Raw genomic sequence first — 57,534 nt, 5'->3', positions numbered from 1 at the left:
GCTGACCGCCCGGGACACGGTCCTGGCCGTGAACGCCGCGTACATCGCCTCGGCCGCGCAGACGGACGCGACGCGCACCGAGCCGCCGTTCCGGCTGCAGGGCTCGTACCGCAACATGAACAAGATCGCGGAGCGCATCGTGCCGGTGATGAACGACGCGGAACTCCTCGCCGTCATCGACGACCACTACGCGGGCGAGGCCCAGACGCTGACCACGGGTGCGGAGTCCAACCTGCTGAAACTCGCCGCGCTGCGCGGCCGGCTCACCGCCGAGCAGTCCGCGCGCTGGTCCGCGATCACCGCCTCCTACGTCCGTACCCAGGCGCTCGGCGCCCCGGAGGGCGACCCCGTCGCCAGGGCGGTCGCCGCACTGGGACTGCTCGCGGACCGGATCGCGGCGGTCGAGTCGGCGATCGTCCGGGTCGCGGACCCGCGCCGGCTGCTCGCACGCCCGCAGGCCCGGCACGCGGCACCGCCGTCCGCCGTTCCGCAGGAAGATCACTGACCGGCCGGGTACGACGGAGAGGAGCAAGGCATGCTGGGTTCCGTGTCCACACTTCCCCAGCAGCCCCAACGCTCCCCGCTCGGCGGGCACATGGTCGTCTGCGGTGACGACGCACTGGCCCAGCGGCTCGCCGTGGAGCTGCGCTATGTGTACGGGGAGCGGGTCACCCTCGTTCTGCCGCCGGGGCGCGACGCACGCCGGCCGGAGCTGCCGCTGACCGGGCGGGCCCGGGCGGCGGCGCTGTTCGGCCGGATGTCGCAGGCGATGAACCGCAACGGCGGAAACGGTTCCGCAGGTGCTCCCGGGAACGGCGACACCAATGCCGGGGTCGAGGCGGTACGCATTCTGGAGGCGCCGGAGCCGTCCGACGAGGCCTTCGAGGAGGCGGGCGTCGAATCGGCCGCCGCACTGGCCCTGGTCTATGACGACGACGAGCGCAATATCCGCGCGGCGCTGACCGCCCGCCGTCTCAACCCCCGTGTCCGGCTGGTCATCCGGCTCTACAACCGCAAGCTGGGCCAGTATCTGGAGACCCTGCTCGACCAGGCCGCCGCCGTTGCCGCACCCGGTCTTGACCCGACCGCGCCGGACGCGTCGACCACCGTCCTCTCCGACGCCGACACCGCCGCGCCCGCCCTCGCGGCGACCGCCCTCACCGGCTCCAGCAAGGTCATCGAGGCGGAGGGCCTGCTGCTGCGCGCCGCCGAACGCACCCCGCCCGAGGACGGCCGGGTCGCCGACCCCGGCCTGTGCACCCTCGCGCTGCTCTCCTCCACCACCCATGACCCGGCGGGCGCCGAGGGCTCCGACAGCAGCGGCGAGGAGGGCCCTCAACTCCTGCCCGACGAACGGCAGGTGGCCGCCGCGACGGGGCGTGGCACGGTCGTCCTGGAGGCGGTCAGCCAGGCGGGACCGGCCGGTCCGCCGCCCCGGATGGGCGGCAGGGGCGCACCGCTCAGCCAGTTCTTCTCCCGGCGGCTGCGCTGGTCGGCGCTGGGTGTCGGCCTGGCCGTGCTGGGCCTCGCCGTCGCCTCCACACTCACCACCGGCGACGATCCGCTGCACGCCGCGTATCTGACGCTGCTGGACCTGTTCGCGATGGGTGACCCGGCGATCGGCGACCCCCTGGCCCGTCAGGTGATCCAACTCCTTTCGGGTGTGGCCGGGTTGATGTTGCTGCCGCTGCTCGTGGCGGGCGTGCTGGAGGCCTTCGGGTCGCTCCGTACGGCCTCGTCCCTGCGCCGGCCGCCACGGGGCCTGTCCGGCCATGTGGTGCTGCTCGGCCTCGGCAAGATCGGTACGCGGGTCCTCGTCCGGCTGCGTGAGCTCGGCATTCCCGTGGTGTGCGTGGAGGACGACCCGGACGCGCGCGGAATCCCGGTGGCCCGGCGGCTGCACGTACCGGTGGTCCTCGGTGACGTCACGCAGGAGGGGGTGCTGGAGGCGGCGAAGATCCAGCGCTCCCGCGCACTGCTCGCCCTGACCAGCATCGACACCACCAACCTGGAGGCCGCGCTGTACGCCCGCTCCGTCAAGCCGGACCTGCGTGTCGCCCTGCGCCTGTTCGACGACGAGTTCGCCACCGCCGTCTACCGCACCCTGCGCACCGCCCACCCGCAGGCCCTGACCCGCTCCCGGTCCGTCTCCCACCTGGCCGCTCCGGCCTTCGCGGTCGCCATGATGGGCCGGCAGATCCTGGGCGCGATCCCGGTCGAGCGGAAGGTGATGCTGTTCGCGGCGGTCGAGGTCGCGGGGCACCCGCAACTGGAGGGCCGCACGGTGGAGCAGGCGTTCCGGGCGGGCGCCTGGCGGGTCCTCGCCCTGGACGCCACCCCGCCGGAGCACCGCCGCCCGGACCTGGCCACACCCGCCCCGGCCTCCCCGGACCGCCCGTCGGGCCTGGTCTGGGACCTGCACCCCGGGTACGTACTGCGCCCCGAGGACCGCGTGGTGATCGCCGCGACCCGCCGGGGCCTGGCCGAACTGCTGCGCAGGCGGCGGATCGTGGCACCGAGGCCGTAGCGGGGACGGTGGCGGGCCGTGGCCGCCGGCCCGAAATCCGGATGCCGGGTACGCGCCCCGCCGCCTACCGTGCCGCCCATGGACACGGCCCCCGAACTCCTGAACGTGATCGACATCGAGGCGACCTGCTGGGACGGGCAGCCGCCGCCCGGCGCGGTCAGCGAGATCATCGAGATCGGGCTGACGGTCGTCGACCTGCGCGCGGCCGATGGGGTCTCCCCTGCTCGAACGGAGTGGAGAGCTCGGGGAAGGGTCGCCCGCCACCGGATCCTGGTCCGGCCCGCCCGGTCCGCCGTCAGCGCGTTCTGCACCGAACTGACCGGTCTCACCCAGGCCGAGGTGGACACGGGCATGTCCTTCGCCGACGCCTGCCGTCTGCTGGCCTGTGAGCACCGGGCGGGGATACGCCCCTGGGCGAGCTGGGGCGACTACGACCGCAACCAGTTCACCCGCCAGTGCCGGGCGACCGGCACCCCGTACCCCTTCGGCCACCGCCACACCAACGCCAAGCTCCCCTTCACCGCCGCCCACGGCCTGCGCAAGCGCCCCGGCATGGCCCGGGCCCTGGAGGTGGCGGGCCTCCCCCTGGAGGGCCGCCACCACAGCGGCGCGGACGACGCCTGGAACATCGCGGCGCTGATCCTGGAGGTGGCGGCCCGGGGCGCCTGGCCAGAACCCACCACCTGACCACCCGCCGGACAGAGCGTCTAGAGCACGCCGCCCATCACCCCGCGCACCTCGTCCAGCGTCGCCGCGGCGACCGCGTCGGCGCGCTCGTTCCCGGCCCGGAGCACCGACCGTACGTACCCCATGTCCTGCGCGTATTCGGCCCGTCGGGCCCGGATCGGCGCCATCCGGCTGTTGACGGCGTCGGTCACCGTCCGCTTGAGTGCCGCCGCGCCGCCCCCACCGATCTCCTCGGCCACGGCGTGCGGGTCCCGGTCCAGACAGAGCGCCGCCAGCAGCACGAGCGAGGCCACCCCGGGCCGGGTCTCCGGTTCGTACGTGATGTGCCGCTCGGCATCCGTCTTCGCCCCCTTGATCAGCCGGGCCGTCTCGTCCGCGGTGGCACCGAGCGCGATGGAGTTGCCCCGGCTCTTGCTCATCTTGGTGCCGTCGGTGCCGAGCAGGAGCGGCGCGGCGGAGAGCAGCGCGTCCGGCTCCGGGAAGACCGCCCCGTACCGCTCGTTGAAGCGCCGGGCGACGGTCCGCGTGACTTCGAGGTGCGGCAGCTGGTCCTGACCGACGGGCACCAGATTTCCCTTGCAGAACAGGATGTCGGCGGCCTGGTGCACGGGGTACGTGAACATCAGCCCGCTGACGGCCGACTGCCGGGAGTGCGCGATCTCGTCCTTGACGGTGGGATTGCGGTTCAGCTCGGCGACGGAGACCAGGCTGAGGAACGGCAGCATCAGCTGGTTGAGCGCGGGCACGGCGCTGTGGTTGAAGACCGTCGAGCGCGCCGGGTCGATCCCGACGGCCAGATAGTCCAGCAGCATCGCCTCCATGTGCTCGGCGAGCCGCTCGGCGACGTCCCGGTCGGTGAGCACCTGGTAGTCGGCGATGATCACGAAGACCTCCACACCGAGGTCCTGGAGCCGGACGCGGTTGTGGAGGGTGCCGAAGTAGTGCCCGAGGTGCAGCGGACCGGTGGGCCGGTCCCCGGTCATCACGCGGAACTTCTCCGGGGCCTGCCTGATCCGCGCCTCCAGCTCGGCGGTGCGCTCCTCGGGCGATGCGGTGACGGTGCTCATGGGGTTTCTCTCCTCGCGAGTGCTGGTTGCCTGGAGGACGGCCCGCCGTGATCACCGGCATCCGTACCCGTACGAGGGCAGAGAAAAGGGCCGTCCGTCTCGAACGGCCCTGATTCCGTGCAGATGGGAGGTGGCCGCTCCTAGGAGGAGCGCCACCAGTTCCGGCACGGTACGAAGGTCATGGGCCGAGCTTAACGGAGCCGGACTCCGCCCACACGGCCTTTCCCGGCCCTCACCGTGCCCCGTACCCCCAGCGGTCCGCCCGGCGCGCCCACCGGCACCAGCCCCCGCCCGCCGCACGCACCGGGCTCCGGATCGCGTACCTGCGGCGGCAGGTCCGAGGCATCGTGCACTTCGATCCGCGCACTTCGTCCAGGGGCCGGAACCGGGTCTCGATCTCCCGCCCCGGCGAGACCTGGGCGTGCTGCCCGGCATCGGTCGGCAACTCGGACAGCACGAGCACCGCCGGCTCCTCCGGCTCCGACAGCCCCGACCCGCAAGCGCGGCGCGCAATTCCGCCCGAGCCGACGATACGCAACGTGGATACCGGCTCCAACGCCGTACGGCCGCGGCGCCGGACCGGCGTTCACGACAGGAGGCCGGCTCCTCTCCTGGGCTGGATCCCGCACATGATGAACAGGAGGCCGAGGTGGCCGGAACGAATCCGACCGGAACAACGCCGGCCGAGGTGCTGGCCGAGCTGGCAGGGCTGGAGGACCCGAAGGCACGCGCCGTGAACGAGAGGCACGGTGACGATCACGGCGTGACCCTCGGCAAACTGCGCGCGCTCGCCAATCGGTTGAAGACGCAGCAGGAGCTCGCGTGCGGGCTCTGGGAGACGGACGACACCGCGGCGAGGCTGCTGGCGATCCTGATCTGCCGCCCGAAGGCGTTCGAGCGGGACGAGCTGGACGCCATGCTGCGCGGGGCGCGCACCCCCAAGGTGCACGACTGGCTCGTGAACTACGTGGTGAAGAAGAGCCCGCACGCCGAGGATCTGCGCCTGGCCTGGTCCGCCGATCCGGATCCGGTAGTGGCGAGTGCCGGTTGGGCGCTGACCACCGAACGTGTGGCGAAGAAGCCCGAGGGCCTCGACCTCGCAGGACTGCTCGATGTCATCGAGGCGGAGATGAAGAACGCCCCGGACCGCCTGCAGTGGGCGATGAACCACTGCCTGGCCCGGATCGGGATCGAGCACACCGAGTACCGCGCCCGTGCGATCGCCATCGGTGAGCGTCTGGAGGTGCTCAAGGACTACCCGACTCCCCCCGGCTGCACCTCTCCGTACGCGCCCGTCTGGATCAACGAGCTGGTGCGCCGGAAGCACGGCAAGTAGGACGGTTCGCCGCCCGCGGCGAGCGTGATCGCGTACGTTGTGGCCCTCCGAAGATGCGCGAGAAGGAGTGGCAGTGGACGGAAACCCTCGGACAGCGGCACTCGCACAGCTCGTACCGGCGCGGCACGGCGTGGACGAGCGGATCGACTGGAGCACGGTCGAGGAGATCTGGGGGACCCGGTTTCCGGCCGACTACGTCGCCTTCATGGAGGTGTACGGGGCGGGGCAGCTCAGCGGGGAAGTCGGCATTCTGCTGCCGGTTCCGCGCACCGACGCCTACTTCGACGGGTCCGGACTGCGGGACGAGACCGAGAACGCCCGCGGCACCTGGGAGATGCTCGGCGGCAGGGCCGCCCTGGACGTGGACCCCGGCTCCATCCTGGCCTGGGGCGTCACCACCGGCTCGGACATCTACTGCTGGCTGACCACGGACGACGACCCCGACCGCTGGCCCGTGCTGGTGTGCGGGCGGCACACGAGTCCCGCCTTCCAGGTCCACTCCTTCGGGATGGCGGAATTCCTCCGCAGACTGCTCACCGACGAAGAGTTCCAGGAGGAGACGATCAGCGTCGTCCTCCCGAAAGAGCCTTCCTTCATCAACTGGCGTGAGCAGAAACGACGTTGGGAAGCCGGACTGGACCCGTCCACGGGCGAGCCGTGGGACTGACCAGCGCCGTGACCGGCAATGTTTGCCCGGAAGGAGTGTCGCGAGCGTGCGTGCTGGGCGACGCGACGGGGCAGAGCTTGCCGGGAGGGGCACCAGAAGCTGTGCGACGCCGCGGGATCATGCGGCATACGGGTTGCTGATGGTGTGATGTCGACGCGCGGTGGCCAGCACCCGCTCCGGAAACCGCGGCCCCGCGACGTAGTGGCGGCCTTTCGTCCGGCCCACGGCCGTCAGCAACTGCGCCTTGGTGAGTGCCTGCAGATCCCGCGTGGCCTGCTGCGTGTTGATCGCTTCGGCCTTCTCGTAGCGGCTACGCCGCACCCGGCCGACCATTGCCACCTCGTGCAGCGCGGTGACCTGCCGCTCCGTGACTCCGTGTGTACCTGTCTCCTCCATCAGTTGCATCCAGCAGTCATTGGAACGGTCGACACGGCGTTGCACCCGCTGAGTCTGCTGGTGGTAGGCGAGCAGGTTGAATTTGATCCAGGGCAAGGTGTCGCGCTCCGGCGACCAGACCGGCCCTCCGACCTCTCGCAGCACCTTGTAGTACTCCCAGGTGTTGCCCGGCATGCCCAGCCATTCCTCGATCGAGGAGAACTCGGGGGCGAGAACGCCGCCGCGCGCAATGAGAAGGGTCTGCAGCGAGCGGGACATGCGGCCGTTGCCGTCGGACCAGGGGTGGATCTTCACCAGGTTCAGGTGGGCCATGGCAGCACGGAGCAGGACATGACTGTCCGGGTCGCCTTCGTTGAGCCACTCCACGAACTCGCTCATGAGCCCGGGAACCCGCCCCTGATCAGGGCCTTCGTAATCAGTGGCGAGCTCGTCGCCCGGTGCGGTGATGCGGATCGAGGTCCTGCGCCACTGCCCGGCGAGCTTGCGGGGGTGGTGATGCCCCCGGAGCATCCAGTGCAGACTGTTGAGGAGTTCCTTGCTGTAGCGGAAATCGGTCACATCATGCAGTGACTGGATGTACGTCATGGCCTGTTGGTAGGCCAGCGTCTCCGCCTTGTTCTCGTCACTGGCCTCGACCTCGCGCTCGCCGTCCATCAGGTCGGCGACGTCCACGGCATCGACCCTGTAACCCTCGATCGTGTTCGACGCCGCAATGGCGCTGGCCGTCAGGGCCTTACGCAGATCAAGGGTCCACTTCATCGGAGCCTGCTGCACCGCATGCCGCAACTGTTCGCGCAGACCGTTGATCTGCTCCAGGACCTGAAAGTCGGCCGAATCCAGGCGTGGCATCTTGTAGAGCATGATGCAATGATACCAAGCGACTATCATTCCTGGTGCGCCACCGCGGCCCGCTCTCGTCGCCGTCGCCGCCATCCCCGCCCACAGCCCTGCCTCCGCCAGGGCGCGGCCCGCACCCGGCCCGGCACATCCTGTCCAAGGTACGCACCGCCCGTGAAACCCCCCGTGGAATAGGTCAGGGGGGCACTCCGTTGTAGGGTGTGTTCATATAGTTCAATCTTCAACCAATCTAGGTTTCTGGAGGCGGGCCATGGAGTTCGGCATCTTCACCGTCGGAGACGTCACCACCGACCCGACGACCGGCAGGACACCGAGCGAGAACGAGCGGATCAAGGCCACGCTCGCCATCGCGCAGAAGGCGGAGGAGGTCGGCCTGGACGTCTTCGCCACCGGCGAGCACCACAACCCGCCGTTCGTCCCGTCCTCGCCGACGACCACGCTCGGCTACATCGCCGCCCGCACCGAGAACCTGATCCTGTCCACGTCCACGACGCTGATCACCACCAACGACCCGGTGAAGATCGCCGAGGACTACGCCACGCTCCAGCACCTCGCGGACGGCCGTGTCGACCTGATGATGGGCCGCGGCAACACCGGCCCGGTCTACCCCTGGTTCGGCAAGGACATCCGCCAGGGCATCCCGCTCGCCATCGAGAACTACGCACTGCTGCACAAGCTGTGGCGCGAGGACGTCGTCGACTGGGAGGGCAAGTTCCGTACGCCGCTGCAGTCCTTCACAGCGACCCCGCGCCCGCTGGACGGCGTCCCGCCGTTCGTCTGGCACGGCTCGATCCGCTCCCCGGAGATCGCCGAGCAGGCCGCGTACTACGGCGACGGGTTCTTCCACAACAACATCTTCTGGCCCATCGAGCACACCAAGAAGATGGTGAACCTCTACCGGCAGCGGTACGCGCACTACGGGCACGGCACCGCCGAGCAGGCCATCGTCGGCCTCGGCGGCCAGGTGTTCATGCGGAAGAACTCGCAGGACGCGGTACGGGAGTTCCGCCCGTACTTCGACAACGCACCGGTCTACGGGCACGGCCCTTCCCTGGAGGACTTCTCCCGGCAGACCCCGCTGACCGTCGGCTCCCCGCAGGAGGTCATCGAGCGCACCCTGTCCTTCCGGGATGCCGTCGGCGACTACCAGCGCCAGCTGTTCCTGATGGACCACGCGGGGCTGCCGCTGAAGACGGTCCTGGAGCAGCTCGACATCCTCGGCGAGGAGGTCGTCCCGGTGCTGCGCAAGGAATTCGCCAACCTGCGGCCGGCCGGAGTCCCGGACTCCGCCCCCGTACACCCGGCCGTCGCCGCCCGCACGGCCACGAAGGAGGCCTGACCACCGTGTCCACCGCGTTCGCCACCGAGCCCCTGAGGATCGTCGCCGTATCGGCCGGGCTCAGCCAGCCGTCCTCGACCCGGCTGCTGGCCGAGCGGCTGGCCGGCGCCGCCCGCGAGCGCCTGGCGGCCGAGCAGGACCGCACGGTCGAGGTCCGGGTGATCGATCTGCGCGACCTGGCCGTCGACATCGCCAACCACCTGGTCACCGGGTTCCCGCCCAGCACCCTGGACGAGGCGATCAAGGAGGTGACGGAGGCGGACGGATTGATCGCCGTCTCGCCCGTCTTCACCGCGTCGTACAGCGGACTGTTCAAGTCGTTCTTCGACCTGATCGACAACACGGCACTGACCGGCAAGCCCGTCGTCATCGCGGCGACGGGCGGCACCGCCCGCCACTCCCTCGTGCTGGAACACGCGATGCGTCCGCTCTTCGCCTACCTGCGGGCCACCGTCGTACCGACCTCCGTGTACGCGGCGTCGGAGGACTGGGGCTCGTCCGGCGACGAGTACACCGACGGCCTGCCGTCCCGCATCCGGCGCGCGGGCGGCGAGCTCGCCACCCTGATCACGGGTGGCCGGGCGGCCTCCGGGGCGTCGAGGGTGCTCGGGCTCGACGACGAGGTCGTGCCGTTCGAGCAGCAACTCGCCGACCTCCGGCTGGACTGAGGGGACCCGCGACTCGGAGTACCGCCCGGTTTGATTAGAGTTGGACCGAAAGATGCGTCGTGCGACATTTTCTCGCACGACGCCTCTGCGCACTGAGCCGAACCGAGCTGGAGGCAGAGATGGGCAGGATCGTGGTGGGCGTTGACGGCTCCGAGTCGTCGATCAAGGCACTGCACTGGGCCGTACGCCAGGCGGAACTGACCGGTGACACGGTGGAGGCCGTCAACAGCTGGGAGTACCCCGCGACCAGCTGGGCGTCCATGATGCCGGGCATGCCGGAGGACTTCGATCCGCAGGCGGTGGCAACCGTGGCCCTCACCGAGACGCTGGAGGAGGCCCTGGGCGCCGAGGGCGCGGCCGCGGTCAGCAGGGTCGTGGTGATCGGCAACCCGGCCCAGTCCCTGCTGGAACGCGCCAAGGGCGCGAACCTGCTGGTCGTCGGGGCTCGTGGCTACAGCGGCTTCAAGGCGACCCTGCTCGGCTCGGTCAGCCTCCATGTCACCCAGCACGCACCGTGCCCGGTGACGGTCGTGCGCGACTGACCGCGACCGCGTGACAGATGAGGACGGGCCCGCGCCCCGCGCGGGCCCGTCCTCATGTCGGCGCGGCCCCACCCGTTCACCCCGTCCACCCCGTACCGCCTCGCGCCCCCGTACCTGCTCATGCCGAAGGGGAAGGTCAAGGATGCGAAGAGAGACGCACTCACGTCTTCTCTCGCGTGTAGAAGATGTAGAAGGCCGTGATGAACATCCCTAGGCCGACCGCAAGTCCCAGCGCCGAGGACCGCAGCACGCTCGAATCGGTCAGCCCGACCAGCAGGCCGATCGCCGCAGCTGTCAGCGCGCCGTACGCCACCGCCCGCACCAGGGGAATCATGGTGTGCTGGATCCGGCCCAGCCCGAAGCAGAGAACGGCGAGCACCACCGCGCAGATCAGGCCGTACCAGAACTGCCGGCCGCCGCTCGCGCCGTTGTTGCGGAGGATGAACGAGGCGTAGAGGCCGTACGCCGCGCCCAGCGTGACGGGTATGGCCCAGGCGAGCGTGCTGTGCCGACGTTCACTCGCCCCGGCCCCGGTCCGTCCACGGGTCGGCATTGCTGCATGAGTGGCCATGGCGGAGTACTCCTTCCGTCGCCCCTTTTCCCTCCAGAGCACACCCGGCCGCGCCACCCGGCAACTCGGATGGCGCAGGGCCCGGGGCGCGCCGCTCCCATACGGGATTTCCTGGAGGGATGCGGACGTATCACTCGGCGGCTCGGGCGGTGGTGGTGCTGGTGCTGCTCGCCGTGCTCGTCCCGCTGAGCGCACTCGCCGCCTGGGTGGATCTGGAGATCGACAACACGGACCGTTACGTCGCCGCGGTGGCCCCGCTCGCCTCCGACCCCGAGGTACGGAACACTGTCGGCGACCTCATCACCGACGCGACGATGACGCAGGTCGACGCCGGGCCGCTGCAGAGCACCGTGCGGGACTTCCTGCACGAGGCGGTGATGTCCTTCACCACCACCGACGCCTTCCAGGCCGTGTGGAACGCCGCCAACCGCACCGCCCACAAGGCCGTCACCGCCGCGCTGAACGGCAACACCGGCGAGGCCGTGACCATCGATCTGGCGCCCGTGACCGAGCAGGTCAAACAGAACCTGGAAGCGAACGGGGTGCCGTTCGCCGACCGGATCCCGGTCCAGCACACCGACATCACGATCGTCTCCGCCGACCGCGCCGACCGGCTGCGCCAGACCTTCCGGTGGCTGCGGGCCGGCAGCGTGTGGCCCGCCGTGGGCACGGTCGTGTTCGCCGCCCTGACCGTGGTCGTGGCCTGGGTGCGCGGCGGACCGGGGCGCGGGCGCTCCGCGCTCGCCGCGCTCTCGGCCGTGGCGGTGGCCGGGGTCGGCTTCGCGCTGGGGGCACTCGTGCTGCGCGCGTTGATCGCGGCCGCCCGCGACCGGGTGCTGTCCGAGGTGCCGGACGGCGAGGCGGGCAGTGTGGCGGCGGTGTACGACGCGCTGACGGGTTCGCTGCGCACGACGGTGTGGATCGTGTTCGCCACGGGGCTGGCGGTGGCGCTGTGCGCGGCGGGCGGGCGGCTGTGGGCGGCGCGCAAAGCACCCGCCGACGGGCAGCGTCCGTAGCGGACCTGGTTCGACGTGCGGCGGCGGGCGGGCCGGGGAAGAGTGGATCTCGTGACTGCCGGATCGGGGACGACTGAAAGGTCTTCCACATGCGAGCCATAGCCGTCAGCGCGTTCCGGGCCGACCCCGCACTGGTCGAGATACCCAAGCCCGAGCCGAAAGCCGGTGAGGTACGGGTCAGGATCGAGTACGCCGCACTCAACCCGTGCGACTGGCAGGTCGCACAGGGCTCCCTGGACGATGAACCCGCCCCGCGTGTGTTCCCGCTGGTCGTCGGCGTGGATTTCGCGGGCCGGGTGGACATGATCGGCAGCGGCGGGAACCGTTTCCGGGTCGGCGACCAGGTCTTCGGCCGGGTGGCCGGGCCTGCGTCCGGAGCCGGTACGTACTGCGACTACGTGTCCGTACCGCAGGACTCCGCCGTCACGCTCGTCCCGGACGGTCTCCCCCTGCGGACCGCGGCGGCGCTGCCGTCCGCAGGGATGACGGCCGCCGAGATCCTGGAGATCGCCGTGCTCCGCGGCCACGAGAGCCTGCTGGTCATCGGGGCGGCGGGCGGCGTCGGCAGTTGTCTGACCCAGCTCGCGTCGGCCCGCGACGTACGTGTGCTCGCGGCCGTGCGCGGCGACGAACGCAAGCGGATGGCAGCCCTGGGCGCCACCGTCACGATCGACACCACGAACCGCCCCCTCGAAGCGGCGGTACGGGAGACCTGCCCGGCCGGCGTCGACGCACTCGTCGACCTGGTCTCCACCACCCCGGACGCCTTCGCCGCCCGTGCCGCGCTGGTACGCGGCGGCGGGATCGCCCTCACCACGCAGGGCGTCGCCGCCGAAGCCGCCCTCCCCGCGGACGTGACCGGCATCGACTTCCGGCTCGAACCCACCCCGGTCCTGCTCGACGTCCTGGCCGAGGGAGTCGCCGAGGGCGTATTGCGCGTGCCCATCGAGATCGAACTCCCGCTGGAGAAGGCCCCGCAGGCCCTCGACCGGAACCGGACGGGCGGCGCACGCGGCAAGACGGTCATCGTGCTCTGATCCCACGCCCCGCGCGGCAAGACCGAAGGAGGCGTCATGGACGACCAGGAACGCGACATCATCGACAACATCGGCGGACTGATTTCCGAGGAACGGGAGCTGCGCAACCGCTCCACCGAGGACATGGGCCTCACCGAGGACGAGAAGTCCCGCCTGCGTACGGTGGAGGTCCGGCTCGAGCAGTGCTGGGACCTGTTGCGCCGGCGCCGCGCCCTCAGTGAGTTCGGCGAGGACCCGTCCGCGGCGAAGGTCCGGCCGGCCGACGAGGTCGAGGGCTACTTGGGCTGAACACACGACGCATGCTCGGCACGCTGGTGCTCAAGACCGGCTGGGCGGCCGTCGCCGCACCGGTCCTCGACGGTCCGCTCTCCGGAACGAGCCTCCGTGTCCGGGCTGCTGCTCCCGAGGCCACCGGACGGCCCCGGTCACCCCGTGGGCCCGGCCCCCCGCAACCGCTCCATCTCCCGCCGGTCCCGCTTCGTCGGCCGCCCCGCGCCACGGTCCCGTACCGGAACCTGGATCGCCACCTCGCGCGGCGGCGGAGGCGGGCTGTTGTCGACGAAGCAATCCGCCGCCACCGGAGGGCCGACCCTCTTCTTCACGATCTTCGACACGACGACGATCCGGTCCCGGCCCGCGTGCCGGAGCCGTACCTCGTCGCCGACGTGCAACGCCTGGGCGGGCTTGGCGCGCTCGCCGGCAACCTTCACATGTCCCGCGCGGCAGGCGGCAGCGGCCTGCGAACGGGTCTTCGTCAGCCTGACCGACCAGATCCAGACGTCGACCCGAACGCTTCCCTCCGCCTGAGGCGCCTCACCGGAAACCATGCAACCGACTCTAGTGCGGCACGCGCGTCGGGTCAGGTCATGCGGATCAGGTCATCCGGATCAGCCGAAGTCGCTGATCACCTCCGCCATGTTGTAGCTGTACATCTCACGCTTGCACGCCCCGCACTTGCACGGCGCATGCTCGCTCAGCGACCAGAGCTGTGGCGGGAACCCGTCACCGCGCCCGTGCGCGAGGTAGAGGTCCTCGGGCCCGAACGCCGACTCCAGGGTCTTCGCGTTGCCGACGAGCCGGCTGGCTCCGTCGACCGTCTCCGGCGTGGCCTGGAGCAGCCGGCCGTTGTCGTAGCCGTTGCTGCGGGGTGGCACCGGCTGCCGGCGCGAGGCCGGAAAGCATCGCCCCCGCCGCCACGGCACAGGCCGCAAGACGTGTTCTGCGGGATCGTTTTCCCATGTGAGAGCCCTTCTTGACAACGCATGCGGATAAAACAGACAACGGTGTGTCTGACTATTTGTCAGACACACCGGCCGCTCACGCCAACAAGGCAACTCGGGACCGGATAGGCACATTTGAACGACGCACATCAGGCCCGCACGGCATGCGCACAGGACTCGGTCAGGGATCGGTTGCGGCTCAGTTGTCCCACGGGCGGGCCGCACCGCCGAACGGCCGGATCCGGCCGCTAACCTTACGTATCCGCCCTGGCCAGGGATGAATCCCGCAGGTCGGACATTTATCGCACCCAACTCACGCGAAAGGCCTCGCCCATGGGCATTCGGAGCTTGCTGCGCAAGGTGTTCGGCCGCGACCGCGCGGAGCAGGACGCGCCGGCGCCGACGGCCACGGTTCCGCCCCAGACCGAACGCACCGCACCCGCGGAGTCGGAGCCGGTCACGGTAACGGTGAACGAGTCGGCTGCGGAGACCGCCTCGGTGCGCGAAACCGCCTCGGCCACCAAGGCCTCGGTACCGGCACCCGCCTCTCACCGGTCCGCCACCGGCGACAGCGGTCTGGCATCGGACCTGGTGGCGGCGGCCTTCGACAAGGCCTCCATCGCCACGGTCCCGGCACAGGGCTCGGCCCCGAGGCCGAAGCCGAAGCCGGCGGAGCCGGAGGCCGAGGTTACGGAGCCGGTGGCTGCGAAGCCCGACGAGGTCGAGGTCGAGCCGGTGGCTACGGAGCCGGAGGCTGCGCCCACTGCCGAGGTCAAGCCTGAGGCCGCGCCTGCTGCCGCCGAGGTCGAGGCTCCCGCCGAGCCGCAGCCCGCCGAGCCTGTGGTTGCACCCACTGCCGAGGCCGAGCCGCAGCCCGCACCCGTCGTCGCCGAGACCGAGCCGGAGCCGGTGGCCGCGCCTGCCACCGAGGCCGAGCCGGAGCCCGCCGTTGTCGCCGCCGAGGCCGAGGTCGAGGCCCCCGCCGAGACCGAACCGGACGCCGAGCCCGCTGCCGTCGAGCCCGAGCCCGAGCCCGCCGCCGAACTGGAGCCCGTCGAGGCCGAGGCTGCCGCCGAGGCCGAGACCCCCGCCGAGCCGAAGGCCGAGCCCGCCGCCGATCTGGAGCCCGTCGAGGCCGAGGCACCCGCCGAGGCCGAGCCGGAGCCGGTGGCCGCGCCTGCCACCGAGGCCGAGACCCCCGCCGAGCCGAAGGCCGAGCCCGCCACCGCCGAGGTCAAGGCCCCCGTCGAGACCGAACCGAAGGCCGAAACCGCGGCCGTCGAGGCCGAGCCCGAGCCCGCCGCCGATCTGGAGCCCGTCGAGGCCGAGGCACCCGCCGAGGCCGAGCCGGAGCCGGTGGCCGCGCCTGCCACCGAGGCCGAGACCCCCGCCGAGCCGAAGGCCGAGCCCGCCACCGCCGAGGTCGAGGCCCCCGCCGAGCCGCAGCCCGTCGCCGCCGAGGCCGAGCTCAAGGCCCCCGCCGAGACCGAACCGAAGGCCGAAACCGCGGCCGGCACGGCCCCCGAAGCAACCCCGACCTCCGAACCCGCCCTCCCCCTCGCCCGGGTCAAGTCCCACGCGCCCGGGCTCGTCGACTCGTACAAGGCCGCCCGGGCCGGGCTGGAGGCGCACGGGCTGACCGGGCTGCGCGCCACCGTCTACCTGGTCCTCGACCGCTCCGGCTCCATGCGGCCGTTCTACAAGGACGGCAGCGCCCAGCACCTGGGCGACCGCACCCTGGCCCTCGCCGCCCACCTGGACGAGAACGCCACCGTCCCCGTCGTCTTCTTCTCGACCGACATCGACGGCACGGGCACGGTCGACCTCACCTCGTACGAGGGCCGGATCGACGAGCTGAACGCGGGCCTGGGCCGCCTCGGCCGTACGAACTACCACCGCGCCGTCGAAGAGGTCGTCGCGCACTACGAGAAGTCGGAGGCCACCGGCCCCGCCCTGGTGATCTTCCAGACGGACGGCCCGCCGGACGCCAAGCAGCCCGCCAAGCAGGCACTGGCCGAGGCGGCGCGGCTGCCGCTGTTCTTCCAGTTCGTCGCATTCGGCGACGAGGACGCGAAGGGCTTCGACTTCCTGCGGAAGCTGGACGTCCCGAACGCCGGGTTCTTCCACGCGGGCCCCGCCCCCAGCGAGGTCGCGGACACCACGTTCTACCGCGAGGTCCTCGCCGCCCTCCCCGCCTGGATCACGGCCCGCGAAGCTGCGGCCGAGAACTGATCCACCGGCAGGCGTACGGTCACGGCGAGCCCGCCCTCGGGGCCCGGCACCGCCGTGACCGTACCGCCGTGCGCCACAGCGATGGAACGAACGATCGAGAGACCGAGCCCCGACCCGCGCCCCATCCGGTCCTTGCCCTCGCCCCGCCGGAACGGCTCGAACAGCCCGGGGATGTCCGCCGCATCCACCACCGGTCCGGTGTTGCGCACCTCCAGCAGCACCCCGTCGCCCGCCGTCACCAGGGACACCTCCACCGTCCCGTCGGGCACGTTGTACGTGACGGCGTTGGCCAGCAGATTCGCCACCAGCTGAGCGAGCAGCAGCCGGTTCCCCCGTACCGCACAGGACCCGGCATCGACCTTCACTCCCGGGTGCCGGGCCACCTCCTCCGCCACCACCTGGGCAAGGTCCACCGCTTCCCGCTCGCCCGCGGCGAGCCCGCGCTCGCTGCGCGCCAGGACCAGCAGCCCCTCGATGAGGCGCTCGCTGCGCCGGTTGTTGTCCAGCAGCGTCTGCCGGGTCCGTACGAGATCCTCCTGGGACGGATCGTCGAGGCCGATCTGGATCGCGGCCCGCTGGGTGGCGAGCGGTGTCCGCAGCTCGTGCGAGGCGTTGGCGATGAACCGCCGCTGGCTGTCGAACGCCTTCTCCAGCCGGGCCAGCAGCGCGTCGAACGTGTCGCCGAGCTCCTTCAGTTCGTCGTCGGGGCCGCTGGACGCGATCCGTTCGTGCAGGGTGTGCTCGGAGAGCCGGCGCGCCTTCGCGGTCATGGTGTGGACGGGCCGCAGGACCCGCCCCGCGGTCCACCACCCCACGCCGACCGCGCAGGCCGTCATGACGAGCAGCGAGGCCGCGGACCACACGAGCAGCTGATGACCGGCCGCGTCGCTGACGTCGTCGGTGAGGTCGTAGACGGTGGGCGGCCCGAGGCTGCGCCGGGTGATGAGAGGGCCGTTCACCGCATATCCGGGCTGGACGACCACGGCCGTGCGGGCGATGGCGCGCGCCTGGGAGTCCGTACCCGCGCGGGCGGCAAGGTTGACGGTGGTGAGCATCGCCGTCCCGAGCACCAGGAACACCCCGCCGTACACGAGCGCGATCCTCGTCCGGATCGTGGAGTGCTGGACACGCGGAACGCGCAACAGGCGCTTCACAGGGCGTACCCCACGCCCTGCACCGTACGGATCAGGGCCGGTTCCCCGAGCTTCCCGCGCAGCTTGCTCATGCAGACGCGGACCGCGCCGGTGAACGGATCGGCGTTGGCGTCCCAGGCACGCTCCAGCAGCTCCTCCGCGCTGACGGTCCCGCCGTCGGCCTCCAGCAGCAATTGCAGCACCGAGAACTCCTTCGGCGAGAGGTCCAGCTCCCGCCCCTCGCGGGAAGCGGTGCGCCGTACGGTGTCGAGCCGGATGCCGTGCCGCTCCAGCTGCGGTGGTACGGGGCGGGCACTGCGCCGCCGCAGCGCCCGAACCCGCGACACCAGCTCGGGGAACTCGAACGGCTTGCCCAGATAGTCGTCGGCGCCGAGGTCGAGGCCGGCGACCCGGTCCTCCATGGAACCGGCGGCGGTGAGCATCAGGATCCTGGTCCGCGAGCCGGAGGCGACCAGCCCCCGTGCCACGTCGTCGCCGTGCACCCGCGGCAGGTCGCGGTCGAGGACGACGACGTCGTAGTCGTGCAGCCCCAGGTAGGCGAGGGCGGCGTCGCCGCTGTACACCGTGTCGACGGCGAACCCTGCCCGCCGCAGCCCGGTGGCGACCAGCTCCGCCAGGATCTCCTCGTCCTCGGCGACCAGTACCCGCATCGTGATGTCCCTTGCCTCGTGCATGCGTGTCCACTCCCTCCCAGGATGCGTCTTTGTTACGGGAAGGAATGTTTCGCAAAGGTCTCCGCGCACTGGGCCCGGTTTATCGGTGTGAGTTGATCTTCCGCAGGCCGTTAGGATTTCGACCATGGCGGCCACTGGATCCGAGAAGCAGGGGGCGAAGGCGTACTACGTCTCGACCCCCATCTACTACGTCAACGACGCTCCTCACCTGGGCCACGCCTACACGACCGTCGCAGGCGACGTGCTCTCGCGCTGGCACCGCCAGCGCGGCGAGAAGGTGTGGTACCTCACCGGCACGGACGAGCACGGTCAGAAGATCATGCGCACTGCCGAGGCGAACAACGTCACTCCGCAGGAGTGGTGCGACAAGCTCGTCGAGGAGGCATGGAAGCCCCTCTGGGAGCACCTGAACATCAGGCACGACGACTTCATCCGTACGACGGAGAAGCGGCACACCGACCGGGTGCAGGAGTTCGTGCAGGACCTGTACGACAAGGGCGAGATCTACAAGGGCGGGTACGAGGGCCCGTACTGCGTGGGCTGCGAGGAGTACAAGCTCCCCGGCGACCTCATCGAGGACGAGAACGGCGTCAAGCTGTGCCCGATCCACAAGAAGCCGGTGGAGATCCTCAAGGAGGAGAACTACTTCTTCAAGCTGAGCGCCTACGGCCCGAAGCTGATGGAGTTCTACGCGAACAACCCGGGCTTCATCCAGCCCGAGTCCGCCCGCAACGAGGTCGTGAACTTCGTCAAGCAGGGCCTGCAGGACCTCTCCATCTCCCGCTCGACCTTCGACTGGGGCGTCCCGGTGCCGTGGGACGAGAAGCACGTCATCTACGTGTGGGTCGACGCCCTGCTCAACTACGCCACGGCGGTCGGCTACGGCGCCAACCAGGAGAAGTTCGACGCGACCTTCCCCGCCGACGTCCACCTGGTCGGCAAGGACATCCTCCGGTTCCACGCGGTGATCTGGCCCGCGATGCTGATGGCGCAGGGTCTGCCGCTGCCGGGCCGGGTCGCGGCCAACGGCTGGCTGATGGTCGGCGGCGAGAAGATGTCGAAGTCGAACCTGACGGGCATCAAGCCGCAGGACCTGACCTCGCACTTCGGCGTGGACGCGTACCGCTGGTACTTCCTGCGCGCCATCGCGTTCGGCAGCGACGGCTCGTTCTCCTGGGAGGACTTCTCCGCCCGCTACACCTCCGAGCTCGCCAACGACTACGGCAACCTCGCCTCGCGTGTCGCCGCCATGGTCGGCAAGTACTTCGGCGGGGCGCTCCCGGAGGCCACCGCCGCGGGTGACGCCGAGAAGGCGGTCCAGGAGGGGCTGGCGAAGGCCGTCGCCACGGCCGACCAGAAGATCGGCGAAGAGCTGGACTTCCAGGCCGGCATCCTGGCGGTCTTCGACTTCGTGAAGCAGGTCAACGGCTACATCACGGAGCAGGAGCCCTGGAAGGTCGCCAAGGACACCTCCCCCGAGGGCCAGGCCCGCCTCGCGACGATCCTCTACACGGCCGCCGAGTCGCTGCGCGGTGTCGCGGTGCTGCTGAACGCCGTGATGCCGGAGACCTCGCAGAAGCTGTGGGAGTCGCTGGGCGCCGAGGAGTCCCTGGGTGCGCTGGCCGACCAGCGCGTGCAGGACGCGGGCACCTGGGGCCGGCTCCCGGTGGGCGCAACGGTGACGAAGGGCGCGGTGCTGTTCCCCCGCCTGGAGGAGAAGCCGGCGTAACCGGATGTACGCACGGGCAAGGGCCGAGACCGCTGGAAACCACCCTTGCAGTGGGGCCCTTCGACGTTCGTAGTCGTGGGTGACGGATTCGAACCATTTGTGGCCCGGACAGCGCTGCCTGTCCGGGCCTTTGGCGTTCTGCTCGCTGTCCAGTCAGGTACCGAAGGCCGCGATCAGCACTCCGGGGCAAAGGACCATGCAGCCGGTGAACGCCGTGCCGGCTACGAAGACAGCCTCGGGTTGTCCTGTCCCTGAGCACCTTTTCAGCATGAAGGCCGGCAGGGCGACGACTACGGAAGCCGGTGCAGCCATGAAGAACCAGGCGATTCGCGTCGCAGCGGGCAGGTCACGGTTCGCCGCACGGACGTCGTACCGCTGCTCCGGGCCAGGATCCCTCGATCAGCGGACCGGTCCCATGACTCCCGTCCGGCTCCCGTCCGGCTCCTGATCGGCTCCTATTCGGCTCCTGTTCGGTTCCTGTCAGATTCCTGTCAGATTTCCCGAGGTGGACAACCGGTGACGACACGTCACCCTCTCCCCGGTGCGGGGGGTGCTCCTGGGATTCCTGGGGCGCTGAAGCACGACCAACAACGAGGAGACACCAACGTGAGACAGGTCTCACGCGCGCTGACGGCTGCCTTGGCGGCCATGGCGCTGTCGGCGGGTGCGCCAGGGCCGGCGCACGCGCAGCCGGCCGCCGAGTCCATACCCGGCGCGCCGCCGGGCGCCTCCGGGGAGCGGCTGCCGCAGGGGTGGCGTGTCGAGGGCGGGGAGCTGATCTGGAGTTCGCCCGAGCCCGTGGGCATGGGCGGCGCCCTGGTCGAGTTCCGCTCGGGGGAGCGGACCCTCGGCGTCCCGAAGCCCTCCCCCGACCAACGCACCTTCCGGCTCCGCCTCGACGGGGCGAGGGTCGGACCGGTGAGCGAACTCCAGGTGGTCGCCGGTTCGCGGCGGCTGGACGCCGCAGGGGCTGACCAGGCACCCGGTCAGCGGCGCTTGTCGGCCGCGGCGGCGCCCCAGGACCCGTTCCCCGCCAACCCGGTCGACCCCGGTGTCGCCGGTAAGTACGGCACCATCAGCGGTGAGTACGTCCTGAAGTCGGTGAGGCTGCCGGGCTACGCCGAGCCCGTGGAGATGCGCGCCACGGTCGTCGGCCCGACAAACGCGCCGGGGAAGCGACCGCTGGCGCTCTTCCTCCACGGCCGCAGCGCCACCTGCTACGAGCCCGGCAAGAACAGCGCGGGCATGCAGTGGCCGTGCAAGCCGGGCGACAAGGCGGTCCCGAGCTACCGCGGCTTTCTGCACGACCAGAAGCGCCTGGCGTCCCAGGGCTATGTGACGGTCTCCATCTCCGCGAACGGTGTCAACGCTCAGGACGGCCGCGCAGCCGACTTCGGGGCGCAGGCCCGATCGTCCCTGGTGCGCCGGCACCTCGCCCGCTGGGCGGAGTGGGGCGCGAACCCCTCGAAGGCCCCCGAGGCCGTGCGCGCGACGGAGCCCGCGGACCTCTCGAAGGTGCTCCTGGTCGGCCACTCCCGGGGCGGCGAGGGCGTCAACCGGGCGGCTCTCGACAGCATCTCCCCGCCGCCGCCCGCCGAGGACGGCTACCGGGGACCGGTGGGCTGGCGGATCCGCGGCACCGTCCTGATCGGCCCCACCATCTTCGGCCAGAACCCCACGCCCGACGTGCCCTCCATGACCATCCTGCCGGGCTGCGACGGCGATGTGAGCGATCTCCAGGGCCAGATCTACCTCGACGGCACCCGGGGCATCGGCCGGGGCACTGCGCTGCACAGCGCGGTGTACATGGTCGGCGCCAACCACAACTTCTTCAACACGGAGTGGACGCCCGGCCAGGCCGAGGCCCCGGCCGCCGACGACTTCTGGGACGACGAGGACAACCCGGACCCGGTCTGCTCGGCACAGGCCAAGACCCGGCTGAGCGCCAAGCAGCAGCAGACGGCGGGCACCACCTACATCGCCGCCGCCGCGCGGCTCTTCCTCGCGGGCGACGACCGGGTCCGCCCGCTGCTCGACGGCTCCGACCGGCGCGCGCCCTCGGCCGGCCCCGCCCGGGTGCTGACCCACGCCGTCGGCGGCAACCGCACCCCGGCGATCCGGCCCGACGACCCGCTCTCGGTGACGAACGGGCGCGTGTGCCGGCAGATCACGACGAGCACCACCCGGGCCTGCAGGCCGGACTCCGACCCCGGTAGGTCGCCGCACTTCGTGTCCTGGGCGGACACCACCAGTGAGCCGGGCCGCAACGCGGTCACGGCCCGCTGGACCAAGCCGGGCACCCCGGTCCGGCTGACGCCGGAGCGTGCCTTCTCGCTGGCGGGCTCCGACGCGCTCGCCCTGCGGGTGATAACGCCGCCGAACACTCGGGGCACCCGGCTCGACGTCGCCCTCACCGACACCTCCGGCAAGCGGGTGAGGCTCGGTCAGGTCACCGTCGACGGCCTTCCCGGCTCCGCATCGACGGCAGCGCACTGGGCGCGTGAGGTCCGCGTCCCGCTGAAGGCCGCCGTCAGCGCCGGTGTCGACCTGAAGCGGACGCAGTCGCTGGAGCTCACCCCGCGCAGCGGCTCCGGCGAGCTCTGGCTGATGGACGCCTGGGGCTGGCGCCCCGGCACCCCGGCGGTACGCCCCGTCGCGCTCCCACGTGTCGACATCGGCCGGCTGACGGTCAAGGAGGGCGACTCCGGCACCCGCACCTACCGCGTACCCGTCCAAGTCACCGGCAAGGGCACCGGCGTGATCAAGCTCGCCGTCCGCGACCCGGAGACCTACAAGTCCACCGTCCGCACCGTGTCGGTGAAGGCCGGTGGCTCCGTGGACGTGTCGATCACGGTCAAGGGCAACTCCCGCTACAACTACGACCTCCGCCACGAGGTCGCGGCCAAGGCCGTGCGCGGCACGGCGGTCGGCGGCGCCTTCGGGGGCTTGCTGGTCGAGAACGACGACCCCGTGCCCACCGTCGACGTGACCCCGGTCGCCGACTCGGTCACCGAGGGCCAGAAGCTCACCTGGAAGGTGGAGCTCTCCCAGCCCGCCGACACCGCCTTCGAGACGCGACTCGACCTCCTGCCGGTGCGCGAGGGCACGGAGCTGTCCACGAAGGACGTCGACGAGGAGTGGCTCTCCGAAATCGGCCAGGCCGCCGACCCGGAGCGGCCCCTGTCCACGGACAGTCCCTCCCTCTGGGTGTCCGTCCCCAAGGGCGGGACGAGCACCGAAGTGTCCGTGCCCACGGTCACCGACGCGCTGACCGAGTCGGAGGAGTCCCTGCGGATGCAGGTGTACATCCTCAAGGAGGACGAGTGGCTGGAGGGCCCCCTTCTCACGGGGAAGGTCACGGACGCGCGCCAGGGCTGACGCCCGGGGTCCACGTCCCGCGCTGACGGTGCCTGAGCGCACCATCCGGACGATGGCACCGGCCCCGCCACGGGGGCCGGTGCCATCGGCGTACGGGCCCGGCGCCGGGCCCGTACCGGGGATTCACCGCTCCAGCCCCTGTGCGTCCCCCATCACGACGACCGGCTTCTTCGCCGGGTCGAGGAGTCGCAGCAGTTCCCTCATCCGGTCCTCGGGGAGCGAGATACAGCCCTGGGTCGGGCCGTCGTGGTCCACATGGATCCAGATGCCGCCGCCCCGCTCCTGGCCGAGCGGACGCTTCTGGTCCAGGGGTGAGGCGCCGGGGATCCGGTTGTAGTCGATGGCGATGACATAGTCGAAAGAACCCTCCAGCGACTCCCCGTCGAACCCCTCGCCGCTCAACGCGAACGCCGGGCTCTGGTTGTACGGGAGCATGGTCCCCGGGGGGTCGAGCAGGCCGCCCGCGGACGTCAGTCCGTAGACCCCCGTCGGGGTGCGGAGGTCGTCCTCCCAGTGCTCGTCCGTCCAGCCGTTCAGGGCGTTGCGGGCCGGCCAGCGTTCCGTGGCCGCGCGCCAGCCCTGGGCGGGGTCGTCGCGGGTGTACAGGACCGCGGTGGACAGGCTGGAGTCGTAGGCGTCGCCGGTGACGACGAGTGCCTGCCGCGAATCCGCCGGGATCGCGAACCTGGTCTTCGGCCCCAGCGCGGGGATCTCGCGGGGGATGATGCGCGGCGCGTACGGACCGGGGGCGGCCCGCCCCCGTGCCCCGTCAGCCTGCGGTCCCGCGACACCGGCGGAAGCCGTGGCGGCCCCCCGGACCTCGCGGGCACCGGTGACAGAGTCGGAGCTGCTGCCGCAGGCGGTGAGCAGCAGGATCGTGGCGGCACACGTTCCGGCGCAGACGGCGTACGGGGGACGCCGGGCAGCCGACGGACGGAACACGGACACGGGTACTCCTCAGCGATCGTGGTCGAAGGCAGCGCGGGTGAGCTCCCCGTCACGCCTCGTCCCGCTGAACCCAGTTAACGCCGCGACACGCGCGCGCGAATCCGCACGAGGGCCATACGGCTGTACCGCCCGCCGGACACGCCCGCGGAAAGGCCCGGAACCGTTTCGTGGGTGTAGGGCCCTTCATCTCTGCGGAGGATCCTCAAGGTCGGCCCGCTGACCATCGGCGACGGAATCCCTCTGTTCTCCCGCAAGGCCGCCTTCGACCCGCGCACCTGGACGCTCACCGACCACACCGCCCTCAAGAGCGGCGCGGCGTTCCTCACCTACACGCGCGTCACCAGCTGAGCGCTCCGGGCGGACGGCGCCGTGCGAGGCGGGGCGCGGGCGCACTCAGCGAACAGCCCCCGGCCGTCCGGCCGGGGGCTGTTTCACGTGGAACAGAAGCGGAACCGCTGACGCTTACTTCGCGCCGGTGTCCCTCACTACCAAGTCCTCGGCCTTCTCCTTCGCCGTCGCGGCGGGCTTGCGGAGCTGGATGTTCAGCTCGCGCAGCCGTGCCTCGTCCAGCACGGTCGGCGCGCCCATCATCAGGTCCTGGGCGTTGCCGTTGAGCGGGAACGCGATCGTCTCGCGGATGTTGGGCTCGTCGGCCAGGAGCATCACGATGCGGTCGACGCCCGGGGCGATGCCGCCGTGCGGCGGGGCGCCGAGACGGAAGGCGCGGAGCATGCCCGCGAACTCGTGCTCGACGGTCTCGCGGTCGTAGCCGGCGATCTCGAAGGCCTTGAGCATCACGTCGGGCTCGTGGTTGCGGATGGCGCCGGAGGACAGCTCGATGCCGTTGCAGACGATGTCGTACTGCCAGGCGAGGATGTCCAGCGGGTCCTTCTCCTCCAGGTCCTTCATGCCGCCCTGGGGCATCGAGAAGGGGTTGTGCGAGAAGTCGATCTTGCCGGTGTCCTCGTCCTTCTCGTACATCGGGAAGTCGACGACCCAGCAGAACCGGAAGACGCCCTCCTCGAAGTGGCCGGCGCGCTTGGCGGCCTCGACGCGAACAACGGACATGATCTTGGAGACCTCGTCGAACTCGCCCGCGCCGAAGAAGACCGCATGGCCGGGGACGAGGGACAGACGCTCGGTGAGGGTCTTGATGTCGGTCTCGGTCAGGAACTTGGCGATCGGACCGGCAAGGGTGCCGTCCTCGCCGACGCGGACCCAGGCCAGGCCCTTGGCACCGTGCTGGACGGCGTAGTCGCCGAGGCCGTCGAAGAACTTCCGGGACTGGCCCGCGGTGTCCGGGACCGGGAGGGCACGGACGTGCTTGCCGGCGAACGCCTTGAACTCCGAGTCGGCGAAGATGTCGGAGATGTCGACCAGTTCCAGCTGGGCGCGCAGGTCCGGCTTGTCGTTGCCGTACTTCAGCATCGCCTCGCGGAACGGGATGCGCGGGAACGGCGAGGTGACGTGGCGGCCGTTGCCGAACTCCTCGAAGAGCTCGGTCATCAGCTTCTCGATCGGCCGGAAGACGTCCTCCTGCTCGACGAACGACATCTCGACATCGAGCTGGTAGAACTCGCCGGGCGAACGGTCCGCGCGGGCGTCCTCGTCGCGGAAGCACGGCGCGATCTGGAAGTAGCGGTCGAAGCCGGAGATCATCAGCAGCTGCTTGAACTGCTGCGGGGCCTGCGGCAGGGCGTAGAACTTGCCCGGGTTCAGACGGGACGGGACGACGAAGTCACGGGCGCCCTCGGGGGAGGTCGCGGTGAGGATCGGGGTCGCCATCTCGTTGAAACCGAGGGCCACCATCTTGGCGCGGATCGAGGCGATGACCGCCGAGCGCAGCATGATGTTGCGGTGCATGCGCTCGCGGCGCAGGTCGAGGAAGCGGTACTCCAGGCGCCGCTCCTCGTTGACCCCGTCCTCGGTGTTGATCGTGAAGGGCAGCGGGGCGGCCTCGCCCAGCACCTCGACCTCGGTGACCTCGATCTCGATCTCGCCGGTCGGGAGCTCCGGGTTGACGTTGTCGGCACCGCGCGCGGAGACCTTGCCGTCGATCCGTACGACGGTCTCCTTGGTGAGCTTCGCCAGGGCCTCGTTGCCGGGGGTGCCGGGACGGGCGACGAGCTGCACCAGACCGTAGTGGTCGCGCAGATCGATGAAGAGGATGCCACCCAGGTCTCGGCGATTGTGCAGCCAGCCGCTCAGCCGGACGTCGGTGCCGACGTCAGAGGCGCGGAGCTCGCCGCAGGTGTGGGACCTGTACCGATGCATTCTCGTTCATCCAGTCTTCGCGGTTCGGGGTGGATTCAGCCTCCCCAGGCTACCGCCCGCACCGGCACGGAATCATTGACATTGACATTTCAAGATCATCCGGGGCGCGACGGCGGGCGTCGGACCGCGCCCGGGCGGGCCCCGGACAGCATTCCTCGGTGGCATCCATGGAGCAGATCTTCTTAAATTGGGGCAATGCGCACCGCGGACGTCCTGGCCGCGACCGCGACCGGCCTGTGGCGCTGGGACAACGGAGCCGGGACCGTCACGCTCGATGCGGAGGCGGCCCGGCGTGGGGCGTGGATCCGCAGGGGGCGGGGAAGTCGATCTGGTTCGAGCTGTACGAGTCGGAGGCAGGGGACTGAACCGGGTCGTCGCGCTCGCGCCTTGCGCGTGGACGGTTCCGTCCTCAGGCGCCGGACGGGCTGGAACGCTCTCCGCGCAGTTCGCCGAGGATGCCGAAGGCCGCCGCGCAGGCCGGTACCGCGAGCAGCATGCCCAGCAGGCCCGCCACGCTGGCGCCCGCGGTGATCGCGATCATGATGGTGGCGGGGTGCATCTGGACCGTACGGCTCTGGATCATCGGCTGCAGCACATGGCCCTCCAGGACCTGTACGGCGAGCACGACCCCCAGCACCCACAGTGCGATCACGAGTCCCCGGTCGGCGAGCGCGACCAGGATCGCGACCGCACCGGAGAGGAACGCCCCGAGGTAAGGGATGTAGGCGCCGACGAAGACCAGCGCACCGAGCCCCACCGCGCCCGGCACCCGCAGGATCAGCAGTCCGGCCGTGATGCAGACGGCGTCGATCAGCGCGATGAACGTGGTGCCGCGCATGAAGCCCTGGACGGCTTCGAAGGCCCGCCGCCCCATGGCCTCGACCAGGTCCCCGGTACCGCGCGGGGCGACCGAGTGTGCGAGGGACACGGCCTTGTCGGAGTCGCGCAGGAAGAAAAAGGTCAGCAGGAGGGCGAGGACGCTGGTCGCGAGCAGCGAGCCGATCAGGCTGATCCCGGAGAGGATTCCGCCCGCGGCGCTCGCGCCGAACTTCTCGACGAGTTTGCGGGCATTGGCGACGAGGTCGTCCACATTGGTGTTCTTGCCGATCCCGAAGTGGTCGATGATCCACTGCCCGGCGTCCTTCAGCGACCGGACGATCTGGTCGCCGGTGTCGACGAGCGCGGTGACGACGATGTATCCGGCGCCGCCGACCACCGCGACGAGCAGGGCGCAGGTGAGCCCCGCGGCCAGCGAGCGGTTCATTCCGCGGGCGGTCAGCCGGCGGTGGACCGGGCCGAGCAGCGCCGTGCCGAGCAGCGCGAGCAGAACGGGGGTGACCGCGGTCTTGAAGATGATGCACAGCCAGACCGCGACCGCGGCAACCCCGGTGACGAGGAGAACGACACCGCACCAGGCGGCTGTGCGCCGCGCACCGTCGGGCAGGAGGGGTTTTGGGGTCTGCACCCTCCCACCCGATCACGGTGCAGGTGTGATGTCCACTCCGTCCGCGGGTGTCACATTCCGTGGACGGCGGGCACCGTACCGAGGCGACCGGCCTGGAAGTCCTCGAAGGCCTGCTTCAGTTCGGCCTGACTGTTCATCACGAACGGCCCGTAGTGCGCCATCGGCTCGCGGATCGGACGGCCGCCGAGCAGGACGACCTCAAGGTCCGGGGCGTTGCCGTCCTGCTTCTCGTCCGCGCGGACGGTCAGCGAGGAACCGGCGCCGAAGACTGCTGTCTGCCCCATGTGGACGGGGCGGCGCTCCGCACCGACGGTGCCGCGCCCGGCGAGCACGTACGCGAGTCCGTTGAAGTCCTCGCGCCACGGCAGGGTCACCTCGGCGCCGGGGCGGACGGTGGCGTGGATCATCGTGATCGGGGTGTGGGTGATGCCGGGGCCCTCGTGCCCGTCGAGCTCACCGGCGATGACGCGGAGCAGCGCGCCGCCGTCCGGGGAGGCGAGGAGCTGGACCTGGCCGCCGCGGATGTCCTGGTAGCGGGGGTCCATCATCTTGTCGGCCTTGGGCAGGTTCACCCAGAGCTGGAGGCCGTGGAAGAGACCGCCCGACATCACGAGGGACTCCGGCGGGGCCTCGATGTGGAGGAGGCCGGACCCTGCGGTCATCCACTGGGTGTCGCCGTTGCGGATGGTTCCGCCGCCGCCGTTGGAGTCCTGGTGGACGAAGGTTCCGTCGATCAGGTACGTGGGCCGTGGCGTCGCCCGAGGCGGCGACCTTGGGCAGGGTCAGTGGGTTTTCGACGGTCACTGCGGGCATGGGAGCCACCTCCGGGATTGTCCTGAGCCCAATTTAGTTGAATGGTGAACATCCCGCAAGGCGTCATTCATTCCCGCACCGCCCACGACAACGCGAAGGGGCCCGTACCGATCGGTACGGGCCCCTTCCGGAAGGCTCTGACGTCAGCCGTACATACGGCGCATCGCGAAGTCGACCATCTGCTCCACGGCCTTGGCGTCGAAGACCATGCGGTGCTCACCCTCCATGTCGAGGACGAAGCCGTAGCCGGTCGGCAGCAGGTCGATCACCTCGGCCCCGGTGATCACGAAGTACTTGGACTCCTTGCCCGCGTACAGCCGCAGCTCCTTGAGCGTGGTGAACATCGGGATCACCGGCTGCTGGGTGTTGTGCAGCGCGAGGAATCCGGGGTTGTCGCCGCGCGGGCAGTAGACCTTCGACGTCGCGAAGATCTGCTGGAAGTCCTCGGCGGACAGCGAGCCGGTGGTGAAGGCCCGTACCGCGTCCCCCAGGGACGGCGGCGAGGGCTCGGGATACAGCGGCTGCTCGCCGTAGCCGCCACCCATCTGCTGCTGTGCGCCCGGGTTCTGGTCGTAGCCGTACATACCGCAAAGAGTAATCGGCCACATCGGACCCTTGAGGGGTTGCGTCTTATTACTGACGGGTAGCATCATCGGAGAGGTCAGCTGATATGCGCACCGCCAGCTCGTCGCCCGCCCGGCCCACGCCCCTTCCCGGGGTGCTGCACGCCACTGCTATTGATTACGGAGCCTTCACATGGGGCACTACAAGTCGAATCTCCGCGACATCGAGTTCAACCTCTTCGAGGTGCTCGGGCGCGACAAGACGTACGGCACCGGCCCGTTCGCCGAGATGGACGTCGAGACGGCGAAGAGCATCCTCGACGAGGTCGCCCGCCTCGCGGAGAACGAGCTGGCCGCATCCTTCGCCGACGCCGACCGCAACCCGCCGGTCTTCGACCCGGAGACCAACACCGCGCCGGTCCCGGAGACCTTCAAGAAGTCGTACCAGGCGTTCATGGACTCCGAGTACTGGCGTCTGGGCCTGCCCGAGGAGATCGGCGGCACCACCTCCCCGCGCTCCCTGATCTGGTCCTACGCGGAGCTGCTGCTCGGCTCGAACCCGGCCGTCTGGATGTACTCCTCGGGCCCGGCGTTCGCCGGCATCCTCTTCGACGAGGGCAACGAGGCGCAGAAGAAGATCGCCGAGATCGCCGTCGAGAGGCAGTGGGGCTCGACGATGGTGCTGACCGAGCCGGACGCCGGTTCGGACGTCGGCGCGGGCCGCACGAAGGCCGTCGCGCAGGAGGACGGCTCCTGGCACATCGAGGGTGTGAAGCGCTTCATCACCTCGGGCGAGCACGACATGTCCGAGAACATCATCCACTACGTGCTGGCCCGCCCCGAGGGCGCAGGTCCGGGCACGAAGGGCCTCTCGCTCTTCATGGTCCCGAAGTTCCACTTCGACTGGACCACCGGCGAGCTGGGCGAGCGCAACGGCGTGTATGCGACGAACGTCGAGCACAAGATGGGCCTCAAGGCGTCCAACACCTGCGAGATGACGTTCGGCGACCAGCACCCCGCCAAGGGCTGGCTGATCGGTGACAAGCACGACGGCATCCGCCAGATGTTCCGCATCATCGAGTTCGCCCGCATGATGGTCGGCACGAAGGCCATCGCGACCCTGTCGACCGGCTACCTCAACGCGCTGGAGTACGCCAAGGAGCGCGTCCAGGGCACGGACCTGTCGCAGTTCATGGACAAGACCGCCCCCAAGGTCACCATCACGCACCACCCCGACGTGCGCCGCTCGCTCATGACGCAGAAGGCGTACGCGGAGGGCATGCGCTCCCTCGTGCTGTACACCGCCTCCGTCCAGGACGCGATCCAGGAGAAGGAGGCCGCGGGCGAGGACGCCAAGGCGCTGCACGGCCTCAACGACCTGCTGCTCCCGATCGTGAAGGGCTACGGCTCGGAGAAGTCGTACGAGCAGCTGGCGCAGTCGCTCCAGACGTTCGGCGGCTCCGGGTACCTCCAGGAGTACCCGATCGAGCAGTACATCCGTGACGCCAAGATCGACACGCTGTACGAGGGCACGACGGCGATCCAGGGCCAGGACTTCTTCTTCCGGAAGATCGTCCGCGACCAGGGCGCCTCGCTCAACGCACTGTCCGAGGAGATCAAGAAGTTCCTCGCGGGCGCCCAGGGCAACGAGGAGCTGTCCGGTGCGCTGGACTCGCTCGCCAAGGCGGCCGTGGACCTGGAGGCGATCGTCGGCACGATGATCACCGACCTCACGGCGACCGGCAAGGACGTCAAGAACATCTACAAGGTGGGCCTCAACACCACCCGCCTGCTGATGGCCTCCGGCGATGTCGTCGTCGGCTACCTGCTGCTCAAGGGCGCGGCCGTGGCGGCCGAGAAGCTGCCGGCCGCCTCCGCGAAGGATGTCGCCTTCTACCAGGGCAAGATCGCCGCCGCGAAGTTCTTCGCCGCGAACGTCCTGCCGGGCGTCTCCGCCGAGCGCGCGCTCGCCGAGTCCGTCGACAACTCGCTGATGGAGCTGGACGAGGCCGCGTTCTAAGCCTTCTCCGCCCCAGACGTCAACACGCACCGTCACCCGGACACGCTTTCGGGTGGCGGTGCTGTCGTATCAGCTGGGTAGGCTGACTGCAGGGCCCAGAATCCCGTCCATGGGAGGAACCATGACCGCCGAGGCACTGCCCAAGGCGTCGCAGCTGCGGCGCGACGATTCCAAGTGGCCGGTCCCGCCGCCGGACGGCTACACCGTGGACGACCTGTTCACGCTTCACGACCTCCCGCCGCACACAGAGCTGATCGACGGGAGTCTTGTTTTCGTGAGTCCGCAGCGGAAGTTCCACACGCTGGCGATGTATCTGTTGGAACAGGGGCTGCGCAGCCACGTTCCGGAAGATCTTCGCGTTCGCCGCGAAATGGCCGTCGTGCTCGGCAAACGCAACGCCCCGGAACCCGACCTCGTCGTGGTGACGGCCGAAGCGGACGGGGACCAGCGCCAGACCCGCTACCAGGCCGCCGATGTCCTGCTCGCCGTGGAGGTCGTCTCGCCCGATTCCGAGGCCAGGGACCGCGACACCAAGCCGCACAAGTACGCGGGGGCGGGCATCCCGAACTTCTGGCTCGTCGAGATGGCCGAGAACGACCGGCCCGTGGTCTGGACGTATCAGCTGGACCCGGTCAACAAGACATACGTCTCCACCGGCGTCCACCACGACCGGCTGAAGCTCTCCGCCCCGTACGACATCGACATCGACCTGACCGCCATCGACAAGCTGTAGTCCCGGTGGCCCCGGAACGGCGAGAAGCCCCCGCGACGCTCCCCGGACATTGAGCGGGCGCCGGCCGCGGGGCGACCGTGAAACCTCTCGGTCCTGCCTCGTTACAGTGAAGAACATGAGTTCCTCCCTCCGCTTCGACCGCGGTCACACCGACGATCTGATGGCCTTCCTGATGGCCTCCCCTTCCCCCTACCACGCCGTGGCCACCGCGGCCGAGCGGCTGGAGAAGGCCGGGTTCCGACAGGTCGAGGAGACCGCGGCCTGGGACGGCACCAGCGGGGGGAAGTACGTCCTGCGCGGCGGTGCGATCGTGGCCTGGTACGTGCCGGAGGGCGCCGCGGCGCACACTCCGTACCGGATCGTCGGAGCGCACACCGACTCGCCGAATCTGCGGGTCAAGCCGCTGCCCGACACCGGGGCGTACGGCTGGCGGCAGATCGCCGTGGAGATCTACGGCGGGACGCTCCTCAACACCTGGCTCGACCGGGACCTCGGTCTCGCCGGCCGGATCTCGCTGCGCGACGGCACGCACCGGCTGGTGAACATCGACCGGCCGCTCCTGCGCGTACCGCAGCTGGCCGTACACCTGGACCGTTCCGCCAACCCCGACGGCCTGAAGCTCGACCGGCAGAAGCACATGCAGCCGATCTGGGGTCTCGGGGACGTCGAGGAGGGCGACCTGATCCGCTTCGTCGCCGAGGAGGCGGGCGTCGACGCCGAGGACGTGACCGGCTGGGACCTGATGCCGCACCCCGTCGAGCCGCCCGCCTACCTGGGCCGGGACCGTGAGCTGCTGGCCGGGCCCAGGATGGACAACCTGCTCTCCGTGCACTCCGCGACCGCCGCGCTCGCCGCCGTCGCCGGGCAGCCGGACACCGAACTTCCGTACATCCCGGTCATGGCCGCCTTCGACCACGAGGAGAACGGCTCGCAGTCCGACACCGGCGCCGACGGACCGCTGCTCGGCACGGTCCTGGAACGCTCGGTGTTCGCCCGTGGCGGTACGTACGAGGACCGGGCCCGCGCCTTCGCCGGGACCGTCTGTCTCTCCTCGGACACCGGTCACGCGATCCACCCCAACTACGCCGAGCGCCACGACCCGACCCACCACCCGGTGGTCAACGGCGGACCGATCCTCAAGGTCAACGTCAATATGCGCTACGCGACCGACGGCAGCGGCCGGGCCGTGTTCGCGGCGGCGTGCCAGAAGGCGGACGTGCCGTGGCAGACGTTCGTCTCCAACAACTCGATGCCGTGCGGCACCACGATCGGCCCGATCACCGCCGCCCGGCACGGCATTCAGACCGTGGACATCGGCGTCGCGATCCTGTCGATGCACAGCGCCCGTGAACTGTGCGGCGCGGACGATCCGTATCTGCTGGCCAACGCGATGACGGCGTTCCTGGCGGGCTGAGACCGACCGCAGCCCCGGGCATGGTCGTTGCCGGGCCGGGTACGCGATCCGTACACCGGCCCGGAACCGCCGGGCCGTCGAGGAGGCGGGATCCATGGGCCTCGGAGGATGCATCATCCTCATCGGCGCCGGGGCGATACCGGCCTTCGCCACCGACTGGAAGATGGACACCGTCAACGTCGACCTGGTCGGCTGGATCATGATGATCGTCGGCATCATCGGGGTCTTCGTCCACGCGAGCATCGCGCGGCGCCGCCGGATGGTCGTGCCGCCCCGCACGACTGTCGTGTCCGAGGACGAGCGCCGCCACCCCTGACCCACGGCGCCGGTCAGGTCGCGCCCCGCCGACCGGGGCGACCCGTCGTCGGCCCCTCGGAGCCCCCGATATTCTGGGACTTGTCCCGGGCCCCACCTCGGGCGTATCCCGCCCGGAAGGGGAGAAACTCGTGGAGTTCCGGTTGCTCGGCACCGTCTCCGTCGACACACTCACCGGGCCGCTGCCACTCGGCCCCGCCAAACGCCGCAGCCTGCTCGCCGCGCTCCTGCTGTCCGCCAACACACCGGTCTCCATCGCCCGGCTGACGGACTGCCTGTGGGACGACACACCGCCGCTGCACGCCCGTGGCGTCATCCAGGGGCATGTGTCCCGGCTGCGCGCCCTCCTGGTGGGCGCGGACGCGGAGGCGTACGGGGTGGAGCTGGTCACCCTCGGCGACGCGTATCTGCTGCGGGTGCCGGAAACCCTGCTGGACTCCCAGCGGTTCGAGGAACTGCTGATGCTGGCGCGGGAGCAGCGCAGCCCCGTCGACTCCGTACTGATGCTCAAGGATGCCCTGTCGCTGTGGGAGGGACCGGCGCTCAACGGCGCGTTCGCTGGTCCGCCGCTCCAGGCGGCCGCGCACTCGCTGGAGGAGTCACGGCTGGCGACGGTCGAGCAACTGGCGCTCGCCTATGCGACGTTGGGGGAGCACAACCGGGCCGCGTCGGTGCTACGGGCGGAAGCGGTTGCGCATCCGATGCGGGAGTCGCTGGCGGCGGCCTTGATGACGGCGCTGTACCGGGCGGGACGTCAGTCGGAGGCACTGGACTGGTTCCACCGCACGAGGCGGCTTCTCGCCGATGAGCTGGGGGTCGACCCGGGGCACGAGCTCGCCGATGCGTACGCGCTGATCCTGCGCGGCGACCCCGGGCCGGACGCCGCGCGGGACACCGCACCGGACGCCCGAAGGAACACGGCCGACGGCCCGGCAGCGCCGATGCGCGGTCCGGGTCGGCCACGCAACGGCTCCGGCAGTGGCACGGGCATCGAGAGAGGCCACGGCGGCGGGAGCGGTCACGGCAACGGCACGGGCATCGCCAACAGCAACGGGGCTTTGTCCGTGGCCCGTCCGGTGGCCGAGCGTCGGGTCGGGCCGGACACGGAGACCGAACCGGCCGACCACCCGGGCAGCTCCACCAGCGGTACACGGGACAGGGCGGAAGCCGAACCGGCCGACCACCCGGGCGGCTCCACCAGCGGTACGGGGGACAGGGCGGGAGCCGGTAGGCACTTGGCCCCCGGCCTGCCGTCTCCCCGTTTCCTCCCCCCGCCGCCGCCCCTCGTCGGCGAGCCGCACCCCACCGATCTGCTGCCCCGCGCACCCCGCGGCTTCCACGGGCGGGGCGCCGAACTGGCCGCGCTCACCCGGGCCGCGGCCGGCGAGGCGCCCGTCTGTCTGGTCACCGGGCCGGCCGGCGTGGGAAAGACCGCGCTGGCCCTCCAGTGGGCGCACCGCAACCCCGCCGCCTCCCCGGACGGACGGCTCTTCGCCGATCTGCGCGGATTCAGTGACACCGGTGAGCCCGCGCTCATCGAAGTTCTGCGTGAGTTCCTGCTGGCGCTCGGCGTCGCGCCGCGCCGCGTCCCCGAGTCGGTCCCCGCCGCGGCGGCGCTCTTCCGTTCCCTGACCGACCGGCGCCGGCTGCTCGTCGTCCTCGACAACGCCCGCGACTCCGCCACGGTCAGGCCACTGCTGCCGGGCGGCATCGACTGCGTCACGCTGGTCACCAGCCGGCACCGGCTGGAAGGCCTCATCGCCTCGGACGCGGCCCGTCCCGTCCCGCTCGACATACTCGAACCGCAGGACAGCACGGCCCTGCTGGCCGGTGTCCTCGGCGAGGACCGGGTCCTCGCCGAACCGGTGGCGGCCCGCCGGCTCGCCGGGCTCTGCGGAGGCCTGCCGCTCGCCCTGCGTGTCACCGCGGCCCGGCTGGCGGGGCGTCCGCAGTGGACGCTGGCAGGACTGGCCGACGAACTGGCCGACGAGCGGAGTCGGCTGACGTACCTCGACGTGGACGACACCGGTGTCTCGGCCGCGCTGCGGCTGACCGTGCAGCAGTTGCCGCCGGACGCCATCCACCAGTTCGCCCGGCTCGGCCACCACCCCGGCGGCCACTTCGACCCGTACACGGCCGCCGCACTCGCCGGCACGGACCCGGTGGTCGCGGCAGCGGCGCTGGAACGGCTCGCCACCGCCCACCTCGTCACCGAGACGACGCCCGGGCGCTGGGTGCTGCACGATCTGGTACGCCTCTACGCCCGCGGTCTGGACCCCGCGTCCGGGTCCGAGGCCCTCGTCGGTGTCCTCGACCACTACATCGCCACCGCGCTCGCCGCCGCCGACACGGCCGAACCCGGCGGTGAGCCCTGTTTCGTCCTGCCGGACGACTACCACCGCCCCACCGCGACAAGGGACTTCACCGACCGGGCGGCGGCGATGCACTGGCTGGCCACCGAACGCGACGACCTGGCCCTGGCCGCCGTCGCGGCCAGGGCCGCCGGGCTCGACGACCGGGCCTGGCGGATCATCCTGCTCCAGTGGCCGCAGGTGGTCTGGCGGGTACGGGACAGCTGGGCCCCGCTGCTGGAACTGGCGCTGGACTCCGCCCGCACCGAGAACGATCCGTACGCCGAGTCGCGGGTGATCAATCTGCTGGGCTGGGTGCTGACCGCGGAGGGCAGGACCGCCGAGGCCGTCACCCTGCTGGAACGCTCGCCCGGCCTCGCCCGGCAGGCCGGTGACCGGCTCGGCGAGGCGACCGCGCTGATCAACCTGGCCGTCGTGCAGGCCGAGGAGGGCGCGCTCGACATGGCGCTGGAGGGCTGCGGCCAGGCCGTGGGCCTGGCCCGTGAAGAACGCGACGCACACACCGAGATGCTCGCGCTGCAGCACCTCGCCCGGATGCAGCTCGCCGCGAACCGGCCGCAGGACGCCCTCGTCTCCGCCCGGACGGCGCTCGACCTCGGGCCCGAGCACGAGGAGGCCGCACGCCGGGTGCTGCTGCTGACCACCAGCGGCGAGGCCCGTCTGGCGCTCGGCGAGGAGAGCGAAGGCGTCCGGCTGCTGGACCGGGCGGCCGAGGAGGCGGAGCGCACCGGTTACGACGAGGGAGCGGTACGGGCCCTCGAAGCGTTGTTGCGGGTGACGGCACAGTCGGAGTACCGCAAACGGTACGAACAGGCGGTCCGGCGGCTCGCCGAAGACGGGTGAGCCGCGCCCCCGCGCAGCGACGTGAGGGGGAGGGACGGGGCGTCAGCGGGACGTTAGCGGGACGGCAGCAGAACATGAGCGGCGGACCCCAGACTCATACATGTCAGCAGGTCAGAGGCGCTCGCCACATGACCCGGCGTTCACCTCACCGTCACATTCGGGGGAATTTCCATGAGTACGCTCCGCAACCGCACCACCATCCTTGCCGCCGCGACCACCGCCGTGCTCGCCCTGGCCCTCACCGCCTGCGGTGGCGACGATTCCGGCACGAAGTCCGCCGGCCCGGCGAGCGACGCCGCAGCGGCTGCCGCCTCGACGGACGCCACCGACGCGAAGACCACGGGCACCGCGAAGACCGGCGGTGCCGGGCAGAACACCGGAGCCACGAAGACGGGCACCTCGAAGACCGGCACCTCGAAGACTGGCACGTCCAACGGCAGCGCCAAGACGGGCGGCGACACCAGCGACAGCTACGCCTACAAGCACCCGTGCAAGAGCGCGGACCTGTCGGTGCGCGTGTACCCCCGCCAGGGCTCGGCCACCCAGCAGGTGATCGAGGTCAACAACGTCGGCGCGAACTCCTGCGGCCTGAGCTACTTCCCGCGGGTCAGCCTGGGCGCCGCGAAGGCCTCGGACCACAGCTCCGACATCCAGCCGACCGTTCCCGGCGGCCTGGGCGGCGCACCCGCGTACCCGGTCAAGCCCAAGACGGCCGCCATCGCCGTGATCGACCTCAACCCGAGCGGTGCGAACGGCCTGACCTGGATCGACGAGATGAACGTGCTCGCCGACGGCGACCACATGCCCAACGCGGAGACGCAGAACTTCGAGCTCGGCCCCGATGTGAAGGTGCGCGACCCGAAGCTCGGCCTGTACCGGAGCACGGTCGCCGAAGCGGTGAGCTCCATGAAGCAGGCGGGCACCTCCTGACCCGCTGAGCCGGGCCGTACGACGAGCCCCGCGGGACGCGGCCCCTACCCCGCCGCACGCACCTCACCCGGCGCAGAAGACCCTCCGTGTCCGGAGCTCCGGGCGCCGTCAGGCCTGCTCGTCCATCCCTGCCAGCACCAGCGGCAGCCGGGGCGTTCCTTCCGCGGTCACGCGGACGGGGACGCCCCAGTCCTGCTGGTGGACATGGCAGGCCGGGTACTCGTTCTCCGGGTCGTCGTCGCAGGACGCCGCCATCGCGGACACATGCAGGACGCCCTCGGTGACGCCATCGGCCAGGACCAGGTCGCGGAACAGATCGGTACCGGGACCGGAGCCCTCCGCCAGCAGCTCGGGCGGGGTCGCCGAGACCAGCAGCCGGGTCGAGGGACCGTACTGGGTGTCCAGCTTCTGCCCGGCGGGGGCCTGGAAGACCACATCGAGCCGGAGCGTGCCAGGGGTGATCTCGGTGGCCGCGCGCTGCGTGTGGTGTGCCTGGCCGGCGACGCGTACGGCCTCCTCCGGGAGCCGCAGCCGGGTCAGCCGGTGCCGGGCGGACTCGACGACGACGAGATCGCCTTCGACCAGCACGGCGTCGCTGGGCTCGCGCAGATCCGTGGCCAGGGTGGTGACCTCACCGCTCGCGGGGTCGTAGCGCCGCAGCGCGTGGTTGTACGTGTCGCACACGGCGACGGACCCGTCGGGCAGCGCGGTCACGCCCAGCGGATGCTGGAACAGGGCCTGATCCGCGGCACCGTCGCGGTGTCCGAAGTCGAAGAGGCCGGTGCCGACGGCCGTACGGACGGCAAAGCCAGTGCCGTCGCGCTCGACGTACCGCAGGGCGGACGTCTCCGAGTCGGCGACCCACAGCCGCTCCCCGTCGGCCGACGTGGCGAGCCCCGACGGCTGGGCGAACCAGGCCTCGTCCGCCGGCCCGTCGACCAGGCCCTCGTTGGTCGTGCCCGCCGCGACCTGCACGGTCTCCGTCGCGGGATCGTACGTCCACAGCTGGTGCACGCCCGCCATGGCGATCCACAGCCGGTCCGCGAACCAGGCGACGTCCCAGGGAGAGGAGAGGTCGACCTCGCGGGCCGGGCCGGTCGTCGGCGAACCCTGCCACCACTGGCGGCCGGTACCGGCGAGGGTCGTCGTCAACCCGGTGGTGAGGTCGAGGGCGCGGATGGCGTGGTTGACGGTGTCGGCGACCGCGATCCGGCCGTCGGGCAGCACGGCCAGCCCCTGCGGCTCGGAGAACCGGACCCCCTCGGGCCCGCCGTCGGCGATCCCCCTGTCCCCCGTACCGATGTGACGGCGAACCGTTTCACCGTCACGTTCGATCTCGACCAGGCGGTGGCGGGTGGTGTCGGAGACGAGGAACCCGCCGTCGGGCAGGAGCAGGGCCTTGCCCGGGAAGCGCAGATGCGTGGCGACCGGCTCGGGCGCGACGTAGGGGCCGTCGCCGCGGCGCAGCGTGCCCTTCGCGCCGTGCTCGGCCTCCAGCTCCTCGACCAGCTTCGCGATGGCGTGCGCATGGCCCTCGCCCGCGTGCTGGGCGACGACATAGCCCTCGGGGTCGATGACGACGAGCGTGGGCCAGGCCCGTACGGCGTACTGCTTCCACGTCGCCAGTTCCGGGTCGTCGAGGACCGGGTGGTGGACCTCGTACCGCTCGACGGCGTCGACGACGGCCTGGTGCTCGGCCTCGTGGACGAACTTCGGCGAGTGCACACCGATGATCACGACGGTGTCGCGGTGCTTCTCCTCCAGCTCGCGCAGCTCATCGAGGACATGCAGACAGTTCACACAGCAGAACGTCCAAAAATCCAGAATGACAATGCGTCCTCGCAGGTCAGCGAGGGTGTACTGCTGGTCGCCCGTATTGAGCCAGCCGCCCCTGCCGACCAGCTCGGGGGCCCTGACGCGCGCACGTGTTGCCATGTGAACAGTCAACATCACCGTGGCGTCCACGCATTCCGCAGGTACCTCGGGGAACCTGTGAGCCATGAAATTCCTGGTGCGTGAACGGCTCTTCGCCGTCGGTGACGACTACTGGATCGAGGACGCGGACGGACGCAAGGTGTTCCTCGTCGACGGCAAGGCCATGCGGGTGCGGGACACCTTCGAGCTGAAGGACGCGCAGGGCCGGATCCTGGTCGAGATCCGGCAGAAGCTGCTCAGCCTGCGCGACACGATGCTCATCGAGCGGGACGGCGAGCAGCTCGCCAGGATCAAGCGCAAGCGGCTGTCGCTGCTGCGCAACCACTACCGGGTCACGCTGGTCGACGGCACCGAACTCGACGTCAGCGGCAAGATCCTGGACCGCGAGTTCGCCATCGACTACGACGGGGAACTGCTGGCCCAGATCTCACGGCGGTGGCTGACCGTCCGGGACACGTACGGGATCGATGTCGTACGGGAGGACGCCGACGCGGCACTGCTCGTCGCCGTATCGGTGTGCGTCATCGTGCTCGCGGACAAGGAGCACGAGGGCTGACCTCGGCGCGTTTCACGTGAAACGTCTACTTGCCCGTCTCCGGCCGGGCCAGCCCCAGGCGGCGGTCCTTGAGCGCCGGGAACTGCTCGCGCGTGGCGGCAACCTTCGACGGGTCGAACTCCACGGTGAGCACCTCCTCGTCCGCGCCCGCCTCGGCAAGCACCTCGCCCCAGGGGTCGACGACGATGCTGTGTCCGGCCTGCTGGATTCCGGCATGGGTGCCCGCGGTGCCGACGGCCAGGACGTACGACTGGTTCTCGACGGCGCGGGCCCGGGCCAGGAGCGTCCAGTGGGCGCGACGGCGCTCCGGCCAGCCCGCCGCGACGATCAGCGTCTCGGCGCCCGCGTCGACCAGGCCGCGGAACATTTCCGGGAAGCGCAGGTCGTAGCAGGTGGCGAGGCCAAGGGTGGTCTGCGGCAGGGCAACCGTGACCAGCTCCTCGCCGGCGCCCATCATGACCGCCTCGCCCTTGTCGAAGCCGAAGCGGTGGATCTTGCGGTACGCGGCGGCCCGCTCGCCCTCGGGTGTGAAGGCGAGCGTGGTGTTGTAGAGGGTGCCGTCGGCCGCGCGCTCGACGAAGGAGCCCGCGTGCAGCCAGACCCCGGCGTCGGCAGCGGCCTTCGCCATGATGTCGTGGGTGGGCCCCTGGAGCGGCTCGGCCTCGTCCGCGAAGGCGGTGTACGCGAACGCGCCGACCGGCCAGAGTTCAGGAAGAACCACCAGATCCGCACCGCGCTGGGCCGCGATCAGCGAAGCCGCGCGTTGCCTACGGGAATTGACGGATTCGTCCGGGTCTACTGCGATCTGGATGAGGGAGGCGCGCACACTACCACCGTCCTGGCATTCGAGCCGTCAACACGGGCCTACGATCGTCACACGAAAGCACTGCCGGGGTGCCTGCTCGCAGCGTAACTTAGCGATCGAACCTCCCACGCAGCCCGCCGCCCGCGCCCAGCACTCCAGCCCATGCACCGCAGAACCGCACGAGGGGTCCCGTGACCGTCCATCCCAGCCTCCAGACCTACGCCGATGCCTGGACCCATTCCATCGAGTCGATAGCCGAGCTGGTGAAGCCGCTCGCCGAGGGAGAGTGGAACCGCCGTACGCCGTGCCCCGCCTGGTCGGTGCGTGACATCGTCTCGCACGTCATCGGCATGGAGTGCGAGCAGCTCGGCGACCCGCGTCCGATCCACACGCTGCCGCGCGATCTCTACCATGTACAGAACGACTTCGCTCGCTACATGGAGATGCAGGTCGATGTGCGGCGCCACCACACCGCGCCGGAGATGACCTCCGAGCTGGAGTACACGATCATTCGCCGCGCACGTCAGCTGCGCAACGAGACACGTGACCCCGAGACCATGGTCCGGGCGCCGCTCGGCGCCGAGCAGACCCTCGAACTGGCACTGCGGATGCGGGCCTTCGACGTCTGGGTGCATGAGCAGGATCTGCGGGCGACGCTGGGGAAGCCCGGCAATCTGGACTCCCCCGGCGCTTCTGTCGTCCGGGACACCCTGCTCGCCGCGCTGCCGAAGGTGGTCGCCAAGGACGCGGGCGCACCGGCCAATTCGGCGGTCGTGATCGATGTGCACGGGCCGATGGAGTTCCTGCGCACGGTCAGGGTCGATGCGGAGGGCCGCGGTTCGGTGGACGGTTCGCCGTCGCTCGGGCCCGCGGTGACGCTGGCGATGGACTGGGAGACGTACTCCCGCCTCGCCTGCGGGCGGGTACGGGCGGGTGCGGTCGCGGACCGGATCAAGGTCGAGGGCGACCAGGATCTGGCGGAGGCGATCCTGCAGAACTTCGCCGTGACGCCATAGCGCCACGGCGCCGCCCCACCGTGGTCGGCGGCGCCCGTCGTGCGAGGACGGGCGCGCCGCCGATCAGGTGCGACAGGCGCGTTACACGGGTACGTGCACGGCTTCCACGCGGCTGATCACATGGTGCTCCCGCTCGCGGTGCGTGGCCCGGGAGTGCAGCCGCAGAATCTGTACGACGCCGAGCGCCTCCAGCACGAAGACCGAGGCGAACGCGATCCGGTAGTTGTCGCCGGTCGCGTCCAGCAGCACGCCGACGGCGAACAGCGTGGTCATCGAAGCGATGAAGCCGCCCATGTTCACGATGCCCGAGGCGGTGCCCTGACGCTCCGGCGGGTTGGCGGGCCGTGCGAAGTCGAAGCCGATCATCGAGGCGGGACCACACACGCCGAGCACCACGCACAGGACGATCAGCAGCCACATCGGCGCACGGTCGCCCGGGTAGAAGATGGTCGACGCCCAGAGCAGGGCCGTCACGGTGACCGTCCCGAGGGCCAGCGGGGCGCGGGCCTCATGGTGGCGGGCGATGATCTGCCCGTAGACCAGCCCGAACGCCATGTTGGAGAGCACCACCAGGGTGAGCAGCTCACCGGCGGTGGACCGGCTCAGCCCCTGTGCCTCCACCAGGAACGGCAGCCCCCACAGCAGCAGGAACACCATGGCCGGGAACTGCGTGGTGAAGTGCACCCACATCCCGAGCCGGGTGCCGGGCTCCCGCCAGGAGGCGGCGATCTGCTTGCGTACGTAGGCGGCGCCCGCGTGCTCGACGGGCGGCGGCTCGTGGCCCTCGGGGTGGTCCTTCAGGAACAGCAGGAGAGGCACGAGGACGAGAACCCCGGCGGCGGAAGTGCCCACGAAGGTGGTGGTCCAGCCGAATCCGTGCAGGGCCCTCGCGATGAAGAGCGTCGAGACGAGGTTGCCCGCCATCCCGAAGAGCGCGGCGACCTGCCCGATCAGCGGACCGCGCCGGGCCGGGAACCAGCGGGCACCGAGCCGCAGCACGCTGATGAAGGTCATCGCGTCGCCGCAGCCGAGCAGCGCCCTGGACGCCAGCGCCATGCCGTACGAGGGGGAGAGCGCGAAGCCGAGCTGCCCCAGGGTGAACAGAACGGCCCCGAGGGTGAGGACCTTCTTGGTGCCGAGCCGGTCGACCATCAGGCCGACGGGTATCTGCATGCCCGCGTAGACGAGCAGCTGAAGGATGGAGAACGTGGAGAGTGCGGAGGCGTTGACGTGGAACCGGTCGGCGGCGTCCAGTCCGGCAACACCCAGGCTGGTGCGGAAGATGATGGCGACGAAGTAGACGGCGACGCCGATGCCCCAGACCCACGCGGCACGCCGGCCGCCGGGTGGATCTCCGGGCAGGGACAGGGTGGGAGCGGCAGCAGAACTCACCGGTCCTCACCCCTGACCAGCACCTTGACCCGGCTGACATGACGCCGCACGACTTGTGCGGCACCGTCCGCGTCACCGGACCTGATCGCTTCCAGCAGCTCACCGTGCTCGGTGATGTTGTCGGCGATCCTGCCCGGGTGCGCCTCCATCACGGCGACGCCCATCCGCAACTGCCGGTCGCGCAGCTGGTCGTAGAGGCGCGAGAGAATGTCGTTGCCCGCGTTGCGCACGATCTCCGCGTGGAAGCAGCGGTCCTTCACGGACACGGCGGCCAGGTCCCCGGCCTCGGCCAACTGCCGCTGCTCCTGAAGAAGTTTCTCGAGCCGTCCGATCAACTGCGCCGAGGCGGGAACGGCCTTGCGGGCCGCGAACTCCTCGACGAGCAGCCGGGTCTCCACCACATCCGCGATCTCCTGCGCGGAGACGGCGAGAACGAGAGCGCCCTTCTTCGGATACAGCTTGATCAGCCCCTCGACCTCCAGCCGCAGCAGCGCCTCACGCACGGGCGTACGGGAGACACCGACGGCCGTCGCGAGATCACCTTCGGTGAGGAGCGTGCCGCCTTCGTAGCGGCGGTCCAGGACCGCCTCCTTGATATGGGCGTAGACGCGCTCGGCGGCGGGGGGCTGCTTGACGGAAGACTTCACGGTCGACTGCGCGGCGGACTTCGCAGGGGACTTCACAGCTGGGGGTGCGGCAGGCATGTACACAGCATAGATACAACATGCGTGCATGATGAGACCCGTCCGGGATCCGGACAGGTTCAGGATGGGCGCCACCCCACGGCCCGAACCACCCTTACCTCCGAAATTGCCTCAGGAATCAGCACATCCTTCCCCCGGCCCCATGAGTCTCACCACCGAGCGGCACCCTCATGTGGCCGCATTCCAGGGGCATTTGGAGCGTTCAAGTTGAAAATCGGCATTAAGGGCATAAACCGCGTTTCCGCCACTGCCACCGTGGCCCTCACCGCGGGTGCCGTCATCGCGGGCAGCGTGTTCGCCTCCACGGCACAGGCCGCGACGCCGCCCACTCCCACGATCACCGCCAAGGGCGGTTACGTGATGAACAACGGCACCGCGAAGACCCTGTACGCCAAGGCCGCGGACACCCGTCGCTCCACCGGATCCACCACCAAGATCATGACCGCCAAGGTCGTCCTGTCGCAGAAGAACCTCAACCTGGATTCCAAGGTCACGATCCAGAAGGCGTACAGCGACTACATCGTCTCCAAGGGCGCCTCGTCGGCCCGCCTGATCGTGGGCGACAAGGTCACCGTCCGCCAGCTGCTGTACGGCCTGATGCTGCCGTCCGGCTGCGACGCCGCGTACGCGCTGGCCGACAAGTTCGGCTCCGGCACCACCCGCGCGGCCCGCGTGAAGTCGTTCATCGGGAAGATGAACGCCCAGGCCAAGTCCCTCGGCCTGAAGAACACCCACTTCGACTCGTTCGACGGCATAGGGAACGGCTCGAACTACTCGACGCCGCGCGACCTGACGAAGATCGCCAGCAGCGCGATGAAGAGCTCCACGTTCCGCACGGTCGTGAAGACCAAGTCGACCAAGCAGAAGGTCACCACGAAGAGCGGTGGCTATCGCTACATGTCGTGGTCCAACACCAACGCGATGCTCAGCAGCTACAGCGGCGGCATCGGCGTGAAGACCGGTTCCGGCCCGACGGCCAAGTACTGCCTGGTCTTCGCCGCGACCCGTAACGGCAAGACGGTCATCGGCACGGTGCTCGCCTCGACGTCGGCGGCCAACCGTTCCGCGGACATGAAGAAGATCATGGACTACTCCTTCAAGAAGTAGCCCACTCGATCCACAGCACCACACGCAAAGAGGGGGCCCGCACCAAGCGGGCCCCCTCTCGCCGTACCGGAGAATGCTCAGTCGAGACAGAACTCGTTGCCCTCGACGTCCTGCATGTTGATGCACGACTCGTTCTCCTCGTCGGCATACAGCACCTTCGTGCACACCGCGCCGAGCGCCACCAGCCGATCGCGTTCGGCCTCGAGCACGGCCAGCCGCTCCGCACCCACGAGCCCGGTGCCGGCCCGGACGTCGACGTGCACCCGGTTCTTGGCGACCTTGCCTTCGGGAACGCGCTGGAAGTACATGCGCGGGCCCTCACCCGTGGGATCGGAGCACGCGAACCACGCACCCCGCTCCTCGGGCGGCAGCGAGTCGTTGTAGGCGTCCCAGGTGTCGAACCCCTCCGGCGGGGGCGGTGCGACGTACCCCAGCACCTCGCACCAGAAACGGGCGACGCGCTCGGGATCCGCGCAGTCGAAAGTGATCTGGATCTTCTTGACCGATGCCATCCGGTCACCCTAACAGCGGGCCTCCGCCAGCCAGTTCCCCTTTTTTGAGCCCGAGATTCTGAGCGACCTTCCAGTCGCTGACGGCACCTCAACGCTCTATCGAGGGAGCAACCGGTGTCGTCGTCAACAAGGAGGAGTCATGAGCGATATGGGCGGCCACGGGTGGTGGTTGGTCTTCACGACGGTGCCCGTCGCGGGCACCATCGTGGGAGCGGTCGCGTACTGGCTGCCAGAACGTGTTCGCCGTGTCGGCCGGGGTGCGAGTGCGCGGGCCGGTGGGACGTCCGCGCACCCGGGGCGCCGGCGTCTCCCCGCTCAGCGAAGACCGCGCTTCTCGCGTTCGGCTGAGGTTCTGGGGCGATCCTGACCTCAAGTCCGCTTGAGATCCCAGAGTGATCTGCATGAACACCGAAACCGCAGACATCAAAGCCATCGAACAGGTCGTCGCCACTGTCGAGCGCGCTCAGCGCGCCAAGGACGTCGAGGGCTTCCTCACACTCTTCCACCCCGACGCCCTCTGGACGACCGGCCACGGCAAGGTCCTGATCGGCTTCGACGCGATCGCCGAGTTCACCCGCACCGTGCTGCCTGCGGCCAACTGGGAGGAGAGATCACCTACGAGGCAGTGCACACGCAATTCCTGCGGCCCGACGTGGCGGCCGTCAAGGTTCGGCAGGTCTACCACTCACCGGAGGGCAAAACGGAAGGCGCTCCGCTCTACGTCATGACGAAGCAGGATGACGGAAGGTGGCTGCTGCACGCCTGCCAGAACACGGCAGTGTGGGTCGAATAGACATCTCGAAGTCACGGACGGCGGCGGCGCGGGGGAAATCGCAGGCGACCTCCTCGCCCTCGCCGTTCCACCGCCGCGCCTACGGTTGCCGGCGCAGGCCCGCCGTGAAGCTGTCCCACGCGGTGGGAGCGAGGACGAGGAGCGGGCCGTCGGGGCGCTTGGAGTCGCGGACGGCGACGGTGCGGGGTATGTTGCGCGCGACCTCGACGCACTCGCCGTTCGGCTCGCTGTAACTGGACTTCCTGAAGCGGAACTCGGTCACTCGTTCATCCCCTTGGCAATGCTCTCCATGACCCGCAGCGAGTCGTACGGTGAGAGGCTCGTGGCGCAGGTGCGCGCGAACAACTCAGTGTAGGCGGCGCTCTCTTCGGCCCCTTCGACCCAGTTGGTGGAGCGCAGTCCGTCCATGTGCACCACATCCAGAGCACCGGACTCGACGAACGACAGGATGTTGAAGGGCCCTCCACCGCACAAGTGCACCCCCGCCCTGAACGGGAGTACCTGCACGTCGACATTGGGCATCTCGGCCAGTGAACACAGATGCTCAAGTTGTTGCCTCATGACCTGCGGGCCGCCGATCATCTGTCGCAGTGCCGCCTCCCAGATCACCGCGTGAACTCGTAGAGGGTTGTCGCCATACAGGCGCCGCTGGCGGCGTACTCGCACGTCGACCAGACGCTCGACCTCGTCGATCCGGTCAGGCGAGACGGCTGCGACGGAGAGGGCCCTCATGTACTCGGGCGTCTGAAACAAGCCTGGGATCAGAGCGAGTTGCCACGTACGCAACCTGAGAGCCACATCCTCCATGGCGATGTACTCGCGCAGACTCCCTTGCGTCAACGAGGTGGCCCACCAGCCCTTTGCCCTCCGCCGTTCCCGGTCCAGCTTGGCCAGCCGAAGCAGAGCGTCCACCGTGTCCGGACTGTCAACTCCGTACGCCGCGCACAGCGCCACGACGTCCGGGTCCCGGAACGGAACCCAGCCATGTTCCATCTTGGCGATCTTGGCCGCCTGAGCACTGAGTGCCTGCGCGGCTTGCGTCTGGTTCAGTCCGGCGGCTTCTCTGAAGCTCAGCAGCTGACTGCCCAACTGACGTGCAAGGACCGTGGACACACGGTTCCCCATGTCTGCGCGCGGCTTCGGCACAGCTCGACACCTCCTGTTGTCGGAGACAGTCTCCAACCGGCAGGCGGCACCTCACAATCACCCTGACGGGGAAAATTATCTCCGAGATGTTGTGTGGCATAGCTCGAATCGCTACGTTCGGCGCACAACCGCTCGCACAGCGGAGCCGAAACCGGCGGAAGTGCACCGCCCTGCCCCGCGCCAAAACCGGCGCCCCGCAGGCGCGGCATCGCCACCGCCCCCTCACCGAGAGGTACGCGACCATGACCTCAGCCCAGGAGAAGCCCCCCGCCCCCGAACCCGTCCTCCGCGAGGACCGGCTCGACTTCGCCCCCACCGCCCGCAGCGTCTCCTTCGCCCGGCGCCGCACCGCGCGGCTCGTTCGGGAGTGGGGGTATCCGGGCCTGGTCGGCGACGCTGCCTTGCTGGTCAGTGAGTTGGCGACCAACGCGTTACTGCACGGCGCCATCCGGGGGCGGCTCTTCCGCGTCCACCTCACGCTCAGCGCGGCCATGCTGCGTATCGCGGTCAGTGACCCGCGCGGCGAGCGGCTGCCCGGTCTGCGCGCGGCCGGGGACGACGAGTGCTACGGGCGGGGGCTCGTCATCGTCGCGGGGATCGCGGACCACTGGGGCGTCGAGCCGCGCAACGTCGGGAAGACCGTGTTCGCCGAACTCGCCCTGCAGCGGAAGCCGGACATGCCGATGGGCCCGCGCGAAGCCGTTCGCGCGGGCCCATCTCGTACAGCTACGCCCAGGTGATCAGGCGCTTCGGCTGTTCCAGGATCGCGGCGACGTCCGCCAGGACCTTGGAGCCGAGCTCGCCGTCGACCAGGCGGTGGTCGAACGACAGGGCCAGCGTGGTCACCTGGCGGGGCTTCACCTTGCCCTTGTGGACCCACGGCTGGAGCTTGATCGCACCGACCGCGAGGATCGCGGACTCGCCCGGGTTCAGGATCGGCGTGCCCGTGTCGACGCCGAAGACGCCGACGTTGGTGATGGTCACCGTGCCGCCCGCCATCGCGGCCGGGGAGGTCTTGCCCTCGCGGGCCGTGGAGACCAGCTCGCCCAGGGACGCGGCCAGTTGCGGGAGCGTCTGCTCGTGCGCGTCCTTGATGTTCGGGACGATCAGTCCGCGCGGGGTGGCGGCGGCGATGCCCAGGTTGACGTAGTGCTTCTGCACGATCTCCTGGTTCGCCTCGTCCCAGGCGGCGTTGACCTCCGGGTTCCGCTTGATCGCGACGAGGAGGGCCTTGGCGATGATCAGGAGCGGGTTGACCCGCACCCCCGCCATGTCCTTGTCCTCCTTGAGCTCCGCCACCAGCTTCATCGTGCGCGTCACGTCGACGGTGACGAACTCGGTGACGTGCGGAGCCGTGAACGCGCTGCCGACCATCGCCTGGGCGATGGCCTTCCGTACACCCTTGACCGGGATGCGGGTCTCGCGGGCGCCCACCGTGGTGACCACGGCCGGAGCCGGGGCCTCGGGAGCGGGGGCGGTCGCCACCGGAGCGGCGATCGGCGCGGGGGCCTGTGCCGGTACGGGCTTGGCCGCCGCGTGCACGTCCTCGCGGGTGATGATGCCGCCCTCGCCGGTCGGGACGACCGTCGCCAGGTCGATGCCCAGGTCCTTGGCCAGCTTGCGGACCGGCGGCTTGGCCAGCGGCCGGCTCTCCGGGACGACGGTGGCGTGGCCGTTCATCTCGCTCTGGATCGCCGTCGCGGCAGCCGTCGCGGCAGCGGCCGTGCCCTTGCGGGCCCGTCGCTTGGTCGAGCTCTCGGAGACGCCGTAGCCGACCAGGACCGGCTGGCGGCCCTTCGGGGCCTCGGGCTCCGGTTCGGGCTGAGCAACCGGGGCGGGTTCGGCCGCCGGGGCCGGCACCGCGTCACCGCTGCCCGGGGCCACGTCCACCGCGATGATCACCTGGCCGACGTCGACCGTCGTGCCCTCGGGGAAGCGCAGCTCGTGCACCACGCCGTCGAACGGGATCGGCAGCTCCACGGCCGCCTTCGCCGTCTCGACCTCGCACACGACCTGGCCGTCGGTGACGGTGTCGCCGGGCTGGACGTACCACTTGAGGATCTCGGCCTCGGTCAGTCCCTCGCCCACGTCGGGCATCTTGAACTCACGGAAGCGAGCAGCGTTGGAAGTGTCGTTCATCGTTGTCACGCCCCAGTCCTCAGTACGCCAGCGAGCGGTCGACGGCGTCGAGCACACGGTCGAGACCCGGCAGGTACTCGTCCTCCAGCCGCGCCGGCGGGTACGGGGCGTGATAGCCGCCGACCCTCAGCACCGGTGCTTCCAGGTGGTAGAAGCAGCGCTCGGTGATCCGGGCGGCGATCTCGGCCCCGGAGCCGTAGAACACCGGCGCCTCGTGGACCACGACCAGCCGGCCGGTCTTCTCGACCGAGGTCTGGATGGTGTCGAAGTCGATCGGAGACATCGAACGCAGGTCCAGGACCTCGATCGACTTGCCCTCCTCCTGGGCAGCCGCGGCCGCTTCCAGGCAGACCTTCACCATCGGGCCGTACGCGACGAGCGTGAGGTCGGAGCCCGTACGCGCCACCGAGGCACGGTGCAGCGGGCCGGGGATGGAGTCGGTCTCGACCTCACCCTTGTCCCAGTAGCGGCGCTTCGGCTCGAAGAAGATGATCGGGTCGTCGCTCTGGACGGCCTGCTGCATCATCCAGTAGGCGTCGCTCGCGTTCGAGGGCGAGACCACCTTCAGGCCCGCGACGTGCGCGAACAGGGCCTCGGGGGACTCGCTGTGGTGCTCGACGGCGCCGATGCCGCCGCCGTACGGAATCCGCACGACGACCGGCAGCTTGATCTTGCCGAGCGCCCGGGCGTGCATCTTCGCGAGCTGCGTGACGATCTGGTCGTACGCGGGGAAGACGAAGCCGTCGAACTGGATCTCCACGATGGGCCGGTAGCCGCGCAGGGCCAGGCCGATCGCCGTACCGACGATGCCGGACTCGGCGAGCGGGGTGTCGATGACCCGGTCCTCGCCGAAGTCCTTCTGGAGTCCGTCGGTGATCCGGAAGACCCCGCCCAGCTTGCCGACGTCCTCACCCATGATGAGGACCTTGGGGTCGGTGTCGAGGGCCTTGCGCAGCGACTCGTTGAGAGCCTTCGCAATGGACATCTTTTCCATGGCCATGGCTACTTGCCCTCCTCGGCGGTGTCTGCGAACGATGCCTGGTAGGCGGCGAACTGGGCGCGCTCCTCGTCGACGAGCGGGTTCCCGTCCGCGTAGACGTTGTCGAAGATCGCCATCGGGTCCGGATCGGGCATCGCCCGCACCACCTCGCGCACCCGCTTGCCGAGGGCCTCGCTCTCCTCGTCCAGCGCGGTGAAGAACGCCTCGTCGGCGGCGCCCTCCTTCTCCAGGTACGTGCGCAGCCGCAGGATCGGGTCCTTGGCCTCCCAGGCGGCCCGCTCCTCGTCCGCCCGGTACTTCGTCGGGTCGTCGGAGGTGGTGTGCGCGCCCATCCGGTAGGTGAACGCCTCGACGAGGGTGGGTCCTTCACCCCGGCGGGCCCGCTCCAGCGCCGACCTGGTGACGGCCAGACAGGCCAGTACGTCGTTGCCGTCGACCCGGACGCCGGGGAAGCCGAAGCCCTGCGCGCGCTGGTAGAGCGGGACGCGGGTCTGCTTCTCGGTCGGCTCGGAGATCGCCCACTGGTTGTTCTGGCAGAAGAAGACGACCGGGGCGTTGTAGACCGCGGAGAACGTGAAGGACTCGGCGACGTCTCCCTGGCTGGAGGCACCGTCGCCGAAGTACGCGATCACGGCCGAGTCCGCGCCGTCCTTGGCGACGCCCATGGCGTAGCCGGTGGCGTGCAGGGTCTGCGAGCCGATGACGATCGTGTACAGGTGGAAATTGTTGGTGTTCGGGTCCCAACCGCCGTGGTTCACACCGCGGAACATCCCGAGCAGATTGGTCGGGTCGACGCCCCGGCACCAGGCGACGCCGTGCTCGCGGTAGGTCGGGAAGACGTAGTCGTCGTCGCGCAGGGCCCGGCCGGAGCCGATCTGGGCGGCCTCCTGGCCGAGCAGCGAGGCCCACAGGCCCAGCTCGCCCTGACGCTGCAGGGCGGTGGCCTCGGCGTCGAAGCGGCGGGTCAGGACCATGTCCCGGTACAGACCGCGCAGCTCTTCGGCGGTCAGGTCGATCTGGTAGTCCGGATGCTCCACCCGCTCGCCCTCGGGCGTCAGCAGTTGCACGAGCTCGGGCTCGGAACTCTGTCGCGTCTTGGCGGGCGTCTTAGCGGGTGTTTTCACGGCGCTGGTCCGCTTGCTGCTGCGTCGCGGTTTGCGCGCGGCAGTGCTCTCCACGGTCACGTACGTGCTCCTCCGTCGGTCCGGCCCCCGGGGTCTGCCGGGAAGCCAGTGCGGCTCGCCTGTGTCCGTACCCGTGCACGGGGTGGGTGCCGCTCGGTCCGGGAACAGGCGTGACAGGTGCCCCGGCGAGCGCCCTGCCAAAAGCACGTTACCCAGTACGCCGCATAACTGCGAAACCCTATCTGACCTGCGATTTTGCTTGGATTTCCAAGTAAATCGAAAAAGTCGGGAACTCTCGCTGGTCACAGCACCGGGAACAGCCTCGCAGGCCGCCGGAACAACGGCACGTTATCCCGCCGTTCGGCGGCAGGGAAGAGGCGAGTGTGTGAGACTGCGTTTTGTGCGCGAACAAGGAAAAATCACCGTTTTTCTGCTGGACGACCACGAAGTCGTCCGGCGCGGAGTCCATGAATTGCTCTCGGTCGAGGACGACATCGAGGTCGTGGGCGAGGCCGCCACGGCGGCGGACGCACTGGTCCGTATCCCCGCGACCCGGCCCGATGTGGCGGTGCTCGATGTGCGGCTGCCGGACGGGAGCGGGGTGGAGGTCTGCCGGGAGGTCCGTTCCCGGGACGAGAACATCAAATGCCTGATGCTGACCTCGTACGCCGATGACGAGGCGCTCTTCGACGCGATCATGGCGGGCGCGTCGGGATACGTACTGAAGGCGATCCGCGGCAACGAACTGCTGAACGCGGTACGGGACGTGGCGGCCGGGAAGTCGCTGCTGGACCCGGTGGCGACCGCCCGGGTGCTGGAGCGGCTGCGCGACGGCAAGAAGGGCCGGGGTGAGGACAAGCTCGCCGGTCTCACCGATCAGGAGCGCAAGATCCTCGATCTGATCGGGGAGGGGCTGACGAACCGGGTGATCGGCGAGCGGCTGCACCTCGCCGAGAAGACGATCAAGAATTATGTCTCCAGTCTGCTCTCCAAGCTGGGCATGGAACGACGCTCGCAGGCCGCCGCGTACGTGGCCAGGCTGCAGGCGGAGAAGGGCTGAGCGCTGTGTGGTGACAGTGCTGGGAGGGGCTGAGCGCCGCGTGGCGACAGGGCCGGAACGTGCACGGGGCGGCCGCGGCCCTCGGTGATCTTTCGGGACTTTGGTCCCGGCCCACCTGGGGCCGCGGCCTCTTTTTACGGCCTCCCCGGTGGCGGAGAGTGGAGAGCATGCCCTCTGAGGAACTCCACGCGATCGAACTGCTCGGCCGCGTCCGCTACGGCCGGCTGGCGACGAGCATGCGGGCCCTCCCGATACTGGCGGTCGCCCGCCACATCGTGGTCGACGGCCGCGTCGTCCTGCGGATGCACAGCGGCCTCGGCTACCACGAGGCCTGCGACGGCACGGTCGTGGCGTACGGAGCGGACAACTTCAACGCCGCGCCCTCGGGGGGCGACGGCGAGCTGTGGTCCGTGCAGTTCACCGGCCCCGCCGAGATCGTGCACCCGACCCCCGAACAGCGGGAGCGCTTCGGCGCCGCCCCCGTCCAGGTGAACGGGGAGCCGTTCGCCCCGGCCTATCTGGGGGTCGACCCGCACTTCGTCTCTGCGCACACTCTGGGCTTCCACGCAAGTCAACCGATCCGCAACGCAGCGTGATCTAACATCTGGCGAGTGCCGCGCTCATCTGTAACCCTTCCGTCTGCTCCGTCGGCCGGCGAGGTGCTGTGCTCGTCCGTGCCCCGTTCGGCTGTGCCCCGTCCGCCCGTTCCTCCGGTGGACGAGGTGCTGCGCCATTACCCGGATGCCGGTGAGCCGCTCACCTGCAAGCCCGTCACCCAGGGCCTGCTCAACCACGGCTACCGCGTCTCCACCACCCGCGGCTCCTACTTCCTCAAGCACCACCTCGACGACTCCACCGGCGACCGCGCCACGATCGTCCGCCAGCACCGCGCCACCCAGCGGCTGCAGTCACTCGGCGTGCCCGTCGCGCCGCCCGTGCAGGACACCGAGGGCGACACGGTCACGGAGATCGACGGCCGGTGCTACGCCCTGCACCCCTGGGTCGACGGACTGCACCGGGCCGGCGCCCAGCTCACCACTGCCCAGTCGCAACGGCTCGGAGCGCTGCTCGGGGCCGTGCACACCGGGCTCGAACAGGTCATGGAGGCGGGCACCGGGCTCGCGGGGCGGCCCGGCGGCTACCGGAGCCCCGACCCCGCCGACACCTTCGCGCTGATCGACGACCTGCTGGCGGCCGCGCGCGGGCGCCGCCCCCGGGACTCCTTCGACGAACTGGCCGAGCACCGCCTCCTGGAGCGGCGCACCCTGCTGGAACAGCACGCCGACCGCAGGCCGCCCACCCCCGACATCCCGGCCACCGGCTGGGTGCACGGCGACTTCCACCCGCTGAACGTCCTCTACCGGGGCACGGACCCGGTCGCGATCCTCGACTGGGACCGGCTGGGGGTCCAGCCGCGCGCGGAGGAGGCGGTACGGGCCGCGGCGATCTTCTTCGTCCAGCCGGCCGGGAAGCTGGAGCTGGAAAAGGTACGGGCGTACGCGGGGGCCTACCGGCGGGCGGCAGGGGCGGGGGCGGCGGAGCTGGCCGCGGCGGTGCACCGGGTGTGGTGGGAGCGGCTCAACGACTTCTGGATACTGCGCTGGCGGTACTGCCTGCACGACCGAAGGGCCGACCCGCAGTTCCCTGCGGTGTCGGCCCTGGCGGTCTGGTGGACGCGTGAGTACGAGGCGGTGTGCGAGGCGTTCACGGGGTGAGGCCGCCCCGTGAACGCCCGTCCGGGCTAAGGGGTGGTGCCGGCCGTGCTGCCGGCCGCCGCAGACGTGCCGGTGGTGGCCCCGGTGGCCGCGCCACTGGCGGCGCCACCGTCGGCCGCACCCGTACCGCCGTCGGCCGCACCCGTACCACCGTCAGCTGTCCCGCTACCACCGTCGGCCGCACCCGTACCGCCGTCAGCTGTCCCGCTACCACCGTCGGCCGTGCCCGTACCGGCGTCGGTGCTGCCACCTGTGGCCGGTGCGGACGGCTTGGTCGACGGCGGCTCGGACGACTCGCTCGGGGTGACCGGCGGGGTGTAGGGCTGCTGCGGCCGCGTGTCCTGCTGGTTGCCGGTGGAGTTCTCCGGCTGTCGGCTCTCCTCGCTCTGCTCGTCGCTCGGCGCGGACGGACTCTTCGAGGGATCCGGCGAGCTGGAGGTCTTCGTGGGCGTCCTCTCCTGCTGGTTGCCGCTGCTGTTCGCCGCGTTGACGGCGATGGCGACACCGGCCCCGATCGCGATCAGCGCGAGCACGACGAACAGCCACAGCTTGCCGCGGCCGCCTCCGCCGTGGTGTCCGCCCTCGTAGCCGCCGTCGTCGGGGTTCATCGGCGGCAGGATCGGGCCCTGCGAGGTGTCCCCGTGCTGCGGGTGGCTCATCGCCATCGTGCCCCCGGCGATACCCATGGCCGGGGTGTGTCCGCCTTCGTGCATCGCGACCGGGCCAGTGTTCCACGCACCCGTGTGGCCGCCCTGCACCTGAAGCATCTGCAGTCCGTACTGGACGAGGCCGCGCATCTCCTCGGCGCTCTGGAACCGGTCATCCGGGTCCTTCGCGAGCGACCGCATGACGAGCCCGTCCAGCTCGGGCGGCACCGCGTTCATGATCTCGGACGGCGGGACCGGAATGTCCTGAACGTGCTGGTACACCACGGAGAGCGGCGTCTCACCCGTGAACGGGGGCCGCAGCGCGAGGAGTTCGTACAGCAGACAGCCGGTGGCGTACAGGTCGGAGCGGTGGTCGACGGCCTTGCCCAGCGCCTGCTCGGGGGAGAGGTACTGCGGCGTGCCCATGACCATGCCGGTCTGGGTCATCGTCGACTGCGCACCGTGCAGCGCACGGGCGATGCCGAAGTCCATCACCTTGACCGCGCCGGAGTCCGTGATGATCACGTTGGCCGGCTTGATGTCACGGTGCACGATGCCGTGCTGGTGCGAGTACGCGAGGGCTTCCAGCACCCCCGAGACGATGATCAGCGCCTGCTCGGGCGGCGGGGCCTCGGCATTGAGCAGGAGATCGCGGATGGTGCGGCCCTCGACGAGCTCCATCACGATGTAGGGGACGGTCTGGCCGCCCACGACGTCCTCGCCGGAGTCGTACACGGCGACGATCGCATGGTGGTTGAGGCCGGCGACCGACTGTGCCTCGCGCGTGAACCGGGCCTTGGAGACCGGGTCCTCGGCGAGATCGGAACGCAGGAGCTTGACCGCGACCGTCCGTCCCAGCCTGACGTCCTCGGCCGCGAAGACCTCCGCCATGCCGCCCCGGCCGAGCCGGTGGGTCATCCGATAACGTCCGTCACCGACGACGCCGTCGATGCCCCAGGAGTCGGTGCCATCCGAAACTCCGCCGCCGTTTGCTTCGGGTTCGGGTGCCATCAGTCCTCGCCGTCGTATCTGTCCGCGCGTCCGCGGGTTCTCACGGTGTCTAGCTGCATTGCCACGTCACGCTACAGCCTCCGCCGGACACACCGTTTCCGAGAGGGACGGGTCATCCAACCGGCCGGTGTGCCGCACGCGCAAATTCCATGCGGTTCCTGTAACGCTTCCGAGACGCTTCTTGTGCGTAGGGTCACGGAACGGGCACCTGGCTTGACGTGTCGTACCCCTCGGGCAGACTTGGCGCGTAAATAGGGATCATCGCGTCAGTCGCGCGCCGAGGGGGAAGCAAGTCATGAGCCAGGACGGCGCACACGGCGCTCAGGGGCGCTATGCGGGCGGTTCGGTCGCCGGCGGCCGGTACCAGCTTCGCGACCTGCTCGGCGAGGGCGGGATGGCGTCCGTATACCTGGCGTACGACTCCGCACTGGACCGCCAGGTCGCGATCAAGACGCTGCACACGGAGCTGGGCCGCGAGCAGTCCTTCCGTGAGCGGTTCCGGCGCGAGGCGCAGGCCGTTGCCAAACTGCAGCACACCAACATCGTCTCGGTCTTCGACACCGGCGAGGACGAGCTCGGCGGCGCGCTGATGCCGTACATCGTCATGGAGTACGTGGAGGGGCAGCCGCTCGGCTCCGTGCTCCAGGCGGACATCCGGAATTACGGTGCGATGCCGGCCGACAGGGCGCTCAAGGTGACGGCCGACGTACTGGCCGCACTGGACACCAGCCACGAGATGGGCCTGGTCCACCGCGACATCAAGCCCGGCAACGTGATGATGACCAAGCGCGGTGTCGTGAAGGTCATGGACTTCGGCATCGCCCGCGCCATGCAGTCGGGCGTCACATCGATGACGCAGACCGGCATGGTCGTCGGCACCCCGCAGTACCTCTCCCCCGAGCAGGCCCTGGGCCGCGGGGTGGACGCGCGCTCCGACCTGTACTCGGTCGGCATCATGCTGTTCCAGCTGCTGACCGGACGCATCCCGTTCGACGCGGACTCGCCGCTCGCCATCGCGTACGCGCATGTCCAGGAGGAGCCTGTCGCGCCCTCCACCATCAACCGGTCGATCACCCCGGCGATG

At 70.1% G+C, this 57,534-nt stretch carries 51 protein-coding genes and 2 pseudogenes (2 of these 53 only partly in view); 29 read left to right on the top strand and 24 right to left on the bottom strand.

From position 1 onward, the window contains the following. The 3 genes from IEZ15_RS13420 to IEZ15_RS13410 form a co-directional block, all read left to right on the top strand. Positions 1–505 carry the end of a DNA repair ATPase gene (locus tag IEZ15_RS13420; protein ID WP_189276751.1) on the top strand. It extends 4,463 nt beyond the left edge of the window, so 505 of the gene's 4,968 nt are visible here — the last part of the coding sequence; the start codon falls outside the window, past its left edge; the stop codon is at positions 503–505. A gap of 30 nt (positions 506–535) precedes the next feature. Continuing rightward, a complete protein-coding gene (locus IEZ15_RS13415) occupies positions 536–2,527 on the top strand; it encodes an NAD-binding protein (RefSeq protein WP_189276749.1) in 1,992 nt (663 codons plus the stop codon). Positions 2,528–2,605: 78 nt separating this feature from the next. Next, on the top strand, positions 2,606–3,214 hold the full coding sequence (locus IEZ15_RS13410; protein ID WP_189276747.1) for a 3'-5' exonuclease: 609 nt from the start codon (positions 2,606–2,608) through the stop codon (positions 3,212–3,214). A gap of 20 nt (positions 3,215–3,234) precedes the next feature. Here IEZ15_RS13410 and trpS read toward each other — a convergent pair whose 3' ends face one another. Continuing rightward, positions 3,235–4,281, bottom strand: coding sequence for a tryptophan--tRNA ligase (gene trpS / locus IEZ15_RS13405; protein ID WP_189276745.1), 1,047 nt, complete (start codon positions 4,279–4,281; stop codon positions 3,235–3,237). Between the two features lie 232 nt (positions 4,282–4,513). Beyond that, positions 4,514–4,744 carry a hypothetical protein gene (locus IEZ15_RS13400; RefSeq protein WP_229845867.1) on the bottom strand — a complete coding sequence of 77 codons (231 nt, stop codon included), beginning with the start codon at positions 4,742–4,744 and terminating at the stop codon, positions 4,514–4,516. A 186-nt stretch (positions 4,745–4,930) separates the two neighbouring features. On the opposite strand from IEZ15_RS13400, the gene IEZ15_RS13395 reads away from it, so the two are divergent. After that, entirely contained in the window at positions 4,931–5,617 is a 687-nt protein-coding gene (locus IEZ15_RS13395) for a DNA alkylation repair protein (RefSeq protein WP_189276743.1), read from the top strand. Positions 5,618–5,690: 73 nt separating this feature from the next. After that, positions 5,691–6,284 carry an SMI1/KNR4 family protein gene (locus IEZ15_RS13390; RefSeq protein WP_189276741.1) on the top strand — a complete coding sequence of 198 codons (594 nt, stop codon included), beginning with the start codon at positions 5,691–5,693 and terminating at the stop codon, positions 6,282–6,284. A gap of 117 nt (positions 6,285–6,401) precedes the next feature. Here the strand turns inward: IEZ15_RS13390 and IEZ15_RS13385 are convergent, their stop codons facing one another. Next, the gene (locus IEZ15_RS13385) at positions 6,402–7,541 is read right to left on the bottom strand and encodes a Fic family protein (RefSeq protein ID WP_189276739.1); all 1,140 of its coding nucleotides are present in this window, start codon (positions 7,539–7,541) and stop codon (positions 6,402–6,404) included. A gap of 247 nt (positions 7,542–7,788) precedes the next feature. On the opposite strand from IEZ15_RS13385, the gene IEZ15_RS13380 reads away from it, so the two are divergent. The 3 genes from IEZ15_RS13380 (at position 7,789) to IEZ15_RS13370 (ending at position 10,087) form a co-directional block, all read left to right on the top strand. After that, the gene (locus IEZ15_RS13380; protein WP_114245418.1) at positions 7,789–8,877 is read left to right on the top strand and encodes an LLM class flavin-dependent oxidoreductase; all 1,089 of its coding nucleotides are present in this window, start codon (positions 7,789–7,791) and stop codon (positions 8,875–8,877) included. 5 nt (positions 8,878–8,882) lie between these two features. Continuing rightward, complete coding sequence (locus tag IEZ15_RS13375; RefSeq protein WP_189276737.1) at positions 8,883–9,545, top strand: FMN reductase; 663 nt, start codon at positions 8,883–8,885, stop codon at positions 9,543–9,545. Positions 9,546–9,664: 119 nt separating this feature from the next. Continuing rightward, positions 9,665–10,087 carry a universal stress protein gene (locus tag IEZ15_RS13370; protein ID WP_114245420.1) on the top strand — a complete coding sequence of 141 codons (423 nt, stop codon included), beginning with the start codon at positions 9,665–9,667 and terminating at the stop codon, positions 10,085–10,087. 160 nt (positions 10,088–10,247) lie between these two features. Here the strand turns inward: IEZ15_RS13370 and IEZ15_RS13365 are convergent, their stop codons facing one another. Continuing rightward, positions 10,248–10,658 carry a hypothetical protein gene (locus IEZ15_RS13365; protein WP_189276735.1) on the bottom strand — a complete coding sequence of 137 codons (411 nt, stop codon included), beginning with the start codon at positions 10,656–10,658 and terminating at the stop codon, positions 10,248–10,250. 119 nt (positions 10,659–10,777) lie between these two features. Here IEZ15_RS13365 and IEZ15_RS13360 point away from each other — a divergent pair, with 119 nt between their 5' ends. The 3 genes from IEZ15_RS13360 to IEZ15_RS13350 all read left to right on the top strand — a co-directional run bounded on the left by IEZ15_RS13360 (position 10,778) and on the right by IEZ15_RS13350 (position 12,999). Beyond that, on the top strand, positions 10,778–11,674 hold the full coding sequence (locus tag IEZ15_RS13360; protein ID WP_189276733.1) for a hypothetical protein: 897 nt from the start codon (positions 10,778–10,780) through the stop codon (positions 11,672–11,674). An 89-nt stretch (positions 11,675–11,763) separates the two neighbouring features. Beyond that, complete coding sequence (locus IEZ15_RS13355) at positions 11,764–12,711, top strand: NADP-dependent oxidoreductase (protein WP_189276731.1); 948 nt, start codon at positions 11,764–11,766, stop codon at positions 12,709–12,711. Positions 12,712–12,747: 36 nt separating this feature from the next. Continuing rightward, on the top strand, positions 12,748–12,999 hold the full coding sequence (locus tag IEZ15_RS13350; protein ID WP_114245424.1) for a DUF2630 family protein: 252 nt from the start codon (positions 12,748–12,750) through the stop codon (positions 12,997–12,999). Positions 13,000–13,136: 137 nt separating this feature from the next. On the opposite strand, the gene IEZ15_RS13345 is transcribed toward IEZ15_RS13350, so the two are convergent. Together IEZ15_RS13345 and IEZ15_RS13340 are read right to left on the bottom strand one after the other, a co-directional pair. After that, the gene (locus IEZ15_RS13345) at positions 13,137–13,538 is read right to left on the bottom strand and encodes an RNA-binding S4 domain-containing protein (protein WP_114245425.1); all 402 of its coding nucleotides are present in this window, start codon (positions 13,536–13,538) and stop codon (positions 13,137–13,139) included. Positions 13,539–13,598: 60 nt separating this feature from the next. Beyond that, positions 13,599–13,865 carry a hypothetical protein gene (locus IEZ15_RS13340; protein ID WP_189276729.1) on the bottom strand — a complete coding sequence of 89 codons (267 nt, stop codon included), beginning with the start codon at positions 13,863–13,865 and terminating at the stop codon, positions 13,599–13,601. Between the two features lie 399 nt (positions 13,866–14,264). Between IEZ15_RS13340 and IEZ15_RS13335 the strand changes: the two genes are divergently transcribed. Then, a complete protein-coding gene (locus IEZ15_RS13335) occupies positions 14,265–16,163 on the top strand; it encodes a VWA domain-containing protein (protein WP_189276727.1) in 1,899 nt (632 codons plus the stop codon). On the opposite strand, the gene IEZ15_RS13330 is transcribed toward IEZ15_RS13335, so the two are convergent. Both IEZ15_RS13330 and IEZ15_RS13325 read right to left on the bottom strand, forming a co-directional pair. Then, a complete protein-coding gene (locus tag IEZ15_RS13330; RefSeq protein ID WP_373302561.1) occupies positions 16,097–17,317 on the bottom strand; it encodes a sensor histidine kinase in 1,221 nt (406 codons plus the stop codon). The genes IEZ15_RS13335 and IEZ15_RS13330 overlap by 67 nt on opposite strands. Then, positions 17,314–17,967: a response regulator transcription factor gene (locus IEZ15_RS13325; protein WP_198677111.1), complete on the bottom strand. Its 654-nt coding sequence runs from the start codon at positions 17,965–17,967 to the stop codon at positions 17,314–17,316. Before IEZ15_RS13325 ends, IEZ15_RS13330 begins: the two co-directional genes overlap by 4 nt. Before the next feature lie 148 nt (positions 17,968–18,115). Between IEZ15_RS13325 and metG the strand changes: the two genes are divergently transcribed. Beyond that, positions 18,116–19,720: a methionine--tRNA ligase gene (metG, locus tag IEZ15_RS13320; RefSeq protein ID WP_114245428.1), complete on the top strand. Its 1,605-nt coding sequence runs from the start codon at positions 18,116–18,118 to the stop codon at positions 19,718–19,720. A 606-nt stretch (positions 19,721–20,326) separates the two neighbouring features. Continuing rightward, on the top strand, positions 20,327–23,098 hold the full coding sequence (locus tag IEZ15_RS13315) for an alpha/beta hydrolase (protein WP_189276725.1): 2,772 nt from the start codon (positions 20,327–20,329) through the stop codon (positions 23,096–23,098). 123 nt (positions 23,099–23,221) lie between these two features. Here IEZ15_RS13315 and IEZ15_RS13310 read toward each other — a convergent pair whose 3' ends face one another. The 5 genes and pseudogenes from IEZ15_RS13310 to IEZ15_RS13290 form a co-directional block, all read right to left on the bottom strand. Next, on the bottom strand, positions 23,222–24,046 hold the full coding sequence (locus IEZ15_RS13310) for a L,D-transpeptidase family protein (protein ID WP_373302560.1): 825 nt from the start codon (positions 24,044–24,046) through the stop codon (positions 23,222–23,224). A gap of 462 nt (positions 24,047–24,508) precedes the next feature. Then, the gene (aspS, locus tag IEZ15_RS13305; RefSeq protein WP_189276723.1) at positions 24,509–26,320 is read right to left on the bottom strand and encodes an aspartate--tRNA ligase; all 1,812 of its coding nucleotides are present in this window, start codon (positions 26,318–26,320) and stop codon (positions 24,509–24,511) included. Positions 26,321–26,729: 409 nt separating this feature from the next. Next, on the bottom strand, positions 26,730–27,785 hold the full coding sequence (locus tag IEZ15_RS13300) for an AI-2E family transporter (protein WP_189276721.1): 1,056 nt from the start codon (positions 27,783–27,785) through the stop codon (positions 26,730–26,732). A gap of 50 nt (positions 27,786–27,835) precedes the next feature. After that, a pseudogene (locus IEZ15_RS13295) lies at positions 27,836–28,531 on the bottom strand (pirin family protein); the annotation flags it as partial. A 210-nt stretch (positions 28,532–28,741) separates the two neighbouring features. Next, on the bottom strand, positions 28,742–29,182 hold the full coding sequence (locus IEZ15_RS13290; RefSeq protein ID WP_072487501.1) for an SseB family protein: 441 nt from the start codon (positions 29,180–29,182) through the stop codon (positions 28,742–28,744). A 172-nt stretch (positions 29,183–29,354) separates the two neighbouring features. Here IEZ15_RS13290 and IEZ15_RS13285 point away from each other — a divergent pair, with 172 nt between their 5' ends. The 6 genes from IEZ15_RS13285 to IEZ15_RS13260 all read left to right on the top strand — a co-directional run bounded on the left by IEZ15_RS13285 (position 29,355) and on the right by IEZ15_RS13260 (position 37,788). Further along, positions 29,355–31,181, top strand: a complete 1,827-nt coding sequence (locus IEZ15_RS13285; RefSeq protein ID WP_114245440.1) for an acyl-CoA dehydrogenase — start codon at positions 29,355–29,357, stop codon at positions 31,179–31,181. 109 nt (positions 31,182–31,290) lie between these two features. After that, a complete protein-coding gene (locus tag IEZ15_RS13280; RefSeq protein WP_189276718.1) occupies positions 31,291–31,914 on the top strand; it encodes a Uma2 family endonuclease in 624 nt (207 codons plus the stop codon). 115 nt (positions 31,915–32,029) lie between these two features. Continuing rightward, entirely contained in the window at positions 32,030–33,328 is a 1,299-nt protein-coding gene (locus tag IEZ15_RS13275) for a M18 family aminopeptidase (protein ID WP_189276716.1), read from the top strand. A gap of 94 nt (positions 33,329–33,422) precedes the next feature. Continuing rightward, a complete protein-coding gene (locus IEZ15_RS13270) occupies positions 33,423–33,644 on the top strand; it encodes a DUF6458 family protein (protein WP_189276714.1) in 222 nt (73 codons plus the stop codon). Between the two features lie 130 nt (positions 33,645–33,774). Then, entirely contained in the window at positions 33,775–36,858 is a 3,084-nt protein-coding gene (locus tag IEZ15_RS13265; protein ID WP_189276712.1) for an AfsR/SARP family transcriptional regulator, read from the top strand. Positions 36,859–37,029: 171 nt separating this feature from the next. Further along, the gene (locus tag IEZ15_RS13260; protein WP_189276709.1) at positions 37,030–37,788 is read left to right on the top strand and encodes a DUF4232 domain-containing protein; all 759 of its coding nucleotides are present in this window, start codon (positions 37,030–37,032) and stop codon (positions 37,786–37,788) included. Between the two features lie 108 nt (positions 37,789–37,896). Here the strand turns inward: IEZ15_RS13260 and IEZ15_RS13255 are convergent, their stop codons facing one another. Next, on the bottom strand, positions 37,897–39,723 hold the full coding sequence (locus tag IEZ15_RS13255; protein WP_189276708.1) for an NHL domain-containing thioredoxin family protein: 1,827 nt from the start codon (positions 39,721–39,723) through the stop codon (positions 37,897–37,899). 64 nt (positions 39,724–39,787) lie between these two features. On the opposite strand from IEZ15_RS13255, the gene IEZ15_RS13250 reads away from it, so the two are divergent. Next, positions 39,788–40,279: an LURP-one-related/scramblase family protein gene (locus IEZ15_RS13250; protein ID WP_114245446.1), complete on the top strand. Its 492-nt coding sequence runs from the start codon at positions 39,788–39,790 to the stop codon at positions 40,277–40,279. Between the two features lie 25 nt (positions 40,280–40,304). Here the strand turns inward: IEZ15_RS13250 and IEZ15_RS13245 are convergent, their stop codons facing one another. Beyond that, positions 40,305–41,105: a carbon-nitrogen family hydrolase gene (locus IEZ15_RS13245; protein ID WP_189276706.1), complete on the bottom strand. Its 801-nt coding sequence runs from the start codon at positions 41,103–41,105 to the stop codon at positions 40,305–40,307. A gap of 170 nt (positions 41,106–41,275) precedes the next feature. Here IEZ15_RS13245 and IEZ15_RS13240 point away from each other — a divergent pair, with 170 nt between their 5' ends. Further along, positions 41,276–42,100 carry a maleylpyruvate isomerase family mycothiol-dependent enzyme gene (locus IEZ15_RS13240; RefSeq protein ID WP_114245448.1) on the top strand — a complete coding sequence of 275 codons (825 nt, stop codon included), beginning with the start codon at positions 41,276–41,278 and terminating at the stop codon, positions 42,098–42,100. Between the two features lie 81 nt (positions 42,101–42,181). On the opposite strand, the gene IEZ15_RS13235 is transcribed toward IEZ15_RS13240, so the two are convergent. Beyond that, positions 42,182–43,492: an MFS transporter gene (locus IEZ15_RS13235; RefSeq protein ID WP_189276704.1), complete on the bottom strand. Its 1,311-nt coding sequence runs from the start codon at positions 43,490–43,492 to the stop codon at positions 42,182–42,184. After that, on the bottom strand, positions 43,489–44,196 hold the full coding sequence (locus IEZ15_RS13230; protein ID WP_229845866.1) for a GntR family transcriptional regulator: 708 nt from the start codon (positions 44,194–44,196) through the stop codon (positions 43,489–43,491). The genes IEZ15_RS13235 and IEZ15_RS13230 overlap by 4 nt, the downstream gene beginning before the upstream one ends. A gap of 207 nt (positions 44,197–44,403) precedes the next feature. Between IEZ15_RS13230 and IEZ15_RS13225 the strand changes: the two genes are divergently transcribed. After that, on the top strand, positions 44,404–45,303 hold the full coding sequence (locus tag IEZ15_RS13225; RefSeq protein WP_189276702.1) for a D-alanyl-D-alanine carboxypeptidase family protein: 900 nt from the start codon (positions 44,404–44,406) through the stop codon (positions 45,301–45,303). A gap of 77 nt (positions 45,304–45,380) precedes the next feature. Here IEZ15_RS13225 and IEZ15_RS13220 read toward each other — a convergent pair whose 3' ends face one another. Beyond that, the gene (locus tag IEZ15_RS13220) at positions 45,381–45,815 is read right to left on the bottom strand and encodes a VOC family protein (protein ID WP_189276700.1); all 435 of its coding nucleotides are present in this window, start codon (positions 45,813–45,815) and stop codon (positions 45,381–45,383) included. A gap of 401 nt (positions 45,816–46,216) precedes the next feature. On the opposite strand from IEZ15_RS13220, the pseudogene IEZ15_RS13215 reads away from it, so the two are divergent. Further along, a pseudogene (locus tag IEZ15_RS13215) lies at positions 46,217–46,608 on the top strand (SgcJ/EcaC family oxidoreductase). 79 nt (positions 46,609–46,687) lie between these two features. Here the strand turns inward: IEZ15_RS13215 and IEZ15_RS13210 are convergent. Continuing rightward, positions 46,688–46,870, bottom strand: a complete 183-nt coding sequence (locus tag IEZ15_RS13210; RefSeq protein WP_189276698.1) for a DUF397 domain-containing protein — start codon at positions 46,868–46,870, stop codon at positions 46,688–46,690. Then, positions 46,867–47,754 carry a DUF5753 domain-containing protein gene (locus IEZ15_RS13205; RefSeq protein ID WP_229845865.1) on the bottom strand — a complete coding sequence of 296 codons (888 nt, stop codon included), beginning with the start codon at positions 47,752–47,754 and terminating at the stop codon, positions 46,867–46,869. The genes IEZ15_RS13210 and IEZ15_RS13205 overlap by 4 nt, the downstream gene beginning before the upstream one ends. 242 nt (positions 47,755–47,996) lie before the next feature. On the opposite strand from IEZ15_RS13205, the gene IEZ15_RS13200 reads away from it, so the two are divergent. Continuing rightward, entirely contained in the window at positions 47,997–48,494 is a 498-nt protein-coding gene (locus IEZ15_RS13200) for an ATP-binding protein (RefSeq protein WP_189276696.1), read from the top strand. Here the strand turns inward: IEZ15_RS13200 and IEZ15_RS13195 are convergent. Genes IEZ15_RS13195 through pdhA form a run of 3 tightly spaced genes read right to left on the bottom strand, consistent with a single transcriptional unit; the run spans position 48,481 to position 52,077 of the window. After that, entirely contained in the window at positions 48,481–49,902 is a 1,422-nt protein-coding gene (locus IEZ15_RS13195) for a dihydrolipoamide acetyltransferase family protein (RefSeq protein ID WP_189276694.1), read from the bottom strand. The genes IEZ15_RS13200 and IEZ15_RS13195 overlap by 14 nt on opposite strands. 10 nt (positions 49,903–49,912) lie before the next feature. Next, entirely contained in the window at positions 49,913–50,893 is a 981-nt protein-coding gene (locus IEZ15_RS13190; RefSeq protein WP_114245456.1) for an alpha-ketoacid dehydrogenase subunit beta, read from the bottom strand. A 2-nt stretch (positions 50,894–50,895) separates the two neighbouring features. Then, positions 50,896–52,077, bottom strand: a complete 1,182-nt coding sequence (pdhA, locus tag IEZ15_RS13185; RefSeq protein WP_189276692.1) for a pyruvate dehydrogenase (acetyl-transferring) E1 component subunit alpha — start codon at positions 52,075–52,077, stop codon at positions 50,896–50,898. A gap of 340 nt (positions 52,078–52,417) precedes the next feature. Between pdhA and IEZ15_RS13180 the strand changes: the two genes are divergently transcribed. From IEZ15_RS13180 to IEZ15_RS13170, 3 genes are all read left to right on the top strand, one after another. Next, positions 52,418–53,077, top strand: a complete 660-nt coding sequence (locus IEZ15_RS13180) for a response regulator (RefSeq protein WP_114245458.1) — start codon at positions 52,418–52,420, stop codon at positions 53,075–53,077. Between the two features lie 167 nt (positions 53,078–53,244). Then, positions 53,245–53,673 carry a pyridoxamine 5'-phosphate oxidase family protein gene (locus IEZ15_RS13175; RefSeq protein WP_189276690.1) on the top strand — a complete coding sequence of 143 codons (429 nt, stop codon included), beginning with the start codon at positions 53,245–53,247 and terminating at the stop codon, positions 53,671–53,673. A gap of 126 nt (positions 53,674–53,799) precedes the next feature. Continuing rightward, positions 53,800–54,792 (top strand): phosphotransferase, encoded by a 993-nt coding sequence (locus IEZ15_RS13170; RefSeq protein ID WP_189276912.1) that lies wholly within the window; start codon positions 53,800–53,802, stop codon positions 54,790–54,792. A gap of 26 nt (positions 54,793–54,818) precedes the next feature. Here IEZ15_RS13170 and IEZ15_RS13165 read toward each other — a convergent pair whose 3' ends face one another. After that, entirely contained in the window at positions 54,819–56,450 is a 1,632-nt protein-coding gene (locus IEZ15_RS13165) for a protein kinase domain-containing protein (protein ID WP_189276689.1), read from the bottom strand. Positions 56,451–56,745: 295 nt separating this feature from the next. On the opposite strand from IEZ15_RS13165, the gene IEZ15_RS13160 reads away from it, so the two are divergent. Further along, a protein-coding gene (locus tag IEZ15_RS13160; RefSeq protein ID WP_189276688.1) for a protein kinase domain-containing protein crosses the window boundary here: on the top strand, positions 56,746–57,534 show its 5' end (the start). The gene runs 858 nt beyond the window's last position; the window shows 789 of its 1,647 coding nt (coding positions 1–789); the start codon lies at positions 56,746–56,748; its stop codon lies off the right edge, out of view.

The organism is Streptomyces atratus (assembly GCF_014648655.1).
In the GTDB taxonomy this organism is placed as follows: domain Bacteria; phylum Actinomycetota; class Actinomycetes; order Streptomycetales; family Streptomycetaceae; genus Streptomyces; species Streptomyces atratus.
The sequence above is the reverse complement of the archived record's forward strand: the minus strand, read 5'-3'. Positions and strand labels throughout refer to the sequence as shown.

Bases quoted from the DNA above. Each gene is read 5' to 3' on its own strand.
- IEZ15_RS13335 (WP_189276727.1), top strand. From the start codon at position 14,265: ATGGGCATTCGGAGCTTGCTGCGCAAGGTGTTCGGCCGCGACCGCGCG.
- IEZ15_RS13270 (WP_189276714.1), top strand. From the start codon at position 33,423: ATGGGCCTCGGAGGATGCATCATCCTCATCGGCGCCGGGGCGATACCG.
- IEZ15_RS13380 (WP_114245418.1), top strand. From the start codon at position 7,789: ATGGAGTTCGGCATCTTCACCGTCGGAGACGTCACCACCGACCCGACG.
- IEZ15_RS13360 (WP_189276733.1), top strand. From the start codon at position 10,778: ATGCGGACGTATCACTCGGCGGCTCGGGCGGTGGTGGTGCTGGTGCTG.
- IEZ15_RS13220 (WP_189276700.1), bottom strand. From the start codon at position 45,815: ATGGCATCGGTCAAGAAGATCCAGATCACTTTCGACTGCGCGGATCCC.
- trpS (WP_189276745.1), bottom strand. From the start codon at position 4,281: ATGAGCACCGTCACCGCATCGCCCGAGGAGCGCACCGCCGAGCTGGAG.
- IEZ15_RS13385 (WP_189276739.1), bottom strand. From the start codon at position 7,541: ATGCTCTACAAGATGCCACGCCTGGATTCGGCCGACTTTCAGGTCCTG.
- IEZ15_RS13200 (WP_189276696.1), top strand. From the start codon at position 47,997: ATGACCTCAGCCCAGGAGAAGCCCCCCGCCCCCGAACCCGTCCTCCGC.
- aspS (WP_189276723.1), bottom strand. From the start codon at position 26,320: ATGCATCGGTACAGGTCCCACACCTGCGGCGAGCTCCGCGCCTCTGAC.
- IEZ15_RS13325 (WP_198677111.1), bottom strand. From the start codon at position 17,967: ATGCGGGTACTGGTCGCCGAGGACGAGGAGATCCTGGCGGAGCTGGTC.
- IEZ15_RS13350 (WP_114245424.1), top strand. From the start codon at position 12,748: ATGGACGACCAGGAACGCGACATCATCGACAACATCGGCGGACTGATT.
- IEZ15_RS13190 (WP_114245456.1), bottom strand. From the start codon at position 50,893: ATGGCCATGGAAAAGATGTCCATTGCGAAGGCTCTCAACGAGTCGCTG.
- metG (WP_114245428.1), top strand. From the start codon at position 18,116: ATGGCGGCCACTGGATCCGAGAAGCAGGGGGCGAAGGCGTACTACGTC.
- IEZ15_RS13175 (WP_189276690.1), top strand. From the start codon at position 53,245: ATGCCCTCTGAGGAACTCCACGCGATCGAACTGCTCGGCCGCGTCCGC.
- IEZ15_RS13355 (WP_189276731.1), top strand. From the start codon at position 11,764: ATGCGAGCCATAGCCGTCAGCGCGTTCCGGGCCGACCCCGCACTGGTC.
- IEZ15_RS13230 (WP_229845866.1), bottom strand. From the start codon at position 44,196: ATGCCTGCCGCACCCCCAGCTGTGAAGTCCCCTGCGAAGTCCGCCGCG.
- IEZ15_RS13250 (WP_114245446.1), top strand. From the start codon at position 39,788: ATGAAATTCCTGGTGCGTGAACGGCTCTTCGCCGTCGGTGACGACTAC.
- IEZ15_RS13410 (WP_189276747.1), top strand. From the start codon at position 2,606: ATGGACACGGCCCCCGAACTCCTGAACGTGATCGACATCGAGGCGACC.
- IEZ15_RS13370 (WP_114245420.1), top strand. From the start codon at position 9,665: ATGGGCAGGATCGTGGTGGGCGTTGACGGCTCCGAGTCGTCGATCAAG.
- IEZ15_RS13165 (WP_189276689.1), bottom strand. From the start codon at position 56,450: ATGGCACCCGAACCCGAAGCAAACGGCGGCGGAGTTTCGGATGGCACC.
- IEZ15_RS13275 (WP_189276716.1), top strand. From the start codon at position 32,030: ATGAGTTCCTCCCTCCGCTTCGACCGCGGTCACACCGACGATCTGATG.
- IEZ15_RS13290 (WP_072487501.1), bottom strand. From the start codon at position 29,182: ATGTACGGCTACGACCAGAACCCGGGCGCACAGCAGCAGATGGGTGGC.
- IEZ15_RS13365 (WP_189276735.1), bottom strand. From the start codon at position 10,658: ATGGCCACTCATGCAGCAATGCCGACCCGTGGACGGACCGGGGCCGGG.
- IEZ15_RS13345 (WP_114245425.1), bottom strand. From the start codon at position 13,538: ATGGTTTCCGGTGAGGCGCCTCAGGCGGAGGGAAGCGTTCGGGTCGAC.
- IEZ15_RS13285 (WP_114245440.1), top strand. From the start codon at position 29,355: ATGGGGCACTACAAGTCGAATCTCCGCGACATCGAGTTCAACCTCTTC.
- IEZ15_RS13280 (WP_189276718.1), top strand. From the start codon at position 31,291: ATGGGAGGAACCATGACCGCCGAGGCACTGCCCAAGGCGTCGCAGCTG.
- IEZ15_RS13260 (WP_189276709.1), top strand. From the start codon at position 37,030: ATGAGTACGCTCCGCAACCGCACCACCATCCTTGCCGCCGCGACCACC.
- IEZ15_RS13255 (WP_189276708.1), bottom strand. From the start codon at position 39,723: ATGGCAACACGTGCGCGCGTCAGGGCCCCCGAGCTGGTCGGCAGGGGC.
- IEZ15_RS13415 (WP_189276749.1), top strand. From the start codon at position 536: ATGCTGGGTTCCGTGTCCACACTTCCCCAGCAGCCCCAACGCTCCCCG.